This is a genomic window from Mesonia algae (assembly GCF_003253545.1).
GTDB lineage: Bacteria > Bacteroidota > Bacteroidia > Flavobacteriales > Flavobacteriaceae > Mesonia > Mesonia algae.
In genome coordinates, this window is record NZ_QKYV01000005.1 from 171245 (window position 1) to 227967 (window position 56723).

Consider the following 56723-nt stretch of genomic DNA (forward strand, 5'->3'; position numbering starts at 1 on the left):
ATTAAAATCGTTAGAAATGCTTATAATTTCTAACAATGATTTAGAGAAATTTCCAGAAAAACTTAGCGGTTTGAAAAATATTCAAACATTAATAGCTGTGGGTAACTCTTTTAGTGATAGTGAAAAAGCAAGAGTTAAAGGTGAGTTACCAAAATGTAAAATTTATTTTTAATATTTAAAGGGCTAGATTTTTATTTTATTCAAATAAAAATCTAGCCTTTTTTTAAGAATACAGATACTTTTAGATACAGTAAATAAGAAAGGTTTAAGCTTAAGAAGCTTATACTAAATAAGAATTATAGAGTTTAGCTTGCATAAAAAAAACCTTCTCAAATTGAGAAGGTTTTTTAGTACGGGCGGAGAGACTCGAACTCTCACACCTCGCGGCACTAGATCCTAAGTCTAGCGTGTCTACCAATTCCACCACGCCCGCATTATTTTCTTAACAGAACTTAGGACTCTCTGCTAAGCGGTTGCAAATATAAACAAAGATTACAATATTCAAAGAAAGATTATTATAAAAATTTCTTTTTTTATCTTGGAGTTCTTATCTTGAGCAATCTTTTAAAAAAAACAGCGAAAATGAATAGGAGTAAAGCATACGTAGAAGAAAATAAGCAAAGGTTTATAGAAGAATTAGTTCAAATTCTTAAAATACCATCGGTGAGTGCAGATCCTGCCTTTAAAGATGATGTGATAAAAACGGCAGAAGCAATTAAAGAAAGTCTAAAGAATGCGGGTTGTACACTTACTGAAATTTGTGAAACTCCAGGTTACCCTGTGGTTTATGGAGAACGTATCATAGACGAATCTTTGCCCACTATTTTAGTATATGGACATTATGATGTTCAACCTGCTGATCCTATTGAGCTTTGGGATAATCCTCCTTTTGAGCCGGTAATAAAGAAAACTGAAATTCACCCTGAAGGAGCAATTTTTGCTCGTGGAGCATGTGATGACAAGGGACAAATGTATATGCACGTAAAAGCTTTAGAGTATATGGTGCAAAATGATGACTTGCCTTGTAATGTAAAGTTTATGATTGAAGGAGAAGAAGAAGTAGGGAGTGAGAACTTAGGATGGTTTATAGAAAGAAATCAAGAAAAGCTTAAAAACGATGTGATTTTAATTTCTGACACAGGGATGATCGCTAAAGATGTCCCATCTATAACCACAGGTTTACGAGGCTTAAGTTATGTAGAAGTAGAAGTTACAGGTCCTAACAGAGATTTACATTCTGGGTTGTACGGTGGTGCTGTAGCTAACCCTATTAATGTGTTGAGTAAAATGATAGCCTCTCTTACCGATGAGAATAACCATATCACCATTCCAGGATTCTATGATAAGGTTGAAGAATTATCTAAGGAAGAGCGCGCTAAGATGGCGGAAGCTCCGTTTAATTTAGAGAAGTACAAAGAAGCATTAGACTTAAATGATGTTTATGGCGAAAAAGGATACGTAACGAATGAAAGAAATTCTATTCGTCCTACCCTAGATGTCAACGGAATTTGGGGTGGTTATATAGGTGAAGGAGCTAAAACAGTAATACCAAGTAAAGCTTTTGCGAAAATTTCTATGCGTTTAGTTCCCAACCAAGATTGGAGAGAAATTACACAATTGTTCAAAACTCACTTTGAAAATATTGCTCCAAGCGGAGTTACGGTAGAGGTAAGACCTCACCATGGAGGTCAAGGTTATGTAACTCCAATTACAGGAATCGAGTATCAAGCTGCTAATGATGCCTATAAGGAAGTTTTTGGTAAAGATCCAATTCCGCAAAGAAGTGGTGGGAGTATTCCTATTGTTTCTATGTTTGAAAAAGAATTAGGAAGTAAAACTATTTTAATGGGGTTTGGGTTAGATAGTGATGCCATTCACTCCCCTAATGAGAATTTTGGAGTTTGGAATTATCTTAAAGGAATTGAAACTATTCCTTTTTTCTACAAACATTTTACAAAATTAAAACAAGAAGAAACTAAATAAGATTTTAATCTTAAAATTTTTAATAACCGAATGTAGAAATACATTCGGTTTTTTATTTTTGCAATTCCTAAAAGGAAAAGAGTTTATGAAATACGCAAGGTTAACAAAAGAGCAATTGGATGAGTTGCATCCAGAATTTATAAATTTTCTAGCTTCTCAATCCATTACCGCAGAGGAGTGGGCAGAGATAAAAGAAAATAAACCACAATTAGCAGAAGATGAGTTAGATGTATTTAGTGATTTGGTTTGGGAAGGAGTTCTCAATCAGGCTAATTACTTAGAACACATCTCTAAGCAACAATTGTTTTTATTTCATATAGACGATATTCAAATGCGCCTTATCGGAATAAAAGTTAAAAATGATGCGATTAATATCACTACCAAAGAAGGTTATGCTTGGTTACAAGATAACTTGCTTAAAGAAGATGTAGAGATCTATAATTCAGTTAAAGCGATATCAGAAGATCGTAATAAAGACATCTTTGCACTCATTCAGCAAGGAGCCAATATTACTAAAGGAGAGCTTTTTCAATATTTTGAAAGAATAATAGAGGTAGATTAATTTAGCCTCTATTATTCATAACGTAAAGATTCTATCGGATTCTGTTTAGCAGCTTTAAGAGCAGGATAACCTCCAGAAATAATAGCAATCAATAACGATATCACGGTTGCCGATATGATTGCCCCCCAAGGAATACTAAAATCAAAATCGGCACTTACAGCCACAATATAACCGATTAGCATCCCTAATATAATTCCTAAAATTCCGCCAAGCTGACCTATAATAATAGTTTCGCTAAAAAACTGAAATGCAATGGTATTCTTTTTAGCTCCCAAGGCTTTTCTAACACCAATCTCACGTGTTCTTTCCGTAACTGAAACCAACATAATATTCATTAACGCTATAGAAGAACCTAGAATGGTGATAATAGAAATGATCCAAGCGGCAGCATCTAGGTAGCCAGTGATTTTAAAAATTTCATTTAAAAGGCTGTCACTACGTTCAAGTCCAAAATTGTTCTCTTCTTTAGGTTGTAGCTTTCTAATTTTTCTAAAAGTAATAATAGCTTCATCTTGAGCGCCTTCTATCATCTCCTTATCATCAACCTTTACGCTAATATTGTAGTTGGTGTTTGCCAAATTAAATAGGGTACGTGCTTTTTGAATAGGAATTAAAACACGCAAATCTTGATTGTTTCCAAAAGTCGAACCCTTGCTTTCTAAAACTCCAATTACTTTAAATTTCGCACCACGTACACTAATGGTCTTATTTATGGGGTCTATATTTTTAAAAATACCATCTTTTAAATCAGATCCTATTACGCATACGCTTACATTATTTTCAATATCAAAATAAGAAAAATCTCTTCCTGTTTCTACTTCTAACCCAGAGTTGGTTAAAAAATATTCATTTACCCCCAAAACGCTTACTTCGGGATCGGTTTTTTCTTTTCCGTACCTTATTTCGGCTGTAGAAGTTCCTGTAAAAGAGATAGAGGTGTTGGTATTTGGGTAAATAAAATTGTCTTTAAATTCTTTAGCATCTCGATAAGTAACTACGGGATTAATTTTTTGAACCTCGCCACTTCCTCTGGTTTGCACCGTAAAATCATAACGTTGTAAATTAAAAGTATTGGCTCCCATAGAAGCAAAATCACTCGTAATTGTATTTTCTAAAGCATTTACAGCGCTTAAAATACCTACTAAAGCAGTAATACCAATGGCGATAATTAAAACGGTTAAAATAGTTCTAAGCAGCTGTGTTCTAATGCTATCTAAGGCTATTTTTATATTTTCTTTGACTAATGAAAACATGAGTTAAGGTTAAGCGTTGTTAATAAGACGACTTTAAGCTTTAAAAGTTACTTAAAATATGTCTTTTGTTTAATTATCTTTGTGACTTTAAATTTTGATATGGCACAAAAACCAACAATACCCAAAGGAACAAGAGATTTTTCTCCTGTCGAAGTTAGTAAAAGAAATTATATTTTTTCTACCATCAAATCTCAATTTCAAAAATTCGGATTTCAGCCTATAGAAACTCCCAGTTTTGAAAACTCAGATACTTTAATGGGAAAATATGGAGAAGAAGGAGACCGACTTATTTTTAAGATTCTTAATAGTGGAGACTTCCTTAAGAAAGTAAATGATGACGCTTTCGCGGAAAAAAATAGCCAAGCCATTACTCCGAAAATTTCAGAAAAGGCATTACGTTATGACCTTACTGTTCCTTTCGCGAGGTATGTAGTACAACATCAAAACGAAATTGAATTTCCCTTTAAACGTTATCAAATACAGCCTGTGTGGCGTGCAGACCGTCCGCAAAAAGGAAGGTTTAGAGAATTTTATCAGTGTGATGCAGATGTAGTAGGGAGCGATAGCCTTTGGCAAGAAGTAGAATTCGTTCAGCTTTATGATGCTGTATTTACTTCTTTAGGTTTGGAGGGAGTAACTATAAAAATTAATAATAGAAAAATTCTTTCTGGTTTTGCCGAAGTGATTGGAGAAAGCGATAAACTCATCGATTTTACCGTAGCATTAGATAAATTAGATAAAATAGGAGAAGAGGGTGTCATTAAAGAAATGCAGGCTAAAGGAATTTCCGCGGAAGCGATAAAAACCATTACGCCTATATTTACTCTAACTGGAGATTTCTCTACTAAAATTGAAGGCTTAAAAGCTATTTTAAACTCTTCTGAAGAAGGAAAAAAAGGAATAGAAGAATTAGAGTTTATACAGCGAGCCATCGAAGCGATGCCTTTAAAAACAGCTAAATTAGATTTAGATGTGACTTTAGCACGCGGACTTAATTATTACACTGGAGCTATTTTTGAAGTTGCTGCTCCCAAAAATGTGAAAATGGGATCGATAGGCGGTGGAGGTCGTTATGATGATCTTACAGGCATATTCGGACTTAAAAATATAAGTGGAGTTGGTATTTCGTTTGGCTTAGATAGAATTTATTTGGTGTTAGAAGAACTTGGTTTATTTCCAGCTTCCGCGGAAGCAAATACACAAATCATTTTTATCAATTTTGGAGAAAAAGAAGCGCTATACGCAATGAAAGCGGTAAGAGAATTAAGAAACCAAAATGTCGCTGCCGAAATGTATCCTGATGCTGCTAAAATGAAAAAACAAATGAATCACGCTAATAAACGAAACATTCCTTTTGTAGTTTTAGCAGGAACCAAAGAAATGGAAGAAGAAACGTTTACTTTGAAAAATATGGTATCTGGAGAGCAATCTACCGTGACTCTAGAAGAAATGCTAAAGACAATCAAATAATCTTAAAAAAAATCCCGAACAAGTGTTCGGGATTTTTTTAATGTGGTTAAAGCTGCTGTGTTCTAACTGGGTTAAATAATAATTTGAACATCAATAAAAATATAGCGTGATTTATGGTAAAGAAAAGAATGTTTTAATTTCAGCTAGAACGATGTCATAATCTTGTATGCTGATATAGAGAACTATAATACTTCTACGTAAGGAAATACAGGAAGATTGGTAGTCACGAGTTTGAATTAAATATCAAATCAAATAATGAATCTGTAAAATTATTTGTATCAAATTCTATATTTAACTCTTTATATGCCGTTTTAAATAAAATAGATATGCATTGAACAGCATCAGTAACAGGTACTGGATCAATCCACATTGGCCAAAAGGAAAAAGAACTAGCATGTGCAATTTGTGAGTACATTCTCCATCTAGATAAGAAAACAGAGGAATCACTTAGATCTATATATTGCATTTTTTGGAACATTGTCAATCCCCAGGGATCATCAAAGCTAAAATGTTCATTTTCTAATTTTATATATTCTTGTAAATTTTTCTTATCATTTTTATCTCTGTTATGATAGGATCTATAAGTATCAGCTTTATTTTTTTTTATTCTCTTTAGTGTTTTCTCAGGCAGATTATTTAGACTTATTCCGTACGTATTGTTTTCATAAATTTGGAGATCTCTTAAGTATAACCATTTCCTCCATCTTTCGTTTGTCAAGTCTTGGTCGTTTGTATTTTTTAAAATTGAAAAATTAGCGACTGATTCAAATAAAAACCTTGTAATTAAACAAGATTGTAACCATTTAACCCCGTTTCTTTGATTTTTTTCGTGTAATTCAATAACATTACTAACCAATAGTGAACATTGATTTAGTATCAAATCAGAAAAAATTAATTTTTTTTCCTCAAAATTTTCATAATTTCCAGTCCGTTTTCCAATATTTAAATTGAAATTTTTTTTATAATGTAAAAATATTAATTCGTCGCTTTTCATTATTTACAATTTTTTATTCCGGCAAAAAAGGTATTTCTGTAGTTTTTACATTCCATCTATACTTATTTCTATGTCCAAATAGACTGAATGACTCTCTAGCTCTGTGCAAATGTTTATTGGGCCCAATAACAAACTCATCCAAACCTAAAGTTTCAGAACTAGATAAATCAAACTCATAGTAAGGTATTAGCATATTTTTTGTCGGACGATAATTACATTTTTGATCACTAATTTTAAAAGGACCACCTATTAATCTCCATTCTTTCTCTTCCTTAAAAGAGGGATGTTTAATGCATTTTGCGAGTATTGAGAACATTGAATTGAAAACCTGCCAAAAAAAATTATGATTGTGTATGTCAAATTTATTTTTTTTATATAGTTGAGTTATATCATCGATAATTCTCTTAATTGCTTTCTCTTGATCTTCCAAAGAATAAATACAGGGATAGATTTTAAACTGTTGTTCATTTGAGATGTTTAATAATTCGGTATAATTAAATCCCATTGAAACACCACTATCTTTACAGTAGCCTCTCCATTGACTTAAAAGATCTTTTTCCTCAGACAATGAAAATACAAAACAATTGTTGGAGTGGTCAAAAACGGTATTTTCTAAAAGCTTTTCGTAAACATATTTCTCATCATTTCCTAAACTGGATTTAAGAAGTTTAATTAAATACCTTCTTCCAATATCACCTGCATATTTAAATTCAGATTCATCGTTGAGAAAATTTATTTGTGTAATCCATAACTTTTTCGAGTTTATTATGTTAAAAACAGAATCGTAAGAGGTGTAGTGGTATAATTTTTCTGGTATTTCATTTATTTCAATCGGTGGAATGGTCGCATATCTTTGACCTTTAGGTCCCACATAAATATAAGACTCTTGTTTATTGTCATTCATAAATTTTTATTTCTCATAAATATAACGCTTCCATATAAAACTTTTTTAAAAAGTTATAGACATCTTATTCACAGAAAACTATTTTGATAGCTATATTAAGTCCATTTAACACTGTGCAAGGAGTATTAAATACAAAACGTTTTAATTAACGTTTAGGTATAACAAAAGATCTGATTATCAATAAGATAAGTTATTATTATTTGTGTTACTAAAAAAAGTAGAGGAGTTTTTGTGAAGTGGTTTTTTGAGAAGTTTCCATTTTTTTAGCCGTCTTAAAAAGTAGCTAAAAATAGATTGAACCAAATATGAACCAGTAATTAAGGTAAAAACTGAAAAACCCCCGTAAGTACAGGGGTTTTTGTAGTCTATGTAGCGAGACCGAGATTTGAACTCGGGACCTCCGGGTTATGAATCCGACGCTCTAACCAACTGAGCTACCTCGCCGTTTGCGGGTGCAAATATAGTATTATTTACTTATCGAACAAATAAGTTTTCAAAAAATAAAAAATTAATATTTAGCTTTCTATTTAGGAAAGAATATATATATTGCCTTTCAACAAATAATAGGTTTATGAGTACAAAAGTTAAATACGAGATGGAGTTTCCTATACAGGTCTCACCATCGTTATTATATCAATATATATCGACCCCTTCTGGGTTAAGTGAATGGTTTGCAGATAACGTTAACTCTAGAGGAGAAGTCTTTACTTTTATCTGGGAAGGAAGCGAAGAAAAAGCCAAATTATTAAGTAAAAAAAGTGGTGAGCGTATTAAATTAAGATGGCTTGCCGATGAGGAAGAAGGAGAAAGCTATTTCTTTGAAATGCGTATACAGGTAGATGAAATCACCAAAGATGTTTCTTTAATGATTACCGATTATGCTGAAGATGACGAAGATGAAATTAAAGAAGGAAAAATGTTGTGGGATAATATGGTTTCAGATTTAAAACATGTCGTAGGATCGGTTTAAAAAATCATTTTATTTAAAGTATATTTGCCTCAATTTTACACAAAATTGAGGCTTTTTTATGATTAATTATAACGGAAAAATAGTATCGCCAAAAGAGGCAAGCTTATCTATAGATAATAGAGGTTACCAGTATGGTGATGCGCTTTTTGAAACTTTACGAGTAATTAATGGTAAAATCATGTTCTGGGAAGACCATTACTTTCGTTTAATGGCTTCTATGCGAATTTTGCGTATGGAGATTCCCATGTCTTTTTCTCCAGAATTCTTAGAAGAAGAAATTCTTAATTGTGTAAAAGAAAATCATTTAGAAAACGACTCTGCACGGGTTAAGATAAACGTTCATCGTCTTCCAGGTGGTTTATATCTTCCGCAGCAGCGAGAGATTGGTTATCTTATTACAGTTAGCTCTTTGCAGTCTCCATTTTACATAGAAAATGAGTCGGCACACGAAGTAGAATTGTTTAAAGATCATTATGTAAATAGTGGATTGCTTTCTACTCTTAAAAGCAACAACAGGATTATAAATGTTTTAGGAAGCATTTTTGCCGAAGAAAACGGATATGATAATTGTTTACTGCTCAATGAGAAAAAATCTGTAGTAGAAGCGCTTAACGGAAATATCTTTTTAGTGAAAGGAGATGTGATAAAAACGCCGCCTTTGTCTGATGGTTGCCTTAACGGAATTATAAGAAAAAACCTGATATCAATTATTGGTAAACTTGAAGATTGGGATTTAAAAGAAGAAAGCATTTCTCCTTTCGAACTCCAAAAAGCCGATGAAATATTTATTACCAATAGTATTGTAGGTATTCAGTCGATTACAAAGTATAGAAAGAAAGAGTATGTTTCCGCGAAAGCGAATAATTTACGAGCAAAACTAAATACGCATGCACGTTTAGGTTAGTTATAACTAGGGTTTTCTGGAGCATTAGACCAAATAAGGTATTCGCCTCCCAATTCTTCCAGTTTCTCTTTCCAGAAGTTATTATAACTCTTTTCTAGAACGTCTTCTTGAGTATATTGATTGATTAAAATCCAAGCTTTGGCTGCTAATTCTTCTTCTAGTTGATTCGTATCCCAACCAGAATAGCCTAAGAAAAACTTAATTTCTTTTTCGGTAATTAGGTCTTTCTCAATTAACTTTTTTACAGCCTCAAAATTTCCTCCCCAATATATTCCTTCAGCAATCTCTATACTATCTGGAATTAAGCTAGGGACTTTATGTATAAAATATAAATTGTCTTGTTCTACAGGACCTCCATTATAAACTAGAAAATCTTTCTTTATATCTGGAATAAGTTCACTAAGGTTATGCTCTAAAGCTTTATTTAAAATAAAACCGATAGATCCTTCTTCACTATGATCTGCTAAAAGAATCACAGAACGGTTAAAAGAAATGTCTCCGATAATAGATGGCTCGGCAACCATTAAGATGCCTTTTTTTGGTTTTAGTTCTGTCAAAGTGTAAAGTTATTTACTTAAAAATAATTTAAAATTTTTAGAAGAGCAAAATTTTCAACAAAAAAAGACCCTATAAAAGGGTCTTTTAATTTATCTATAAAGATTTCTTAGTTTACAGACTTCTGTAAATCTGAACCTGCCTTAAATTTAACTACATTTTTTGCAGCAATTTTAATTGTCTTTCCAGTTTGAGGGTTTCTTCCTTCACGAGCAGCTCTTTTAGAAACTGACCAAGATCCAAATCCTACTAGAGATACTCTGTCTCCTTTTTTCAAAGATCCTTCTACGTTTTCTAAGAAAGATTCTAATGCTTTTTTAGCAGCTGCTTTAGAGATTCCAGCATCTTCTGCCATAGAATCAATTAAATTTGTTTTGTTCATAATTTTTGTTTTAAACTAATTGTTGGTTAAACATGTATTCGTCACTACAAATTTATACGCTTTTACCTTTCATGCAAGTAATAGCAGGGGAAATGCATTAGATTGTTAATAACTTTGGTTAATTGTTGATAAATCTAGCTTGTTTTTGTGGAAATTTATGCAATCCTAGTCTTTTCAGGGCTTCACAGCATTTTTGCATTTTCCATAAATTGGTAGCCATTCAACAGGTCTTTTGTTTTCATTTTTCTTTTTCCTGGAAGTTGCAATTCTTCTATTTTGATAAAACCGTCTATAGTGGCAATGAGAAGCTGTTTTTCTACAAGAGAAATTTTTCCTAACTCTAAATTGTGTTTTTCTAAAGTATAGCCTGCCTGTTGAATTTTACATCGCAATACTTCTTCTCCATTTTCTAATTGTGTCCAAGCCACAGGGTAAGGACTTAAACCTCTTATATGATTGTAAATCTCTTTGGTAGATTTAGTCCAATTTATTTTGGTGTTTTCATTGACCAACTTATAGGCTGTTTTTAAGTCTGCAGACTCATTTTGCTTTTTTAATTCTACATTTCCACTTTCAATGATTTGTAAGGTTTCTACGACTAAATTCGCTCCCTCGTGCATTAATTTATCATGAAGAGTTCCTGCGTTGTCTTTTTCGTCTATATCTAGCTCTTTACTCAAAATTACCGATCCCGTATCAATCTTTTCATCAATAAAAAAAGTGGTCACTCCAGTAGTAGTTTCACCATTAATGATAGCCCAATTAATGGGAGCAGCACCTCTATATTGAGGAAGCAGAGAAGCATGTAAATTAAATGTACCGTGGGTAGGGAAGTTCCAAACCTTTTTAGGAAGCATCCTAAAAGCAACTACAATATTTAGATTTGGCTGTAGCCGATTTAAATCTTCTTGAAAATCATCAGACTTTAAATTGGTAGGTTGTAATACTTCTATACCTTTTTCTTCGGCAAAAAGCTTAACAGCAGATTTTCTTAATTTTTGACCTCTACCAGCTGGTTTGTCTGGAGCGGTAACTACACCTACAACAGTATAATTTTCTTGAATAATTTTATCTAAAATGGTTACGGCGAACTCTGGAGTTCCCATAAAAAGAATACGTAAAGGTGTCATTTTTTTAATTTAATAATATTATTACTGCTAATTGAAATTATTTTTTTGTCGAGCATCGCTCTTAAGATGTAAATGGTATCTTCTTCTTTAGCTTTAATTTGCGGAACTATTTCTTTTAAATTACAGTCTTGCTGATTTAAGATAGCTAGAATTTGCTGGTAAATATCGTTATAAACTCTTTTTGTTTGCTTTTTCTTTCGCTGAAGACAAACAGAACATTTTCCGCACTCCTCTAATTCGCTTTCACCAAAGTAAGCTAATAATTGGATTACCTTACATTGATCATTTGAACTTACAAAAGAGGTTACCGCTTTTATTTTTTCTTCTTTTAATTGATATTGTTGCTTTATGTATTTAGAAATCGGGTTTATAGTGATGTCGTCCTCTCTAGGAACCAAAAATACTAAGCTGGTGTCTTGATTAGCGATACTTAAATCAATTATTTTTTCTTTAGCTAAGTGTTCTAGTCTACTTTTAATAATGTCGGGGGAAACCTCAGATTTTTCACTCAGTTTTTCAACTGAAAAACTAGTCTTATGTTCAAAAAAACCACCTTTTAATCTAAAAAGTGTTTTTAAAATTTGTTCATATTGCGGGTTTCTCTCCAAAAAATAAAAAACCTGTTTACTTGAGATTAAAAACTGAAGCGAGGTTTTTTGAGAAAATTCTTTGGTAAGTTTTAAAATACCTACTCGATCTAATAATTCTAAACTATTAAAAGTAATAGCTGTAGGGAGTTGATAGTTTTTACAAAAATCAATAAAATTAAAATTGTGTTCCGTTTGTTCTCCTTCTCCATAAGCAATTGAGAAGTAGGAGTTTAATTTTTTATAAACTAATTTAACGCTTTTTATAGTGGGAATATGTTTTAAAAATTGATTTTCGAGCAATAGAAAGTCATGGTCGTTATAGAGTAGGAGGGAAGTTGCGTTTTCTCCATTTCTACCTGCTCTTCCTGCTTCTTGAAAAAAACTTTCTAAACTTTCTGGGAGGTGAAAATGAATTACGTTTTGAACATTTTCTTTATCTATCCCCATTCCAAAAGCTGTCGTAGCGATCATCACTTTAAAATCTTCTTTTAGCCAGTTTTCTAATAATTGATCTTTCTTAGAGGTTTCTAATCCGCCATGATAAGCATCAGCAGAAATTTGATTTTGTTGTAAGGTTTCTTTTAACTGGAGGGTCGCTTTCCTGTTTCTTACGTAAATAATACTCGGTCCTGTATTCTTTTTTAAAAATGTAAGGAGTTGATGAGTTTTATCTTCTTCATTTTTTACAAGAAACTGAATATTATTCCGCTTAAAGCTATATTTAAAAACATTTTTAGAATCTATATTCAGTGTTTTTAAAATATCTTTTTGTACCTGTTGAGTAGCGGTTGCTGTTAAAGCAATTACGGGAATGTTGGGATGAATTTCTTGTAAAATACTTACTCTTCGGTAAGAAGGTCTAAAATCATGTCCCCACTCAGATATGCAATGGGCTTCATCTACAGCAATTAGATTTACGTTCATCTTTGCAATTCTTTCTTGCACTAAATCTTGCTGTAGGCGTTCGGGAGAAAGGTAAAGAAACTTATAGTTTCCGTAGATACAATTATCTAATAGCGTGTCAAGATCTTTGTAAGAAGTTCCACTTTTTAGCATTAAAGATTTAATGCCTTTAGAATTAAGGTTTTGTACTTGATCTTGCATTAAAGCGATAAGTGGAGAAATGACAATACAAATCCCTTCTTTTATAAGCGCAGGAACCTGAAAACAAATAGACTTACCACCTCCTGTAGGTAATAAGGCTAAGCAATTATTTCCCGTTAATACGTGATTTATAATTTGTTTTTGTGCAGGTTTAAAGCTAGAAAAACCCCAATAACTCTGTAATATGTCTTCAGGGGTTTGCATTAATTACTCAGTTTTAGAATGTTTTAAAATAAACTCTACACGCTTTTCAACGGAATCTTTAGGGACTTCAATTAAATTATAACCTAATTGAGTATAGGTACTAACAAGCTGTTGCTGAATTTTTTTTGCCTCCTCTAAGCTTTCATAGCGTTCGTTATCTGAAACATAGATATCATCCCAAATAGGAAGTAAAAAAACCTGATCGTAAGTATATTCTAAGTTAGCTTTTTCAAATTTTGAAGGGTATTTATCCTCCTTATAATCTAAATAAGCGGTAATATCTGGAATTCCTCGATCTATAAAAACATAATTAGCATTAGTAAAATTGGCTTCTTGGTGTTGTTTAATTCTGCCTTCTAAGAGTAATTCGCTAAAACGCAAAGGTTCAGTTAAAAAAAGTTGTTGCGTACCTTCCTCTTGAGCCTTTAGGGTGATTTCTCTTGATATTTCTTGAAGACAATGGTAACCCATTTGTTCTAAAAGAGTTATGATTGATGATTTTCCTGTTGCAGGACCACCAATAATTAATATTTTTTGAGCCTTAGCCATGAATTCTTTTTTTTGGCAATTTAAAAAAATGAATGAAGTATCTTTGTTTTTAAAAGATATAAAATTTATGAGTTCAAATAAAGAGCGTGATGACTTTTATAAAAAATTAAAAGTTAAATTAGAAGAAACAGCCCAATGGCCTAGTGAATATTTATATAAATTTATCGTGCCTTCTAGTCCAAAAAAAATAGCCGAAATAGAAAACATTTTTGATAATATGGGAGCTGTTATAACTACAAAAGAATCTTCTAAGGGTACTTATACAAGCGTTTCTATTAACGTTAAAATGAAAAGTCCAGATACGGTTATAGAAAAATATATAGAAGTAGGAGAAAAGGTAGAAGGAGTAATTTCTCTATAAATTTATTTTTTTTCTTAAAAGTATAAGGTAGTAGCTAATTATTTGTTATTTTGCAAGCGTTATAAGCTAGACACTACAGCTTCAACAATATTTATACCTATATAATTTTCAATTTTGATATACGATTTAGAATACAACTCAGAAAGGAGTAAACTTTTTATTCCAGAATATGGCAGACATATTCAAAAAATGGTAGAACATGCGATAAGCATAGAAGATGATAAAGAAAGAAACGAAGTAGCTAAATCTATCATTGCTGTGATGGGAAACTTAAACCCACATTTGCGCGATGTGCCAGATTTTCAGCATAAACTATGGGATCAGCTTTTTATTATTAGTGATTTTAAGCTAAATGTAGATTCTCCATATCCTAAGCCTTCTAGAGAAAAACTTCAAGAAGCACCTTCTCCATTGGCATACCCTCAAAATTATCCTAAATATCGTTTTTACGGAAATAATATCAAGACGATGATCGACGCTGCTTTAAAGTGGGAAGAAGGAGATTTAAAAGAGGCGCTTGTATTTAATATCGCTAATCATATGAAAAAATGTTACCTTAATTGGAACCGAGATACGGTGGACGATAAGGTAATTTTTGATCATTTATTTGAATTAAGTGATGGTAAAATTAATTTGAATAAAAAAGAAGAAGACCTTACTGAAGCCTCAGATCTTATTCGAGGTAGTAACAGCAAACGTTACAGTAAACCATCATCTACTTCTGCAAAATCTACACATAAAAAAAATCATCGTAACCGTAGCCGTAAGCGCTACTAATTTTTTTATTACCTATGGCTACTTTTCAAATTGAAGGAGGACATTCTCTAAAGGGAGAAATAACTCCGCAAGGAGCGAAGAACGAAACCTTACAAATTCTTTGTGCAGTTCTATTAACTGATGATGAGGTTATCATTGAGAATATCCCAGATATTAGAGATGTAAATAAACTCATTGGTATTTTAGGTAATCTAGGCGTAAAAATCCAAAAATTAGGAAAAGGGAAATATTCTTTTATCAGCGATAAGCTTCACTTAGATTATTTAGAAAGTGAGTTGTTTAAAGAAGAAGGAAGTAGCTTAAGAGGTTCGATAATGATTGTAGGACCTTTGTTAGCTAAATATGGTAAGGGTTATATTCCGCGACCTGGAGGAGATAAAATAGGGAGAAGAAGATTAGATACACATTTTGAAGGCTTTATAAAATTAGGAGCCAAATTTAGATATAATAAAGAAGAGCGTTTTTACGGAGTAGAAGCGCCTAAGGGCTTAAAAGGTACCTACATGCTCTTGGAAGAAGCATCGGTCACTGGTACAGCAAACATTTTAATGGCAGCTGTTTTAGCAAAAGGAATAACCACTATTTACAATGCAGCTTGCGAACCTTATTTACAACAGCTTTGTAGAATGTTGGTTTCTATGGGAGCTAAGATAAAAGGTATAGGTTCTAATCTTTTAGAAATTGAAGGAGTAGAAAAATTAAATGGTTGTACTCACAGAATTTTACCTGATATGATCGAAATAGGTTCATGGATAGGTTTAGCTGCTATGACCAAAAGTGAAATTACGATTAAAAATGTAAGCTGGGAGAATTTAGGTTTAATACCTAATACTTTTCGTAAATTAGGAATTACCATAGAGAAGAAAGGGGATGACTTATATGTTCCTGCCCATAAAGATGGGTATGAAGTACAAAGCTTTATTGATGGTTCGATTATGAATATTAGTGATGCTCCTTGGCCTGGTTTTACACCAGATTTATTGAGTATTATGTTAGTAGTGGCAACACAAGCTAGAGGAAGTGTGCTTATACATCAAAAAATGTTTGAAAGCCGACTTTTCTTTGTAGATAAATTAATAGATATGGGGGCTAAGATTATATTGTGTGATCCTCATAGAGCGACTATTATTGGTCATGACTTTAAATCTACTCTAAAGGCAACTACTATGACAAGCCCAGATATTAGAGCTGGAATTTCATTACTAATTGCTGCACTCTCGGCAAAAGGAACTTCAACTATTCATAATATTGAACAGATTGATAGAGGTTACGAAAATATAGATGGAAGATTAAAAGCAATAGGAGCTAAAATTACAAGAATGTAATTTTTAGTAAACTCAATAATAAAAAACTCCTTAGAATATCTAAGGAGTTTTTTATTTATATAGGTGTAATTTATTCTATTTTTTCAGTCTCTTTCTTCTGTTGATATCCAAACAGGTGTTGCTCTCTTACAAGGCTTGCCGTATTTTCAGGGAGCATTTCTTCCCAACCCTCTTCATCATTCGCTATCATTTGTAAAGCTTCTCTAGAATAAATATCCATAATAGAAGGATCGTAGTCTTTAATATCAACTACTTTTCCGTTGTATTTAAAGAACTTATAAAGCTCTTTCATTCTAGGGTGCACTTTTAGACTGTCACTATCAGTAATCTGATTTGTTTTTCCGTCTTTCCAAGGGTATAAATAAACCTTTAAGTCTTTAAAGAACAGTTTACCAAAAGCTTCTAAGATTCCTCCGCTAAGGTGACGATAGTATTTTTCATCAAAAATATCAATGAGGTTGTTAACTCCCATCGCTAATCCCATACGTTGTTTAGTATAACGAGAGAAATATTCTACAACTTTGTAATACTCTTGAAAGTTAGAAATCATTACCGTATGACCTAAAGAGCATAATAGTTTAGCTCTATCCATAAAGTCTTTCTCATCTATTTCTCCTTCAGATCTTAAATTGGACAAAGTAATTTCAAAAATACAAATGGTATTATCTTCCTTCACTCGTTTTTCATCTAAGAAAAGCTCCATAGAGTTTTTATAGATATCCATATTTACTTTGGTAACAGGCCTAAAACTACCTCGTAAAGCAAGTACATTTTTCTTGTAAAGCACACGTGCAGGTAAGACATTATTCCCATCTGGGGCAAACATGACCGCTTCGGTCATTCCGTTTTTAACAAGCTGTAAACTCATTAATCGGTTATCTACTTCTTTAAAGCGAGGTCCAGAAAAATTAATCGTGTCAATTTCTATTTGGTCTTTATCTATGTGATCATAAAGATATCTCAATAATTTTTTAGGAGAATCATATTTATAATAAGCTCCGTAAATTAAGTTTACTCCGAGAATACCTAAAGTATTTTGTTGTAAACGAGCATCATTTTCATGAAATCTAACGTGTAATATAATTTCATTATAATCTTCCCCTGGTGTAACTTGATATTTGATACCTACCCAACCATGACCTTTGTATTTCTTTGCAAAATCTATGGTAGCTACCGTATTTGCAAAACTAAAAAAGAGCTTGTTGGGATGTTTTTCACGATCAATGCGTTCTTCAATAAGTTTCATTTCATGAGATAACATCCGCTTTAAGCGAGCTTCAGTAACATATCTTTTGTCATCTTCAACTCCATAAATGGCGTCACTAAAATCTTTATCGTAGGCACTCATGGTTTTGGCGATGGTACCCGAAGCACCACCTGCTCTAAAGAAATTTCGAACCGTTTCTTGACCTGCACCAATTTCCGAAAATGTTCCGTAAATATTTTCGTTTAAATTAATACGAAGTGCTTTGCTGTTGATAGAAGGAATGTTTTCAAATTCCTTGTCGCCCATAATGGTAATTGGCATAGCTATATATAAAGTTTTAATATCATTATTACACTATCAAAGGTAGTGAATTGACATTTAAACAAAAAAATATAACTACTTTTGTGACAAATTTAATGCGTGAAAATTACATTTTTAGGTACTGGAACTTCACAAGGTATTCCTGTTATAGGAAGCGACCACCCTGTTTGTCTAAGTAATAACCCAAAAGACAAGCGTTTGCGGGTATCTGTGATGATAGAGTGGGGCGAGAATCGATATATTATTGATTGTGGTCCAGATTTTAGACAGCAAATGTTAGCTCACCAAGTTTCAAAAATCAACGGTATTCTATTTACGCACGAACATAACGACCATATTATAGGTTTAGATGATGTTCGTCCCTTTTATTTCCGACAAGGCAAAATTTCTGTGTATGCACATCCTAGGGTAGTTAGTGCTCTTAAGAAAAGGTTTGACTATGTTTTTGAAGAAAAAAATAAATATCCCGGTGCTCCCGAAGTGGATGTGATAGAGTTGAATGGAGAACCGTTTAAACTAGATCAATTAGAGGTAACACCGGTAAATGTCTTACACAATAAATTACAGGTTTTTGGATTTAGGCTAAAAGATTTTGCTTACATCACCGATGCAAAAACAATTAGTGCTGAAGAGAAAAATAAAATTAAAGGCCTCAAGGTTTTGGTGATTAACGCTTTACGGAAGGAGCCTCATCATTCACATCTTAATCTAGAGGAAGCTTTGGCTATTATTAAAGAACTTCAGCCTGAAAAAGCTTACTTAACGCATATAAGTCATTTATTAGGTTTCCACGAAGAAGTGGAAGCAGAGTTGCCAGAAAATGTATTTTTGGCTTACGATAATCTTAAAATTGAAATCTGATGAGAGGAAAATTATTTATGTTTTTGTTTTTATTTGCTTTACTATATATTGTTTTTCAGTTTGCAAATTCAAAAAAAGGTTTAGAAAGACAAGAAGCACAAATTGAAAAACTTACTCAAAAAAACGAACAGCTTGAGCAAGAAAAGGATTCACTAGTCAATTTAATAGGTGCTAATAGTAAATTTTCTTTATTGAATAGTGATAAAGCAAAAATGTATATTGAAGATAGAGATTTTCAAGTGCAAGAGTTTAATGGCTTAATTCAGTCTCAAATTTTAGATCAAAACAGTATAGATAGCGATAATCCATTAGTCCCTTATCAAGGAATGGAAGGAAATATGGCTGTTAATGCTATAAAACTTCTCAACCATAAATGGGGGATTGCAGAGTTTACCGATGGTAAATACTGGGGAGAGCTTATCTTCAAATATTTTATCAATGAAGATAGAACGATAGATATAGAGGTAGCCGATTCTTTTTTATATGCTAACTAGCTAACCATTCTTTAAACTCTCTAAAGTTGTCAGGATTTACACCGTGACCAACTGGAAATTCAGAGTATTGATTATCAATTCCTAATTCGTCTAAAAAGGCTTTGTTTTTTCTAGCCCATTCTACAGGAATTACTTGATCTACATTTCCGTGAGAAGCATAAATTTTTAGGTTAGAAAAATCATTATCTTCATAACCAGATTTGTAAATTGAAGAGTGAATATATCCGCTTAAAGCGACTACTTTATTCACTTTTGCTGGATAAGAAAGAGCTACAGCGTAACTTAAAATAGCACCTTGACTAAAACCAAGTAAAGTAACATTATCCGCATCAGCGTGATATTCTGTTACAATTTCATCTATAAATGTAGAAATCAATTCACGAGATGCAATAGCTTGTTCATCATTGGTAAATTTACCTCCTTGAGCATCAAAATTAATATCATACCAAGCATTTCCGTAAGGAAGCATTTGTTGTGGCGCTTTCGCGGAAACAATCAAATAATCTTTAGAAAGCTCTGATGCAAATGAAAACAAATCATTTTCATCGCTACCATAACCGTGTAACATTAGAATTAATGGTGCTTTTCCTTCTAATTGAGAAGGTCTTAAAACATGTTGTAGAGATAGATTTTTTGTGATCATTAGGCGATTTTGTTAAACCATTTTTGAAAATAAACACCAATAAATGGGAGTAAGTTTTTTTTGCCTTGTAAGGCTCCAATAAAACTATATCCCCATAAAATAAAATTAAAAAGTAAAAAAGAAGAGAAAATGCTAAGGAATACAAACTCACTTTCTACATCATTAAAACCATTTGCAATAGCCATGGTTAAGAAATATATAATATGTATACCCAAAGCTTGTTTAATATGAAAACTAGCAAATTTATTTTTTGCTTCATTATTCATAAACATGGCAATAATGCAACCTATTATCGTTAAATAAGCTACAATAGCTTTCGATTTTCCTGTTTCTATTTTAGAAGTGGTGTTACTCATTAATGATAAGATTTTTTTCTGCGTAAACTCCCAAAACTTTCCCAGACAAAGTATAGTCTAAAAACATAGAATTTTTGGAGGAAGAATATATATGTTGATTTGTAAAGGTATAATCACCTTCTGGATTGAAAAACGTAAAATTAGCAACTTCTCCTTCTTTAATTTGAAATGAAGGTATGTGAAAACGATTTTTATTTTTGGTGAATACCTCAATCGTTTTTTCTAAGCCAAGTAAATTATTAAGTGCGCCAAAAGCCGACTCTAAACCAATAGTTCCAAACAAGGCGTTTTCAAATTCCACCTTTTTGTTTTCAATGTCAATAGGAGTGTGATCTGTAGTGACCATATCTATAACTCCATCTTTAACACCTTTAATTAATGCTTTTTGATCTTCTTTAGACCTTAACGGAGGCATCACTTTAAAATGACTATTAAAAGTATCTAACTTGTCATTATTAAAAATGAGTTGATGAACCGCCACACTACAAGTGACATCTAAACCTCTTTTCTTAGCTTCTTTTATAAGCTGTACAGATTTTTTACTAGAAATAGTTGGAATATGTAACTTACCTCCAGTATATTCTAAAATATGTAAATCTCTACTTATTTGTAATTCTTCGGCAAAAGAAGGAATTCCTTTAAGTCCTAGAATAGTACTTTGTTTGTTTTCGTGAACGTAACCTTTATGTGCAATAGATTTGTCTAATGGAAATGATTGAACCAAACCATCAAAATTCTGTACATATTGTAAAGCAATTTTAAGCAAATTAGGGTTGTTCACAGGCTTCTTGTAATCATAAAAGGAAACCGCTCCTGCATTTTGCATATCATACACTTCTGCAAGATCTTTGCCTTCACTATTTTTGGTTAGCGCAGCAATAGGATAAACATTTACAGCTTGCTTCTTGTTTTCTTTTTGTAAAAAATTTATAGCAGAAGCGTGATCGGCAATAGGATTGATGTTAGAGTTTAAACCAATTTGAGTAAAACCACTTTTTGCGGCAGTTTGTAATCCGTTTTCTAAAGTTTCTCTTTCTTCGTATCCTGGTTCTCCAAAAGATACACTACTATCAAACCAACCCTCAGAAAGATGTAGGTTTTCAAACTCTACGGTTTGATCCACCTTTTCCTCAATTTTAGATTTAATAGAAGATATAGTTCCGTTTTCAATAAGTAAATCTACTGTTTGTTGATGAAATTCACTGGAGGGCTGTATTATTTTAGCCGACTTAATAAGTAGTTTCATAAGTTATCCTTATTGTATGATTAACTAGCAAAAATGAAATGAGAACTACTCTAACTTTAAAATTAAATCTATTTTAAAAATTTAAGTAGCAACATTTCTATCGCTAAAAATACTAGCGCAAAAATAACAAACCATTTCCAAAGTTCATCAACTTCGCTTTGGTTTCTTAGGGTAGAAAAATAATTCTTTAAACTATCTTTTATCTCTACATTTTCAAATTGGTCTAGGGATAAACCAGTCAAATTACTTTCTTCACGGTTGTAGTTAAAACCTAATGTTGTAATAAGTTCATTTTGCTTTTTCACCTCAAAATTACCTGCTACAATAGGTAAATCTTGGGCAGTAGTAATTTTCACTTGTTCACTTAATTTCCGCTGCAGCGGAATCAAATCTATTTCATTTTTAACAAGATGTAATACTTCATCTTCATTTAATGGTGTAGAAATATCGATCTCGTTAATGTCTCCCACGTTGTAATATAATTGTGGTAAAGAAACACTTTGTAGAGCCATATTGTAAAATACGGGAACAATAAGCGGAGAGTTTTTAAAGTTGGTAGACTTTTCGCTTAAAGCGGATTTAAATAAATAAAAGTGATCTTTTTCGGTTAAAAATGCCGTTTGGTCATTGGTTAGAAGAGCCGGAGATCCATAATCATCTATTTGATAACTTTGATAAACACTAGGATAATTAAAATTTGAAATTTGTTTGCGAAATACATTTTTAAAAAGCGGATGAGAAAACCTAATTTGAGTTACTTTTAATTCCTCCGTTTTTTTACCTACAATTTTACCCCGATTCAAACTGACTAAAAATGAATTATAATTTTCATAATCAATTTCCTCGTGAGGAATAACCACAATGTTCTTTTCCTTTTTTGTTTTTTCGCGCAGCAAGGTCTGGAGACTTACAGGAATTTGTTTTAGTTCATTTACCACAATCAAATCTGCACTTTCTAAAACCGAATAATCTGCTTCATTTTCTTTGAATGCGTGAAATTCAAAAGCTTCTTTGTTGGCGAATATGTTTCGTAGAAAAGTATCATCATTTGCAGATATTGAAGCCACTTTAATTTTTGGAGAGGTATTGACTCCAAAAAATAACTCATTGTCATAGGCGAGTGAGTTGTCTTCTATAGCGAGTTTTCCGTAAAGTATTTTTTCTTCATTGAGATTAAAAATGACATGCTTAGATAAACTATCTTTAAAGCTTATACTGCTTTTGGCTAATAATTGCTCTTGATTGTATAAAGCGATAGGAAAAACATCTTCGGTATTTTGATTGGATGTAACTCGAATATGCAATTGGTAATCTTTGTCAATTTTATTATCGATGTAAGCAGAATCTACACTTAGGTTTTGTTGTTTTTTCGCTTGAAGCGGAATTAAATAATTTTTATAATTCTTATTGAAAAAATTATCAGAATCTATTGAATTCCCTTGAAAATCTGAAATAGCCAAAAACGCCTTAGAGTTGTTTATTTGAGTGTCAAAAAAGTTTTGAGCTTTTAAATAAGATGATTTTAAGCTTGGATTTTTGGCGGTAAAATTGATCTCTAATAACTGATTTTTAATTTTATCGATGGTTGTATTTCGATAAACTTGATCGTTGGTAAAAAGAGTAAATTCTTTATTAGACGGGATCGTAGTGATTAAATTTTGAACCGCCTCATTTAAAAGATTAGCATTATCGCCTTCTTGTTGCATGCTAAAAGAGTTATCTAGATAAATAACTAAACTTTCATCTTGTAAACTACTATCTGCAGCAGGGAAATAGGGCTGGGCAAAAGCAAGAATAATAGCTGCTAAAGCAAATAACCTAGATAGGAGAACTAGCCATTTTTTTACTTTAGAACTTTTTCTAGACTGCTGTTGTATTTTTTTGAGAAAGGCAACATTGGTAAAATATTCTTTTTTAAACCTCCTTAACTGAAAGAGATGAACTATTATAGGAATAATCAATAAACATAAAGCATATAAAACTGAGGGGTTTTTAAATAGCATATAGGAGTTTGATTATTTTTTTATAGTAAACGAAACCTTAGTAAATTCTCCCAACTCTGATTTTACTTTAATTTTTCCGCCAAGCTTTTTCACTAATTTTTTAACGGTAGAAAGCCCTATACCATTTCCTTTATTTCCATTACGATCTGTAATAGCGGCAGTAGAAAATAAGTTAAAAATATCTTTTTGTTTTTCTTTTGGAATTCCTACACCGTTATCATTAACAGAAAAATGGTAGAAACCTTCTTTTTCTTTGCATTTTATCTTAATGACAATCTTTTCTTTATCGTTGTATTTTAAACTATTTCCGATAAGGTTAAGCAAAATCTGCTCTAAAGCCGCACGGTTACAGTGTAGTTCAAGATTTTTGTGTGGTAATTTTATCTCGCATTCGTGCTTAATATTAAAGAGATCTATAATTTCTTCTAGCAATTGCTTTAAATCAAAGCTTTCTTTAGATTTTTCGTGAGCTTTTACTTCACTCTCATAAAGGTTTAAGATGCTAGTAATATATTCACTTAAGCTAAAGCTAGATTTCTTTAAGTAATTTAAATAGTTAACCCCTTCTTTGTCTAATGTAGTTTCATATTTTTTCTTTAAAATATCTACGGTGAGAACCATATTTGCTAAAGGCATTTTAATATCGTGAGATACTGTACCTGCAAAATCTTGAAGTAGAGAGTTTTTTTCTTTTAAAGATTTTTCTGCTCTTTTTAAAAGATCAAAATTACGTCTCAGTTCTAATAACTTTACAATCTGTTTAGATAAAGCTCTCAGTGATTTTTTTTGATTATCACTAATAGTTCTCGGTTTGTGATCGATAATACAAAGCGTTCCTAAGGTCATTCCTCTGCTATCGGTTAACTTAAAACCGCAATAATAAATGACAGGTTGATCTGGAGACTGAGTAAGTGGATTGTTTTTAAAACGGTCATCTTCCAATGCGTTTTTTATCTCTAAAACATCTTCTTCGGCTTCAATAGCGTGAGTGCAAAAAGAAATATTTCTTTCGGTTTCGCACATTTCTACACCTACTTTAGATTTAAACCACTGTCTATTAATATCTATAAAAGAAATTAGAGCCACTGGCGCATCAGAGATATAAGCCGCTAACTGCGCGATATCATCATACTCCGCTTCATTTGGTGTGTCCAAAATGCGATATTCATCTAAAGCTTTTAAACGCTTTAATTCGCGTGAAGAAATTTCTTGAGTGATCATATAAGTAGACCTTTTGCAGGCAGTTAATTTTAAGTAAAGATAAAAAAGTAAGTATGATTTGTTAAATAAAATCTAAAATTTCTCAAATACACCAAGCCCGAAGAGTGCGAAGTCATATTTTACGGGGTCTTTAGCGTCTAACTTGCGTAAATTTTGATCTAATTCTGCTAAGGCTTTAGCATCATTTTGCTTTCTTTTTAAAAGTTTCAATTTTCTGGCAACATTGCCACTATGAACATCTAATGGGCATGATAAAGCCGAAGTGGGAATTTTCTTCCAAAGACCAAAATCTACTTGGTTTTTTGAAGATCTTACCATCCATCTTAGAAACATATTAATTCGCTTAGCAGCGGAATTTTTTAATGGATCACTTACGTGTTTTTGAGTTCTAGGTAAATGTTCTAGTTCAAAAAAGATCTTTTTTAATTCATGAATTCCTAATTGGGTAGACGTCACTGTGCTATATTTCGTAAAGATTCCTTCAAGTCCTTGATAATTTGTATAGATGTTTTGAAGTGCTTTTACAAAATAAATTAAATCATCACCGTTAAATGTACGATGTACGAAACTACTAAGTGAATCGAGGTTTTTATCTTGATGATTTTTAATAAAATCTAAAGGAGAGTTATCTAACATTTGCATAAGTCTATGCGAATTTTTAAGAATACTTTTTCTGTTTCCCCACGCAATGGTTGCGGTAAGAAACCCCGCAATTTCAATATCCTCTTTTTGAGTAAACAAATGTGGAATTTGAATAGGATCTGTTGCTATAAAATCAGGGTTTTCATATTCTTTAACCTTATGATCTAAAAATTCCTTTAATTCTTTTTTGGTCATTCTGGCTTTATTTTTTTGCTGTAGAAACCATCTTTAATAGTTTTTCCCCGTCGCTGCGGAATATAATGAAAACCTTTTTTAAAATATTTGATTTGATCTTTATTTACAGTAGGTAAAGGTCCGTTTCCAGTACTCCAAAAGAAATCGTTTTCTTGCGGAGAAAAATACTCTAAATTTTCAACCGACTTAATTTCATATTCAAATGAATAACGAGAATTTTGATGAGGATATAGAACTTGTGTAAGTTGAAATCCTGAACTTTGAGATGCATAAGGATTATTGGTGAATTTATTCAGCGAAAAGCTAAAAAAGGTTTGAATAATAAGGCTAATACTTACAATAACCAATAAACCAGAAATTAGCTTTTTATTCTGTAAAAAATATGTGCTTAGGAGCGCAATGATTAAAAAAAGAATATTTAGAAAAAAGCGATATTGTGGGGAAGTAACACCTAAAATCAGTAATTGAATTATACCAATAATATATAAGAAAACACTACTTTTTTTATGAGCTATTTTTTGAATGAAAAAAAGAAATAAAAGACATATAATAATGATAAGCTTATTGAAAAAACCGTGCAATTTAGGCAAGGTTAACCAATGAGAAAATAACTGCCAAATATTTAATTTATCATATTCGGTTGGAGAAAGTTTAAAAGCAAAAGCTTTTGTATAGTGATAATAAAATTCTTGCAATTCTATTGGGAGTTGGTAGTCTAATTTTATAAATGAACTAAATAATGGAGTAGGGTAAAGAGGAACTCCTGTTACGATACTATTTTTTAAGACTATAATCGTTAATGTGAAAAACCCAAAACCAAAAAATGGAAGAATTATTTTTTTATGTTGATTAAATTTTATGATAAAGAAGTAAAGTGGAAGGATTAATAAAAACGCATTTGTAAACTTTATAAATATGAGAAAAAAGATAAATAAAGAGATTGTAAGGAGATGCGAGGTATTAATATTTTTGAAGTGATTAAAGACAATGTAGAAAATATACCAACTTATAATATATACAGGAATATCTGGAGAAGGAGCTGCTATAAAACTAAAAAAAAGAACATTGGTAAGAGGAAGTGCAGCAAAAAACAAAACAACTCTTTGAGATGATCTTTTAAAATAGTCATTTAAAAGTTTTACAGCATATAGATTTCCCCACAAAAGGCAATATCCGCTAAGGTCATTAAAACTATCATATAGAAAATTAAAATTAAAAGCTGCTTGTAAAATATGCCATCCACTAGTTTGACCTAAATACAAATGTAAATTTCCTAAGCCATTTACAAGTCCGTATTCATTAAGCCATTTTATGGTTTGGATGTAGTAGGATTCGTTATCTAAAATATATGGAGCTGAAGCACACTTGGCTAAAATCAAAACAGTTATAAGAATTATAAAAGCTTTAAAACCAATTTTAAGATTTTTGAAAACTTTCCATAGGTGTTTATGAAGCAGTATAAATTCTTTTTGGTAAGTGAAACCAAGAATGAGAAGTATAGAAAATAAAATGCCATGAAAAATTCCGTTTAACGGAAATAGAAAAGCAAAGCATGTAGCGAATAGTCCTATTCCAAACCATCCCAAAAATTGAATGATTAAAGCTTGAAAAGGTAATTTTAATTGTTGCTGAATAAAAAGCCCTACGAGTGTTGATGCTAAAAAAATATAGAGCCAAGAAGCAGCAATAAGAAGCATTACTGAGGAGATTTGATGCTGCCATCAACCATTACCAATTTTCTATCGGCCATATTGGCTAATTCTTGATTATGGGTAACAATGACAAAAGTTTGTCCAAATTCCTCTCTCAATTTAAAGAAAAGTTGGTGAAGGTTTTCTGCAGATTCTGAGTCTAAATTCCCAGAAGGTTCATCGGCAAGGATGATTTCGGGATTATTAATAAGAGCTCTAGCTACGGCTACACGTTGCTGTTCTCCACCACTCAATTGTCCAGGTTTATGGTCTTTGCGATGAGATAAGCCTAAAAAATCTAATAACTCTAGCGCTCTTTTTTCAGCTTGCTCTTTTGAGGTTTGGTGAATAAATGCTGGAATACAAATGTTCTCTAAAGCAGTGAATTCGGGTAACAATTGATGAAACTGAAAAATAAAACCAATATGTTGGTTTCTAAATTTTGCTAATTCTTTTTTAGAGAGTTTGTTAACCTCGGTATCGTTAAGTTTGACTACACAATTATGTTTTTTACTTGGAGTATCTAGGGTTCCTAATATTTGCAAAAGTGTTGTTTTTCCTGCTCCCGAAGCTCCTACAACCGATACAATTTCTCCTTTTTCTATGGTAAGATTTACGTCATTGAGCACGTGAAGATCTTCGTAATATTTATGCAGATTTTTAACTTCAATCATTTATATAAATTTTGAGGAAAATTTTATATGCTAAAATAGGCTTTTCTTTTGAAAATAGATCTTCGTAATTTACAAATCATAAATACACGTTAATTTAGCTCACAGGGTTTAAAAGCTTGAAAACTTGCTTTAATTTTAAATAAAAATTTAAAATGGAAAAAGTCACTTTGGCGAATGGATGTTTTTGGTGTACCGAAGCAGTTTTTCAGCGGGTAAAAGGAATCTCTAATGTGAAATCTGGGTTTTCTGGAGGAAAAATTAAAAATCCGCCGTATCGAGAAGTTGTTGAAGGAAGAACAGGACATGCCGAAGCTATACAATTCAATTATGACGAAGATAAGGTAACCTATAAAGAAATACTTTATATTTTTTTTACCACTCACGATCCTACAACCTTAAACAGACAAGGGAATGATATTGGACCTCAATATAGAAGTGCAGTTTTTTGTCATAACGAAAAACAAGAAAAGATTGCTAAAGAAGTAATCGATGAATTAAATGATGACGTTTTTGAAAATAAAATAGTTACTGAGGTTACCGCTTATACTAATTTTTATGAAGCAGAATTTCAACATCAAAACTTTTATAACAATTATACACAGCAACCTTATTGTCAAATAATTATAAATCCAAAACTTAAGAAATTAAGAAGTTCATTTTCTCATTTATTAGAAGAATAGAGTTCGGCACTTTTTTTGCTATTCATATAGAAAATAAGATATGATATCAAGTAATAAATATAAGAGATTAGTAAAGGGTGTACTTTTTGACGGAATAGGAATGCTAACTATGGGTATTCCTGTTATAGGACCTTTTCTAGATATTGTGTGGGCTCCTTATGCAGCCAAAACGATGACTGAAATGTATCCTGGTAAAAAAGGAAAGGTAGCATCAATTTTATTATTTATAGAGGAAATTCTTCCTTATACAGATATTATCCCATCGTTTACCATCATGTGGGTTTATGCCTATATCTTTAATGGAGTAGATTTAAAGGATGAAATAATAGAAGTAGAAGTGGTTTGATTTTTTTGTATTAACATAATATTGAGAACTTAGTTTTTCTGTTTCTCGTAGATTTATAAATACTTAATTTCTATACCATGAAAAAATTTCTATTTATAGGCTTAATCATGATCACAACATTAGCGTGTCAAGAGAATAAAAAAACTTCAACATTAGAAAGTGATGCGGAGAAAGAAATTTCAACTTCGGAGTCTAAAGATGTAATACAAAGCGAAGAAGAACAACGGAAAAAAAGAGCTAATCGAGAGGAAAGTGAAGCCAATACAAAAAAGACTATAGCAAATTGGAACGGTCAGTTTATTAAAGTCGATGCAGAGAATAATGTGTGTGAATGTAACTGTATTCAGTTAAACTTTGAAAGCCCTGCTACTTTGTGTATAGATCAAAATGCAGGCATTGATATACAGGTGAAATTCAGTAAAGATAATGATGTTGTTAATATTCATTACTTAAACGGTAGCGGAAACATTAGTGATAAAAATCCTATTCCGTGGGCAGATTTCGATAAGAATAACATCATAGCTACAATTACAAGAAACGGAAGTCAACTTAACTTAGACTGGAAAGGATTTACGATAGATCAAAAATTAGCTACCGATTATGCTATTTTAGGTAAAAAAAACCTAGAAGGTACTTATAAAAGAAAATAACCTATGAAAAATTTAATGATTGCTTTTGCCAGTTTATTTTTTATGAACTGTGGAAATAATAACGCTCAAGAAAAAAAGAACCAAGAACTTTCTAATGCCACTCCCGTACAAGTAAAGGCAACTACCCAAGGGTATGAAAAAGCTTACTTCGCAAGCGGATGCTTTTGGTGTGTAGAAGCAATTTACGAAAGTGTAAATGGGGTACAAGAGTCTATATCTGGATATGCAGGCGGACATACCGAAAATCCTACTTACGAAGCCAGTAATACAGGAAAAACGGGGCATGCCGAAGCAGTAGAAATTATATACGATCCCAAAGTGGTAAGTTTTAAAACTTTAGTAGATGTATATTTTGGTTCGCAAAATGTGACTCAAAAAAACGGACAAGGACCCGATATAGGTTCTCAATACCGTTCTATTATTTTTTATCAGAATAAAGAGCAAAAAAACATTATAGAAGCTAAAGTAAAGGATTTACAACAGAATTATAATAAACCTATTGCTGCCGAAATTATGCCTTTTCAAAAATTTTGGGAAGCAGAAGCTTATCACCAAGATTATAAGAAACATCACCCTAATAATTCTTATATTAGAAATGTCTCTAACCCTAGATTTCAAAAATTTAAAGCCAAATTTCCAGAGCTTTTAAAATAGATTTATTTTAGAAATTCTATAGTGAAAGGATAATAGGTCGGTTCGCCTTGACTTGCTTTAATTGCATTAATAATAGGGAATATAAAAGCAACAATACCTATAGCAATCAATACGAGCACTCCAAGTCCGAATAAAAATATAAGTGGTATACTTAAAATAGCGTAGATAAAAATACTTATTTGAAAGTTGATAATTTGTTTCCCTTGTTCATCGATTCCATGAACACGGTCTTTTTGAGTAAGCCATATAACTAAAGGCACTACAAACCCGCCAACACCCGTTATTAAATCAAGTAATTGGCTAAGATGTGTTAGCATTAATAATTGTCGGTCGTCTCTTTTTTCAGTAATAATTTCCATAATAGTTATCTTAGTGGTCTATGTATATGACGTTTAAAAATAATTTTTGTTACATAGTTGATCTCTCTGACGTATTTATCTGATAAAAAGTAATCGTATTCAATGATCTCTTAGACATTTTAATTTGTCTGATTTTACATTTCTTATTTTAACTGCATAAGGTTTATTACCTTTGCAGCATGATTTTAGAAGATACTATTGTAGCCTTAGCAAGTGCCCCAGGGAGTGGTGCCATTGCTCTTATTCGAGTTTCAGGACCAGATGCTATTAATTTTACAGCTCCTGTTTTTGAAGCGAAAAATAAAGTAAGTTTAAGAGAGCAGCCTTCACATACGTTGCAATTAGGGTTTATTAAAAAAGACCAACGTATCATAGATGAAAGTTTGGTTTCTGTTTTTAAAGGAACTCGCTCTTATACAGGTGAAAATACAGTAGAGATCTCTTGCCATGGGAGTCCGTTTATACAACAAGAAATTATTAATCTCTTACTTCAGCAAGGCTGTAGAGCGGCACAAGCAGGAGAGTTTACACTACGCGCTTTCCTTAACGGAAAAATGGAATTGAGCCAGGCAGAAGCGGTGGCCGATTTGATTGCGAGTGATAATGCAGCAAGCCATCAATTAGCGATGCAACAAATGCGTGGCGGTTTTGCTTCAGAAATAAAAAGCTTAAGACAGGAGTTGCTAAATTTTGCTTCTTTAATAGAGTTAGAATTAGATTTCTCTGAAGAAGATGTAGAGTTTGCCAACAGAGATCAATTTCAAGCTCTTATTTTAAAAATTCAAAAAACACTTTCTAGATTAATAGATTCTTTTGCGGTAGGGAACGTACTTAAAAATGGTATTCCTGTCGCTATTGTGGGCGAACCCAATGTGGGAAAATCGACACTTTTAAACTCTCTGCTAAATGAAGATCGGGCTATCGTAAGTGATATTGCAGGAACGACAAGAGATACTATTGAAGATGAAATTGCTATTGGCGGAGTAGGTTTTCGATTTATTGATACTGCCGGCATACGAGAAACACAAGATAAAATTGAAGGTTTAGGAATAAAAAAGACTTTTCAAAAAATGGAACAAGCACAGATTGTAGTGTATTTGTTCGATGCTCAAAAAGTAAAAAATGATAATTTAAGTCTGCAACAAGTAAAAGTTGAGGTAGAAAAGATCAAAAATCAATTTCCGGGAAAACCGTTATTAATAATTGCCAATAAAACCGATGTATTAGATCCTCAACTAAAAGCAGAATTTTCTAGCGCCTTACCCGATGTGTTATTGCTTTCTGCCAAAGAAAAAGAGGGAGTAGAGCAATTAGAAGAAAAGTTGCTACAGTTTGTAAATACGGGAGCATTAAAAAGTAACGATGCAATTGTTACCAATTCTAGACATTACGACGCTTTGCTAAAAGCTCAAAAAGAAATTAATAATGTACAAGAAGGCATGAATATAGGCTTAACAGGAGACCTATTGGCTATAGATATTAGAGAAGCATTATATCATTTTGGTAGTATCTCTGGAGAAGTAAGTCCAGACGATTTACTCGGGAATATTTTTGCTAACTTCTGTATTGGGAAGTAAAGATTTTTTTCTTTAAGAAGTCTAAAAAGCTATTAATGATTGAATAATAAACTGTTTTTTATATTCTTACTTTTAAAAATTTTCTCTGTATCATCTCAGGAAACGATAGATAGTGACACTCTCTATGTAAATTATTTAGGACAAGATAAAGGTTTACTTCAAGTCAATTCTAAGGCCATCGTAAAAGATAGTTTAGGGTTTTTATAGGCAGGAACCGAAGATGGTCTGCAAAAATTTGAAGAATATTCTTTTGCTTCCAATTCTGAAAGGATTTTAAGTTATCAGTTATCTGAGAATAAACATTTTTCTATTCCTATTTCAAAAAATATTTTAAATGAAAAAATCGTCTATGATGTTTTTCTGTTAAATAAAGAATCTGTTCTTTTTTGCTTAAATATTAATTTTGTGATTTATGATGTCGTTTCAAAAACGTTTCAAATATTTCAATTACCAAAAGAAAACAAAGAAAATTTTATTAATGTTGCTTTAAGTTTAGATAAGGAAAATTTTTTATTGAGTACATCAGAAGGTGGATTACTTCAAATTAATCTCAAGGTTTTTTATGAATTGGAAGTGATGATGATCTTTTTTATATGAAAGGAAAAGAAATTAACTTCTATTTTTTCAAATGATGAGGATGATACCAATTGGTCAATAAATGATTTGAATTTTTGTTATAACCGAAGATACCAATCATAATATTTGGATAGGTGCAGCCGCAGGAATTTCAAAAATTGAAAACCTTACCATTAGAGAAAAAGAAGTACTCGTGACTTTAGCTTCAGAAAAACCAGTAAAGAAATAGCAGAAACCTTATGTGCATCCTATCATACAGTAGAAAAACACAAGAAAAATATTAAAGAAAAATTAGGTTTTCATACCATTGCAGAACTGGTAAAATTCACTTTTTCATCAAAATTATATAAGGTTTATTAGTACTTGGCAGTTTTATTTTGCTGATTGGTTTGTTGAAGGAACTCTCTAATATCATCATTAGCAGTTTTTAAATCCGCTTGACGTACATACATCATATGTCCGCTATGATAGGTTTTAAACTGAATTCTATCTGTTAACTGACCGCTAGGATCTATTTGACTCATCGTATATTTAGAATGAAAATAAGTGGTGGCGCCATCATAATAACCTGTTTGGAAAAGCACATTTAGATACGGGTTTTCTGCCATTGCTTTTCGCAATTGTTCTCTAGTGTTATTTCCGCGATTATCCCAAGGATGAACAGAACCAAACATATTGTACTTTAAATCGGTTTTAAAGTTAAGATGCTCTCGCATATAATAATTAATAGCAGGTGTAAAAGAATGAAGCCAAGACGTTAACTCGGGACTGTAATCTGGACTATTTCCTGCTAACTTTCTATCAATACCTAAATAACGGGAATCTAATCTACCAATCGTATGGCCAGATTTCTCTCTTAAAAGTTCTTTCCAAAAAACTCTAGAAGGAAGATCTAAATTATGTTGAAGAATCACTTTTTTAGGAATACCAGTGTAGCTGGCCATTTGTGTAGCAATTTTTTCCTTGTCGGAAGTAGAAAGCATAGAGCCTTTAGCTAAGGCCGGAAGTAAAACATCTAAAGCATATTTTTCTACTTCTGGTAAAATTAGCTCAAGCTCTTTTGATTGAAAATTTGAAGATAAAGCTTTATGATACCAAGCTGCTGCTGAAAAATAAGGTAAAAATAACGATGATGACAAGGGCGTATCAGAATCAAAAGTAAGATAATCGGCAGGAGAAACTAATATTACTCCGTTAAGGTACATCCATTGTTGCTCTTGCAAAGCTAGGGCAAGTCCAGAAACACGAGTTCCGCCATAGCTCTCTCCAATTAGATATTTCGGCGAAAGCCAGAGATTGTTTCTGCTAACAAAGTTATCTAACCAGCTCGCCAAGTATTTAATATCTGCATTTATCCCAAAAAATAAATCTCTATTTGGTTCTTTGTCATCCACTTTTAAAGTTCTAGAGTAACCTGTATTGACAGGATTGATGTATAGAATATCGGCAACATCTAAAATAGAGTAGGGGTTATCTTTCAAGCCATAAGGTTGTACAGGATAACCTTCTTCACTTAAGTTTAGAACTTTTGGCCCAGTGTAAGCAATATGCATCCAGGCAGAAGCCGACCCAGGTCCGCCATTAAACGAAATCAAAAGAGGTCTTTGGGTATTAGCATCATCTTTTTTTACTTGTTTTTTATAGTAAGTATAATGTAGAGTAGCGATGGCTTTGTTTTCATTATTCCAAACAGGTTGCATTCCTGTAGTGGCGGTGTAATCTATTTTAAAACCATTAATGGTAGCTAAGTGTTTTGTGGTAATAGTAGTATCTATAGGTATTTTAATTTCTTGTGCATAAGTATAACAAGAAAAAAGAATGAAAAGAAAAAGTAGCTTTTTTGCAACCATGTTAATTTTTATTTGAGAAATGAAAGATTTAAAAGTACTCAATTTTCAATAGTTAAAAGAACGTAAATTGGTATATTATTAACGAAAGAGAAATTAATAATTATTAATTTGGCATAAACTAAAAACCAATTAATTATGTCATTACTAACAATTATTTTAAATATTTTATTACCACCGTTAGCTGTATTTTTAAAACACGGCTTAGGTACAACTTTTTTGATAAGTGTTCTATTAACGGTTGTAGGTTGGTTACCTGGTGTTATTCACGCATTTTATGTAAATAGCTAGGTAGAATAATTTATAGACTTTAAAGAGAGACTTCAGAGAAAACTTTACTAAAGAAGATGAAAGTTTCTTTGGCTTTATTAATGGCTAAGTTCTCTTCTTCAAGGCTGTAGTCTTTCTTTAGGGTTTTACTAAAAGAGTTCCATTGCTTAACTTGATCTCTATCACCACTAAAAAAAATAGGTTTAGGTAACTCTTGCAAGTTTTTGCATAAAGGTATGTTTTTAGCAATAAATACACCGCCAAGAGCAGAACCATCGACCACATATTTAGCTCCTAATGATTCAATTGTATTATTTAAAGTAAATAGATTTTCAAACTTTAAAATATTTTTTTGAATTACATCTTCATTAATCTCTAATGCGGAAAGATCTTCTAATAATAATTCACTTTTAAGCGTGTTTTTTATGTCAATATAATTGCTTATTTGCAGTTCGGTAATTGCATAAGCAACGTAATTTTGAAGCAAGAGCAACTTGTATTCGTCAATTTTTATTTTATGATTTATAATAAGATAAGCTAAATTCTTTTTTTCAATATTTTCGTGAAGTTCTTTAGTGGCTTCTCTTAATTTATCAATCATTATTCAAATCTATTTTATTAATTTTTTTCCTAATTTCAAAGATACTTTTTCTTTGTTCTTCATTGTCATATTTTATATCATCTAAGTAACTGTAGATTTGATTGACAGCAATTTTATTTTTCCTTACTTTTTCTCTTAAATCCTCTTTTTCGATCATTTCAAAAATTACTCTTTTTAAAAGAGGTTCTAATTTTTCTGAAAGAATATTCATGTGCTTTTTAAGTATATAACCCGAAGCACCAGCAAGAATAGTATTAGCTGCTAATTCTTCATCATTAATGGTTCCTGTTATAAAAATAAGCGGAATATTAGCGTCGATATCTTGAGTAGTTGTTAATACATCTAATCCCGTACAAGTTGGTAAATTATAGTCAGAAAGAACAACATCTGGGATGTAATTATGAAGAGCATGTGTAGCGTCTTCTATGTTATCTACAACTTTTATTTCAAAATTTTCAACAATTTTTTTTAGTTGAAAGGTGATGAGTTCGGCATCTGTTTTTTCATCCTCTACTAAGAGAATTCTAAGCTTTGTATTGATCATAATTTAAATACTAATATTCAACATTCAACTAGCGAGTAAAAATACAATATTAAGCGTTACCGAAATTAAAAAAGAACGTAGTTCCCTCATTTAACTTAGTTTCTACCCATATCTTTCCTTCGTGTAGATCTATAGATTTTTTAACGATAGCTAACCCAATTCCTGAGCCTTCATAATCTGCTGAAGCTAATCTAGTAAAGACATTAAAAATTTTATCTATGTATTTTTCATCTATACCTATTCCATTATCTTTTACAAAGTAAGCTTTAGATTCTTCTTTATAGCCTATTTCTACAAAAGGTTCTTTTTGGTTTTGGCTGTACTTAATTGCATTAGTAATTAAGTTTGCACAAACTTGAGTTACCATTCTCGAATCGGCAAATACTTTGGGTAAGTTTTTCTCAGCTTTAATTTGAGTTTGAGGATAATTGATTTTTAAATTTGAAGAATTTATAATTTCAAAAACAACAGCGTTTAAGTCTACCGGGATTCTTCTTATATCTTGCCTTCCTATTTTAGAGTAAGATAAAATATCGTCAATTAAAATGTCCATTTTTTTGGAAGAAGAAATGATAGTTTCTAATGCGTGAGAAGAATAATCATCTTTTTCTAAATTTAAATGTTCTTTTAAAATCCTAGCATAGCCGTCAATCCCTCGAAGTGGAGCTCGTAAATCGTGAGAAACGCTATAACTAAAAGTTTCTAATTCTTTATTGACTCTTTTTAGCTTGTTGTTAAGAAGCTTTATTTTTTCTTTTTGTTTTTTAACTAAAACCGTATTTATATTCTCTTGCAATTTAGTAGCAGCTTCAATTTCAGAATTTTCCCACACTTTAGAGCTACCTGCAACTTTTTCTGACCATTTTTCAAATGACTTTCTAGGATGTAAATAGGTGACCCCATCTTTTACATATCCATTTTTTTCAGGATTGCCGCCCCACTCAATGGTGGTAATAATTTCGGGTCTAAACCAGATAATAAAGTCTTTAAAATTAGCATCTAAACTTATAGCTAAAATACCTGATGCCGTTTTTGTGTACGCTTCCGCGGAAGCAAAATGAGAACTTAAACTTTCAGTAAAATAAATAGATTTTTTTTGTTTAGCCAAGTGCTCACGAATGAGGGTTTCTATTTCTTTTTTAAGCGGAGTGCCGCCTAAAACATTAATTTTATTCTTTCTAATCAACGCAACTCCGCCGCAATCTATAAAATCTTTCAGGTTGGGCTGATAGTTGAGCAGAGCTTCTTTAAACTTAGAAACACTTTGCATTTGTAGCATAAGTTTTTTTCTTAAGGTTTCTAGTTGTTTACTGCTGCTTACATATTTTTTGGTATCTAATAAATTAATTTGATTAGCAAAAACTTGGGTCAGAAATTTACAGCTTTGTCGCTGAAAATAATCTACCGTTTTAGCTTTGTAATGATGACAGGTAATAAGCCCCCACAGTTTACCATTTACTATAATCGAGGTAGTTAAAGAAGCATTTACTTTCATGTTCTTTAAGTATTCGATATGAATAGGAGATACACCTCTAAGTTCAGAATTGGTAAGGTTAATTGATGTCTGCAGATTAGAATTATCGAGAGAAAGAATAGGTGAGGGTTTATAATAAACATCACTAATAATTCTAACACCTTGTTTTAAAAAGATTTCTCGTGCAGGTTTAGGTATATCGCTGGCAGGATACCGTAATCCCAACCACGTTTCTAGATTTTCATCTTTGGTTTCGGCAATAACTTCTCCGTTCCAATCTTTGTCAAAACGATATAACATCACACGGTTGTACCCATAAATATTCTTTATAAGTTGAGTTGATATTTGACTGGTTTCCTTTAAAGAAGTGGTTTTCTCTATCTGACTTAAAATGTTATTAAGCTGTTGCTGAAAAGTAAAAGAAGGGAGTTTATCCTTTTGTTTTTCAACATCTATAATTACTTTGTCATCGCTTACATGCGGGATTAATAGAAAATTTTCCTTGCCTTTCTCAAATGTGTAAGTAGACAAGGTTTTATTGGCTTCTAATTCTTTTTTTAATTGAATAATAAAATCATCAGGAAATAAATCATTTAAATAACGAAAGCTAGATAGATTTTTTGTTTGTAAAAAGCTACTTAAATTTTCGCTATAATTTACTATTGCATAAGATTTCATATCAATTACAACCAAAGCTCCGTGTGGTTGTATGTGCCCAATGATATGAATAGGCTCCTTATCACAATTTGTTAAATTGGTAGCAGTTATGATTTTTTCTTGATCCTGCATTTTTTATGTTGCCTTTAATTTAAAATAAAAGGTACTTCCCACTCCTACTTGAGATTCTACCCATATATTTCCTTTATGTAGAGCTACAATTTTTTCTACGTGGGCTAAACCGACTCCTGTACCTTCATATTTTTCTTGAGTAGGTACACGGTTAAAAATGGTAAAGATATTTTTTTGATCTTCTTTAGATATTCCTATCCCATTGTCCATAATAGAGAACACATAAAAATCTCCTTCTTTAAAAGAAGAAATTCTAATTTCTGGTTCTTTATTTTTTGCCTTGTATTTAAGAGAGTTACTTATTAAATTTTGAAATAATAATCTTAACTCTACTTCATAACCAGTTATTTTAGGTAAACTACCTGAGTAAATTTTAGCATTGGTTTCTTTTATTCTCTTACCTAAATCATATTTAACTACTTCTACGATTTCTTTGGTATTTACAATTTGCTTTTCAGTATTTCTCCCAATTCTAGAGTGTTCTAATAAAGCTTTTATCTGTTGAGAAAGCCTATCTGAAGCTTGATCTATATAAGAAATATATTCTCGACCTTTGTCATCTAATCGATTACCATATATTTTACCCAAAATATCACTACCAAATTTAATGGTAGAAAGTGGTTCTTGTAAATCGTGAGAACAAATAGAAACAAATTGTTCTAGATCTTTATTAGCGCGCTGTAATGCTAGCTTTTGCTTATTAAGTTTTCTTTGAATATCTTTTAGTTCAGAAACATCAACACACGTAAATCTATTAGTAATACCATTACCATTCTCATCTAACTCTACATTTGAGCTCATCATAATTGGTATAATATCTCCTTTTTTGGTAAGCATTTTCAACTCAATATTTTTTAGTTCCCCTTTTTCCTGAAAAATTTTATCGAGTTTAAGAGCTTCTAATTGTGCTTCATCTTCATAAAGATTGTACATGTTATGCCCAATTATTTCATCTTTAGATTCGTAGCCCAGTCTTTCTACAGCTTCTAAATTACATTGGACTATTTTTGAAGTTTGAGGATCTACACTAAAGTGCATAACAGGATCTTCTTCATAAAAAGATTTAAATCGTTTTTCACTAGCAACTAATTTATCTTTAGCAATTTGTAAAGATTCAACATCAATAAAAGTGATCACGACTCCTTCAGCTTGATCTTTTGAATTGATAAATGCAGATATGCGTTGTAAATAATTTTTACCTTCTCGTGATACAATATTTTTTTCTAGGGTTTTGCCCGTTTTAAGAACTTTCTTACATCTATTCACTAATATGTTTCTTCTTTGTAAACCAAAACTATTTGTAAAGTTGTCAATTGGTCGGCCTACATCAGAATTTAAAAGACTAAAGTGTTTTTGAATAGCTGGAGTAAACTTTCTAATTTTTAAATCCTTATCTAAAAATATAGTTCCAATATCTGTGCTTTCTAAAAGATTGTTCATATCCGCGTTAAGCTGAGCGAGATCTTCCATTTTTTGAACATTCTCAGCATTAACGGTATTAATTTCTTCATTAACACTTTGCAGCTCTTCGTTAGTACTTTGGAGTTCTTCATTAGATGCTAATAGCTCCTCATTAGCAGCTTGAAGTTCTGCATTACTAGTTTCGAGTTCTTCTAAAGATGTTTGTAATTCTTCTTGTGTTTTTTTTAATTCTTCTTCAATTTCGTTGATATATTCTCGATTTCTACCAGAATTTGTTAGCGTATGAGCTTCTTCAAATTTTGAGTAATCTACTTTTTTCTCTACAAAAGTGATGGAAAAAGTATCTCCTATATCGGTATTATTTTGTGAAAAAGGTTTAATGAAAATATCTGTAGCTTTTTTCTCGTCATTATCGTTGTAAAAAGCATTCCTATAAATAATTTCTTGATTTGTTTTTGAAGCTTTTCTAATACTAGATTGTACAATAGGTTTAAGTTCATCACCTATCATTTCTAATAAATTAATTGAAAAACCTTGTGTGGGAAGGTTAGCATATTTTCTAAATTCACCTATAGCTTGCAGAATATTATAATTCTTATCAATAAAAACACTCGCTCCACCAAAATGATTTAAAATAGTTTGATTAAAATTTTCTAAAAAGCGCTGTTTTCTCGGATTTATCCTTGTAATGTTTTCTTGAATATTTTCTCGTTTCACACTATGAATTTGATTGGTGGAAGTTTTTAATATTTCTGTTTTCAATCTGTGTCTTGGTTGTGTATTTTTAAATATTTTCCATTTTCTATCTACAGCCTCAAAATCATCTTGATGAGTATGAATGCTTTCGCTAGTACCTAAAACCAAAAAACCATTTTCTTTTAAGCTATAATGAAGGACATTTAATGCTTTTTGTTGAATACTAGGTTGAAAGTAGATGAGCAAGTTTCTACAAAGCACCATATCCATTTTACTAAATGGAGGGTTTTGGATAATATTATGTTTAGAGAATACGACCATTCGTCTAAGCTCCTCTACAACTTGATAATTTTCATTTACGGGAATTAGATATTTTTGAAACAAGTAAGGGTCTATATCACTAATAATATTATGGTTATAGATCGCAGCACTACCAATATCAAGATGATCTTCTGCAATATCTGTAGCAAAAATTTTAACCTCTATATTTTTTTCTTGTTTTTCAATCTCTTCGTTGATAATTATTGCTAGAGAATAGGCCTCTTCACCAGTACTACAAGCGACATCCCATATTTTTAATGTATTACCATCTTTAGTTTTTTCTACCAGCTCTGGTATAACTTTATTGGCAAGGATTTCCCAAACTTCAGTATCTCTAAAAAATTTAGTTACACCAATTAAAAACTCTTTAGCTAAACAAACTATCTCTTTTTCATTAGATTTTAATAGCGTAAAATACTCATCAAACGAGGAGCATTTACACACATGTATTCTACGTAATAATCTTCGGGCGAGCGTAGTATGTTTGTATTCCGTAAAGTCTAAATCAAGAACTTGATTTACTAAATGTAAAATTTTAGACATTACAGTTTTACTATAAATTATATCATTTTCTTGGTTTTCCTGGAAAGACTCTAAAGATTTAATGAAGCTAGTAATTTCACTTCCCATATCTTCAACAGGTAATATATAGTCAACTAACCCTGTTCTTATAGCGCTTTTAGGCATGCCATCAAACTTAGATTGATTAGGGTCTTGAACAATTACTACACCATCATTTTCTTTTATAGCTTTAACTCCGCTTGTACCATCACTACCTGTACCACTTAAAATTACCGCTATAGCTTTTTCCTTTCTTGAATGAGCAAGAGATTCTAAAAAAAGATCTATAGGCAAATTAAGTTTTTGATCTTTAGGTTTTTCTAGTAGATGTAATTTATTGTTTTCTAAAACTAAATTATTTACTGGAGGGATTAAATAAATATGACCAGGAAGAAGGTCACTATTATCTTCAATTTGTTTAATAACAAGAGAAGTAGACTTAGCTAATAACTCACCCATCATACTTTTGTAATCTGGAGATAAATGCTGAATAACTACATAACTATTATTATCGTTATCTGATAAATTACTAAAAAATAATTTTAAAGCCTCCAAACCACCAGCACTTGCACCAATGGCGATAATATGTTGATTTGCAGTTATGGTGCGTTTCTTAATGTTGTCTTTAATCATTACTAAGTTTAATTGACCTAAAATCAATAAAAATAATAAAATTTAAAATATAGTCTTGCCATAAGTGCTTAATAAAATGACACAAAGACTATAAATTTTGAGTAAAATAAAGTGAAAGGGGGAGAGAGGTTACTTTGGAATATGTTTATTTACAAGCTTTATGTACTCTTTTTTAGCTTCATTTGAGCTTAAGTTTTTTACTTGAAAAATAGCATTCATTTTAAATGCTGTAATTAGTTGCTCGTTATCAGGGTTAGCTAAATTATAAATTTCAGAGTCATTGGTAGCTCTTTTATAATAGGCATAAAAATGAAGCATTAAATCGGGTGGAAAACGCAGCTTAGTATGAGTAGCTCTTTCATAAGCTTCTTGAAACTCTACGTCTAGCTTTTTACTGTTATCCATTATTTACTGTTTTGCAATCACACTAACTCCACCTTTCACTTTTTCATTAAGCTTAACGTTGAGTTTTGTATTTAACGGAAGATATAAATCTACGCGAGAACCAAATTTTATAAATCCACTATCGTCACCTTGTACAGCTTTGTCATTAACTTTTGCATAATTAACAATTCGTTTAGCTAGTGCTCCAGCAACTTGTCTATATAATATCTCACCAAATGCTTTATTCTTCACAACAACCGTCGTTCTTTCGTTTTCTTCGCTAGATTTAGGGTGCCAAGCTACTAAATATTTTCCTGGATGATATTTACTATAAGTAACAATCCCGTTTACAGGATATCTTGTAACGTGTACATTAATTGGTGACATAAAAACTGAAACCTGTAATCTTTTCTCCTTAAAAAATTCTTTTTCAAATACTTCTTCTATGACTACTACTTTACCATCAACTGGAGAAACAATAGTAGAGTCATTTATCACAGTTTTTCTTTGCGGATTTCTAAAAAACTGTACTACAAGTAAAAAAAGTACTGCAGTAACAATTAATACGGCACTTTGCAGCCATAAGATATCAATGAATGAATAGCTTAATATATTGATAACTAAAAAAGCCAATAATGAAAATCCTAATATTTTATAACCTTCTTTATGAAACATAATTATATAAAAAGTAAATAAGTATAAACAAAAGTTCCTGCAAATAATACACTATCTAACCGATCTAACATACCACCGTGTCCTGGCATGATTGTTCCGCTGTCTTTAACGTTAGCTTGTCTTTTTAGTTTAGATTGAATTAAGTCACCGTAGGTTCCAAAAACACTAACAATTATACTAAGTACAATCCATTGATCGTAGGTAAAAATAGTAATATAAAGTGAGATTACATAACCTGTTACGATGCTAAAAAATAACCCTCCTAAAAAGCCTTCAATGGTTTTTTTAGGGGAAACTCTCTCAAACAACTTCCTTTTACCAAAATTTTTCCCTACTAAATAAGCAAAGGTGTCATTGACCCAAACTAATATAAATATAGCAATAAGTAACTCTGGTTGATACTCATTATTAGAGTCAAAAGGAATTAAGGTTAGGAAAATAAATGAAGCTATGAGGTAAAAAATAACTACGATATATTTTTTTTCGTGAAAAAGAGGAATTTTCCTCACAATAATCAAGTCTCTTAAAAGCAAAATTTTAACCAATAAAGTGAGAACTAGAAGCGTATTTAAAGCATAGGTGTTAAGTGCGAAGACACTAAAGACAGCAAAAAAACCTAGTAGTAAAGCATAAGAAAGGTAGCTGTTTAGCTTTAAAAGTTTTTGAAGCTCGTGTACACAAATAAATCCGAAAAGCAAAAATAGCCCCCAAAAGGAATATTTAGATACAAGCACACAGGTAATTAATATTATAATGTACAAGGCACCCGATAAAGCCCTCGTTAAGGTTTCTTTCATACTATAAATCTTCTAATAGCAGCAAATATAGATTTTTAGAAGGACTACCATAGCTCATAAAATCACTTTCTTTTTTATCTTCAAAAGTTTTTATGGTAGTAATGTTTGAAGGGATTCTGTTTTTGCTCTTGTGTTTTATTCCTCTTAAGCCTTCACCTATAGTATCTATAAGTTGACTCGTTGCTGCAAGAATAATAAAATCATGAGGTAATTCATTTAATTTTTTTTCTCCAATTTGATTAGAAGAAATCAATAAAGCACCAGTATTAGCAATTAAATACTCACTTGTAGAAAGAAAGAAATTAGAATCTGAACTTTTATTAAAATTTAAATTAAAATCTTTAAAGGTAGCCTTTAGATTTTCATCAAAACAACAGGCTTTAGAGTTTTCCCAATTATTCTCTTTGAGTATAGAGTGAAAAGCATCTAACATCTCATCTTTATTGCTACAATAAAGAAATTTACCGCCATTCTTTTTAAAGTTGATCATGAAATTTTCATCCGTAGGTATTTTCTCCTCGGGCATAAATTTGCTTTGATCTTTTTGATTAGAATTCTCTTCGTTTTCAGACTTAGATTTGAATCCTAGAATTTTACTAAATATACTCATATTCAGTTAATGGGGTAAATAAATTAATGTTGCTTTAAATCAAAGATAAAAAATATAGACTTAGTCAAGAGACTAAATCTATATTTTTTGAAGATTCTTAATTTTTGTTCTCTTCGATACTATCTTCCTTAGCGGAAAAAATTTCGGCAGATGGAGTTTCTTTTCCTTTCTTGTTATCAAAAGGTCGATCCCCAAAAATTCTTTGTAAATCGTCTTTGAAAATAACTTCTTTGTCTAATAAAATATCTGCTAATTGGGTAAGCTTGTCTTTATGTTCAGTCAATAAATCAATAGCTCTATTGTATTGCGTTTCAATAATATTAGAGATCTCTTTATCGATTAATTCTGAAGTTTTCTCACTGTAAGGTTTAGTGAAGTTGTATTCGCTCTGTCCTGAAGAATCATAATAAGTAAGGTTTCCAACCTTTTCATTAAGTCCGTAAATCGTTACCATGGCTTTAGCTTGCTTGGTTACTTTTTCAAGATCACTTAAAGCACCAGTTGAAATTTTATTAAAAATAACTTTTTCAGCAGCTCTACCTCCCATAGTAGCACACATTTCATCTAGCATTTGCTCGGTACGAACAATTAAACGTTCTTCTGGTAAGTACCAAGCTGCACCTAGAGACTGACCCCTTGGTACGATAGTAACTTTAACTAAAGGAGCAGCATGTTCTAACATCCAACTTACAGTAGCGTGACCAGCTTCGTGAAAAGCAATAGCTTTTTTCTCATCTGGAGTTATGATCTTATTCTTTTTCTCTAATCCTCCTACAATTCTATCTACAGCGTCTAAGAAATCTTGTTTTCCTACAGCTTTGTTTCCTTTACGAGCAGCCACTAAAGCAGCTTCATTACAAACATTTGCAATATCTGCCCCCGAAAATCCTGGAGTTTGTTTTGCTAAGAATTCTGTATCCAATTCATCAGCAACCTTTTTAAGAGGTCTTAAATGAACCTCAAAAATCTCTTTACGTTCTCTAATGTCTGGTAGGTCTACATAAATTTGTCTGTCAAATCGTCCGGCTCTCATTAAAGCCTTATCAAGAACATCTGCACGGTTAGTAGCTCCAATCACAATAACATTTGTATTAGTGCCAAAACCATCCATTTCAGTTAACAATTGATTGAGAGTATTTTCTCTTTCATCGTTAGAACCAGAGAAGTTAGATTTTCCTCTTGCTCTACCAATAGCATCAATCTCATCAATAAAGATAATTGAAGGTGATTTTTCTTTAGCTTGTTTAAATAAATCTCTTACACGAGAAGCTCCAACTCCTACGAACATTTCAACAAAATCTGATCCAGATAGTGAGTAGAAAGGCACTTTAGCTTCTCCTGCTACTGCTTTAGCTAATAAAGTTTTTCCTGTTCCTGGAGGTCCTACAAGTAAAGCTCCTTTAGGAATTTTTCCACCTAAAGCGGTATATTTTTCAGGTTGCTTCAAGAAGTCCACAATCTCTTGTACTTCTTCTTTTGCTCCTTCTAAACCAGCCACATCTTTAAATGAAGCTTTAACATCTGTGTTTTTATCAAAAAGTTTGGCTTTAGATTTTCCTATATTGAAGATTTGTCCGCCAGGACCACCGCCGCCACCGCCGCTCATTCTTCTCATAATAAAAATCCAAACTCCAATAATTAAAATAATAGGAAGAAGTGACCAAATAAGTTCTCCCCAAACATCAGAGTGTGTTTCATTCACTCTAATCGTATCTAAACTATATTCGTTTTTAAGTTCGTCAAAATCATTTTCAAAATTTTGAAGATCCCCAAGTTCAAACGTATAATCTGGAGTTTCACCTGCAGGCAAAAATTCTTTTTGCTTAGATTTTTCGTGTTTAGGTTTTTGAGCAGCTTTTTCAGTTAAATAAACATTAGCGGTTCGTTTATTAATAACTACTACTTTTTTAACATCACCGTCTTTTAAAAATGATTCAAATTCGGCAATGTTAGTTTTGGCAGGTTCGTTAAAACCGCTTCCACTAAAAAAATTTATTCCTAAAAAGATGAGTATGATTCCTGCGTAAATCCAGTAAGAGTTGAATTTAGGCTTTTTGCCTTCCGGCTGTTTTTTGTTTTCTTGTTTAGCCATTATGTGTGGGTGCTAGTATTTTTAGTAATTTGTTGGAATGGTGGTCGTCTTGGCATCTCCCCAAAGCCCTTCGATGTCGTAAAACTCTCTAATATGCTTTTGAAAAACGTGAACTACTACATTAACGTAGTCAATAAGAACCCATTCTGCATTTTCTGTACCTTCAACGTGCCACGGCTTATCTTTTAAAGATTTGCTAACGCCTTTTTGAACAGAGTTAACTATGGCGTTTACTTGGGTGTTAGAATTACCATTACAAATTACAAAATAGTCACAAACCGTATTTTCAATCTTGCGAAGATCTAATATTTGGATGTCGTTACCCTTAACGTCTTCAATACCTTTTATGATTTGAGTTAAGAGTTGGTCTGTGTTATTTTCAGTTTTTACCATTAAATTTATTTGTTTTGTGCAAAGTTATGTTTTTTTGCTCTTTTTTTGCATTGTTAACAAAAACTTATCGTTCTATTTTCAACACTTTTTTTATGAAGAGTATCAAAGTTCATACCACCCCCTCAACAAATCTTTATTTGAGAGAACTATATAGAGCAAACCCCAATATTAAAAACTGCTATGTCGTTGCTGAAAATCAAACTAATGGGAGAGGGCAAATGGGTGCAAATTGGATTTCCCAAGAAGGTAAGAACCTCACTTTTAGCGTACTTCTAGAAGGTTTGAATTTAAAAATAGAAAATCAATTTAAATTAAGTGCTATTACCTCTTTAGCTATATTAAAAGTTTTGAAGCAATTAGGGATAACTAATTTAAAGGTAAAATGGCCAAACGACATATTGGCAGAGAGTTTTAAAATTTGTGGCGTTCTTATCGAAAATATGTATAGTAATCAAAAAATTAATGCGAGTATTATAGGTATTGGGCTAAATGTAAACCAGGAAGATTTTGATAAAATGTATAGAGCGTCATCATTAAAACAACTAACAGGCATACATTATGATTTGGATTATGTACTAAAAAAATTGGTAAAACAAATAGAAGATGATATTTATGAGTTCTTACCGTATTCTATTGAAGCTATATTAGAAAAATATCATGAAAATTTATTTAGAATAGGGAAGGCTTCTACTTTTGAGTTTCCTAATGGAGAAAGAACGACAGGGATTATAAAAAAAGTCTCCAAACAAGGTTTGTTAGAAATCTTGTTTGAAGACCATATTTTAAAGTCTTTTGAGATAAAGGAAATAAAGTTACTTTACTAGAGTTTCCCCATATTCTGACTTAAAGTATTGATAAAGTTCTTTAAAGGAGATTTAATCATCATGGCCATCATAGCATTAAATTCTCCGTCAAAAATGAGTTGTACTTCGCTTTCCGCGGAAGCGATTTCAGTAATATTTGCGGTAAGAGTAAAAGGAAGTTTTTCACTCTTTGCGCCTAAAATAACTTGATTGAAAGGTGTTTTCTCTTTAATAAGAAGTTTTATTTCTGGCATTCCTTTTAACTGAAATAAAAAGCTATCTTCTCCTTTTACCTCAAACTTTTGAATAGAGTCTGGCATAATGGTTTCGTAGTTTTTTACTTCCGTAAGGAAGTTAAATAACTCTTCCTGACTCTTATTTACGGTGTTTTTTTCGCTTTCTAAATGCATAATTATAGTTTTGGACTCCAATTAGAAGGATCTACTCTCCACTCTTGAAGCGTTTCTAACTCTTTTTTGTTTAAATAATTGGTTTCGTAAGCTTGCTCAATAAGTGAGGTGTAGTTACTTAGAGTGTGTACTTCAAGATGTTCTTGCTTAAAATTCTCTTCAGCAACATCAAAACCATAAGAAAAAATGGCAATCATCCCTTTTACGTTAGCGTTAGCTTCTTTTAAAGCTTTAACAGCATTAAGGCTACTTTTTCCTGTGCTTATTAGGTCTTCAATTACCACAACACTTTGTCCGCTTTCTAAATGACCTTCAATTTGGTTTTGTCTCCCGTGCTTCTTAGCTTCTGGTCTAACGTATATAAAAGGAACGCCTAAATATTCGGCAACTAACATACCAATTCCAATAGCGCCAGTAGCTACACCAGCAATGACATCGGCTTTACCGTAAATTTTTTCTACCTGTTTAGCCATATGGTCTCTTACAAAATTACGAATAGGAGGATAAGAGAGAATAATACGGTTATCACAGTAGATGGGTGATTTCCATCCGCTAGCCCACGTAAAAGGTTCTTGTGGGTTTAATTTAATTGCTTTAATTTGCAACAGTAACTCAGCTGTTTTTTTGGCAGTTTCTTTATCTAAAATCATACTATAAAATGTATAAAGTTTTTGTAAATGATATTCCGTTAATTCTTTCAACCGAAAAAGAAATAGGAAGTCAATATACCTCTATCCCAATTAAAAAGGCGAAGATAAAACGTATTATTAAAAAAGTAAGTAAAGGAGAACTTTTTTATGTAAATCTTTATCACGAAAAAGAGGAAAAGCTTCTCAAAATCTTAAAGAAAAAGCTGAAAACCATTGTAGCTGGTGGCGGAATGGTATATAATCAAAAAGGAGAAATTTTATTTATAAAACGTAATGGGAGATGGGATTTGCCTAAGGGGAAAGCTGAAAAGAAAGAAACTATCGAAGAAACTTCTATACGTGAAGTAGAAGAAGAAACGATGGTTGAAGGCTTAGAGATTACCAAGTTCCTGCAAACTACCTATCACATACTCAAACGAAACGGTAAATATAAACTAAAAGAAACTCATTGGTTCGAGATGAAAACTAGCTATGAAGGTGAATTAGTTCCCCAAGAAAAGGAAGGAATCACCAAAGTAAAATGGAAAGATTTTGAGCAAAGTCAAAAGGCTCTTAAGAAATCTTATGAAAATATTAAGCTGTTGTTCCCAAAGGAATATTTAATTCAGCACCCTAAAAATAGGATAGTTTAAATGAGCTTCTTCATAATTAGGACTCTTTTTATGAATCCAGTCTAATTGTGCATACCAATTGTTTCTAAAACTCCTGTCTTTAGATTTTTTTTCTTCAAATTCCTTTTTCACGGAAGAGTTGTTATTTAAAAACTCTAAAGCTATATCTTCAAATACATACGGAGAGAAGCCTTCTTTTTGCTGTAGTATAGTATCGAAGAAATTCCAATTAAAAAAAGAATCTACAGCCGTAGGTTCTAAAGTTTCTAATAAATATCTCATTCCGTCTTGACGGGTATTAACTATTAAATCTCCTTTTCTAAACAGCACTTTCTTTACGGAAGCAGAAACAGATGTGTTTTTATGTAAGTAATGACCCTCGTAAGGAGTAGGAGAGGTTTCAAAATCTGTAATTCTATAACTTTCTACTTCAATTAAACTGTCTTTTTCTAAAGTCTTAACATCAATGTTATTTGCTAAAAGTCTTTCCTTGATCATCCACCATCCTTGCGGAATTATATATGCTTGAGGAATTATAACACTATCTTGAGGTTTGAAGAAATCGTAATAATCAATTTCTTTTACAAAAGGTTTTTCTTTATTGTATTTTAATCGATTCTGTCCTGTAACTTCACTTTTAACAATTTCTGCTTCATAACCTCTAAAATCTATAGTAGTAAGTGTATCCTTATTTACCGTGTAATTATAAAAATATTGATTAGCGTTTTTAAATTCTTGTAGATTCTCTTTTCTTAAAGTTTTTATTTTGCCGTTACTGTTTTCAATTATATCTACCGTAGTAAGCATAAGCTGGTAAGTATTCTCGACTCTTTCTTTATAGGGTTTTAGCATATGAGTTTCAATCATAAGACCTAAAGTATTCCATAAAGTAGTATACCCTGTAGAGTATCTTGGGTGATCATTAAATTGTGAAAAGCCTTTTTCGGGAACTTCATTAAATACATTTACATAAGGAGTAATGGGTAAACTTTTGACTGCTAAGCTATCTTCTAACTGAGTCATAAAGTCTTTTTTTAGATACTCTCCTAATGCCCCCGAAAGCTTATTATGCTGTGTTAAAAGATGAGTTAAGGTATATTGATAATCTGCTCCATTACTCACGTGGTTGTCAATAAAGACATCTGGGTTTATCTTATGAAAAATTTCCGCGAAAGCGAAAGCGTTTTTAGAATCCATTTTAATGAAATCTCGATTAAGATCGTAATTTCTTGCGTTACCACGGAAACCATACTCCTTAGGTCCGTTTTGGTTTGTTCTTGAAGTGCTATTTCGGTTTAAAGCACCGCCAATATTATATATTGGGATAGTAGCTATAATTGTGTTTTTTGGCGCTTCTACTGAATCTTTGGCAAAATCTCTTAACATGAGCATGGTAGCATCTATACCATCGCTTTCTCCAGGATGAATCCCATTATTGATAAGTAAAACCGTTTTATTCTCGTGAATTTTTTCCCAGTTAAAATTACTTTCAGGATTGTAAATAACTAAATGTAAGGGTTTACCACTATCGGTAGTGCCTATTTCTTGCATTTCAATACTGGTAAAGGTCTCATCTAAATCTTTATAAAATTTAATGACTTCTTGATAAGTAGCTGTTTCTACTCCTTTTGATTTTTCAAAAACAGTAGAGAAATTATACTCTTTGGTTAATTTGTATTTGGATAAATCGCAGCTAGTTAGCGCTATTACTGCTAAGGCTAGGATTATTATTTTTTTCATAAGTAATGAAATTTTCGTAAAAAAGAATTGTTTTTTGAAACTAAATTAGTAATTTAGTCTCTTATAAACTTATAAACCCGAATTAAAATGAAAAAAATTACATTATTGGCTGCAGCTTTTGCAGTTTCTACGTTTATGAATGCTCAAGATGTATTATCTCACTCTGCAGATAACACCTTTACAGATGGTGGTGGAGTAGCTTGCGCGTCAGATCCAGATGAAACACCTGGTACTGGAGATGAAAGTACTAGTGATAACATATGGTACAGAAACTATACACCATCTGATTTTGGTTATACTGGAGATTTCAATATTGAAGGAGCTAATTTCTTTATTCAGTTTAGTGATTTTTCTGGAAATAACCCTACACACGATTACACTGTAAGATTTTATATTAGTTCTGCAGCTTTTCCTGGTGGCGAGTTAACAGAAATAGGTTCAATAGCTCTTCAAACTTCTGTAGCTGAAGATGAAGTACTTGTTGAAGCGAGATTAGAAAACGCTATAACTTTACCTGCTACGACAGAAATCATCGTTGCTGTAGATATGCCAGACGCTCCAGAGACACCAGACAACTACGATGTAAGAGTTGGTATTAACGGTGCAGGTCAAAACGAGCCAACTTATTTAACTTCAGTTGATGGATGTGGTATTACTACTCCAACTCCTGTTGCAAGCTTAGGGAACTTTCCAAATAATAATGCAGTTTTAGATTTAGTAGGTAGTGGTTCTTTAGCTTTAGATAGCGCAATTGCTTCTCAGGTTTCTTTATACCCTAACCCGGTAAATGATGTATTAAATGTAACTGTTCCTTCTTCTATTCAAATCGAAGGTGCTACTATGTACAATATTTTAGGTAAAGGAACTCAAGTAGAAGTTTCTGCTAATAATACTATTAATACTTCTTCTTTAGCTTCTGGTGTTTACTTATTAACTATCAACACTAACGAAGGAAATATTACTAAGAAAGTAGTTAAGCAATAAGTTTAACTTATCTTACTAAATAAAAAAGCTCCCAATTTGGGAGCTTTTTTTATGTTTTATTTTAAAATTTTTTAAAGTTTAACACGAACGGAATCTGGTACTAACATAGTGTAATCTCCTTTATTTCTAATCACATCTCTTACAATAGAAGATGAAATATAACTTTTACCACTAGAGGTTAGTAAAAAAACGGTTTCTATTTTCTCTAATTTTCTATTGGTGTGAGCTATAGCTTTTTCAAACTCAAAGTCCGCAGGGTTTCTAAGTCCTCTCAGTATAAATTGTGCATTCTCTTTAATACAGAAATCGACAGTTAAGCCTTGGTAAGTTTTTACCTTAATTTTAGGCTCTTCTTTAAAAGCTTCTTTTATAAACTGCTTTCTTTCTTCTAATGAAAACATATACTTTTTATCGGCATTGACGCCAATAGCTAAAATAACTTCATCAAACAGCTGAAGACTTCTCTCTATAATATCATAATGTCCCAAAGTAATAGGATCAAAAGATCCTGGAAAAACTGCTCTTCTCATAAACTTTTATTTTCTTGAATATACTAAATAATGTGGAAGTTATTTTTAGCTACTCCAATGCATTTTCAATAACATTAGTAAATAATTCTTTTAAAGTAATTCCGGCTGCTTTGGCTTGTTGTGGTAAAATACTAGCTTCACTTAACCCTGGACAGGTATTCACTTCTAAAAAGTGAGGTTCGTTATTATGAAAAATAAACTCTGCTCTTGTTAAACCTTTTAGTTTTAAAGTTTTAAAAATTTTCACGCCTAACTCCTGAACTTCTAAGGTTAGCTTTTTAGAAATATTTGCAGGGGTTATTTCTTGAGATTGCCCTAAATATTTTGCTTCATAATCAAAAAACTCATTCTCAGATATGATCTCGGTAACTGGTAATGCAATAACCTCTCCTTTATAATCGATAACTCCCACTGAAACTTCGATTCCGTCTAAAAAAGATTCTATGATCACTTCTTCGTCTTCTTTAAATGAAAACTCAATAGCTTTTAATAAATCTTCTTGTTTTTTAACCTTTGAGATTCCAAAACTACTGCCTGCTTTATTAGCTTTTACAAAACAAGGTAAACCAACTTTATTAATAATTTCTTTTTCATTAATATTATCACCTTTATTAATGAAGTAATTTGTTGCAGTTTTTATATGATAAGCATTTAAAACACTTATACAATCTCTCTTGTTAAAAGTCAGCGCTGATTGATAATAATCACAAGAGGTTTGCTTTTTATTTACAGTTTCTAAGTATGCTGCGAATAAACCATCCTCACCAGGTGTTCCGTGAATGATATTAAACACACAGTCAAAATTTATTTTTATTCCATCTATAGTGGTAGAAAAATCAGATTTATCAATAGGGTGTTTTTTATTTTCATCTGTAATTACAAACCACTCTTTTTCTAAAATGTGAACTTTATAAGCATTAAATCTATCTTTGTCGATATAATCATAGACAAGCTGTCCACTTTTAATAGAGATTTCAGCTTCGCTAGAATAACCACCCATAGCGATAGCTATTGTTTTCTTTTTCATAAAATCATTATTGGATAATATAATAATATCACTTGTTAAATCACTGCAAAAATACGGGTGTTTTTATATCTTTGCTCAATAATTTGTTATAATAATGAGCTTTGTAAAATTTTTATTCAGTAAAGCATTTTTAATACAGTTAGGTATAGCGTTAATCGTTATTGTTATTCTTGTGTTTGGTGCCATGCAGTGGTTAGATTATACGACTAACCATGATCAAAGAATTGAGGTGCCAAACCTTTCTAAACTCTCCTTAGATGTTGTAGATAAAAAATTAGTGGAGGTAGATTTGAGAAGAGATATTTTAGACTCCGCTAATTATAATCCCGATTACCCTAAATATTCTGTTATAGAGCAAGTGCCTAAACCTGGTAGTTTGGTGAAAGAAAATAGAATGATTTACCTTACCTTAAATCCTTCTGGCTATAATAAAATTGAGATCCCTAATTTACTAGGAAGAACACAACGGCAAGTAGAACCTACTTTAAGGTCTTTAGGTTTTAAAATAGGAGATATTACCTATAAACCAAATATAGCTGAAAATGCTGTTTTAGAAATGAGACATAAAGGAAACCTTCTTAAAGAAGGGGATAAGCTAATGAAAACTTCTACCATAGATTTGGTATTAGGTGACGGAACTCGCAATTACAATAGCGAAAATTAATACTTATTTTAATGAGCAACCAAGAAGAGATTATAAATGACGAAAATGATGAACTTTATGAGCATTATCATTTTGTTGCTTCCAAAGGTCAAGAGCCTTTAAGAGTAGATAAGTTTTTAATGAATTTCGTTGAAAATGCTACTCGAAATAAAATTCAACAAGCAGCTAAAGATGGAAATGTTTTTGTAAACGGAAAAACTGTTAAGCAAAATTATAAAGTAAAAGCCGAAGATGAAGTAAAAGTCATGTTTGAGCATCCACCTTATGAGTTTTTGTTAACTCCAGAAAATATTCCATTAGATATTATTTATGAAGATGATACTGTTTTAATAGTAAATAAACAGCCGGGAATGGTAGTACATCCTGGGCATGGAAATTATTCGGGAACTCTTATTAACGCATTGATTTATCATTTTGATAATCTACCTAATAATAGTAGTGATAGGCCAGGACTTGTGCATAGAATAGATAAAGATACAAGTGGTTTACTTGTGGTAGCTAAAACTGAAGAGGCTATGACACATCTTTCTAAACAGTTTTTTAATAAAACTAGTGAAAGGGAATATGTTGCTTTAGTATGGGGGAATGTAGAAGATGATGAAGGAACCGTAGAAGGAAATATTGGAAGGCACCCTAAAAATAGATTACAAAATACGGTTTATTTTGGAGAAGATGCAGAAAAAGGAAAACCTGCAGTCACTCACTATAAAGTCTTAGAACGCTTTGGTTATGTTACTTTAGTTTCTTGTCGATTAGAAACAGGTCGTACTCATCAAATTAGGGTGCATATGAAACATATAGGACATACATTATTTAATGATGAACGTTATGGGGGAGAAAGAATCTTAAAAGGAACTTCATTTACTAAGTATAAACAATTTGTAGATAATTGTTTCAAGGTATTGCCGAGGCAAGCCCTACACGCCAAAACATTAGGATTTGAACATCCTAAAACTAAGAAGTGGATGAGTTTTAATTCTCCAGTTCCGCAAGATATTGAAGCTTGTGTAGAACGATGGAGAAATTATGCAAAAAACCAAAAGGAAGTTTTAGATTAGGGCAATCTTTTTTTTACAAAAAAGCCAGGCTATCCGCTATATCTTTTGTTTCGCTTTGCTTCACAAAAGGATGCCGCTACTATCCCTATTGCAAATAGATTTTATAAATAGTCTTATGTGTATTTCAAAGGAAAAGGTTTCTTTCGAATTTACCGAAATGCTTATCTTTATTCAAAAATAGACATGAAAATACTTGTTTCACCTGCCAAATCACTAGATCTCGAAAGTGATCTGCCTACAAAAAAAAATACTACTCCTCATTTTCTAGATGAGGCTATACAAGTTAATAAAAAACTTGCTAGACTTACTAAAAAGGAAATTTCTGACTTAATGAGTATAAGTGAGAAGTTAACCGATTTGAATTATCAGCGTTATCAAGATTTTGAAGAAACTAAAGAGCCTCAAAATTCTAGACCTGCAATTTATATGTTCGATGGCGATGTTTATACGGGAATAGACGCTTATACCATCCCTAATAATAAAATTGATAAGCTTCAAAGTGATTTACGAATACTTTCAGGTCTTTACGGAATTTTAAAACCTTTAGATCTTATTCAGCCGTACCGTTTAGAAATGGGTACTAAATTGCCTATCCAACGTCATAAAAACTTATACGAATTTTGGGGAGACAAAGTAACTAAAACTTTAAATGAAGAAATGTCTTCTGATGAATTACTAATTAATCTTGCAAGCAATGAGTACTTTAAAGTGATTCAGAAAAAGGAAATTAAAGCTAAACTTGTAAGCCCAGTTTTTAAAGATTTTAAAAACGGTAAGTTGAAGATCATCAGTTTTTTTGCTAAAAAAGCACGAGGAAGTATGGTTAGATTTATTCTGGATCATAACGCTCAATCTTTAAATGACTTAAAGAAATTTGATTATGATGGTTATCAATACAGTGAAGCTGAAACAAAAAATGAATCAGAACCAGTTTTTATAAGGTAGAAAAAAAGGCTAAAACTTACGTCTTAGCCTTTTTTTAGATCTGTTAGATTCTATATTTGCTCAAACTCTTGTGTCGTATTTTTTTCACTTTTTCTAACATTAATTGCATTTCCGTCTTTATCAATAACGAATGCAACAAACTCTATGTTATCAATATTTTCAATATTTGAAGGAATGTTTAACGAATAAGAAATCGAATACTCATCATTTTCAAACTCATCAAGAGGAATAGTGTCTCCCATTAAATTAGTTACAGTTTCTCTTAGCACATGATTATGCTCAAAATCTGGTACGGGGTTCACTGCATCATAATACGTAGTGTAATTTTTTTGAGAGTAAATTAATCCGTTTTCTAATATATAGACGACTAATTTAAGCTCATTAAAATTTTTAGCTTTCTTAATTTTTACATTCAGATTGATGTTGTTGTTAACTACCTCATTATCAATCGCTATTCCTAACTTAGGATTTTCTCCTTGAGTTAGTTCCAATACTTGTGTAACATGGTCCGGTTCAGGACTTTTCCATAGAGTTTTTCGGTTAAGAAAACCCTTTGGATAACCAACAGCTTCCAATGTATTTTCTAAATCAGAAGCATCATAATTAAATGGGTCATAAGTTCCACTGCTGGGATTTGAACTATCTCTATGAATTGCTACGGCTACAGCATCATCTGTATTTGAAAAAACTTCCTCAATAGCATGGGCTACTCTAGTGCAATAGCCGCACCAAGTCCCTGTGTAATCTTCAATAAGAACCCTTTTCTTAAAATTAATTTC

The 56723-nt window shown here is 31.8% G+C and carries 59 protein-coding genes, 2 tRNA genes and 1 pseudogene (2 of these 62 running past the window's edge); 25 read left to right on the top strand and 37 right to left on the bottom strand.

From position 1 onward, the window contains the following. Positions 1–172: the end of a leucine-rich repeat domain-containing protein gene (locus tag LX95_RS10060; RefSeq protein WP_111541319.1), read on the top strand. It extends 758 nt beyond the left edge of the window; the window shows 172 of its 930 coding nt (coding positions 759–930); the start codon falls outside the window, past its left edge; the stop codon is at positions 170–172. 179 nt (positions 173–351) lie between these two features. Here the strand turns inward: LX95_RS10060 and LX95_RS10065 are convergent. Continuing rightward, positions 352–433, bottom strand: a tRNA-Leu gene (locus tag LX95_RS10065). 149 nt (positions 434–582) lie between these two features. Here LX95_RS10065 and LX95_RS10070 point away from each other — a divergent pair. Continuing rightward, entirely contained in the window at positions 583–1983 is a 1401-nt protein-coding gene (locus LX95_RS10070; RefSeq protein ID WP_111541320.1) for a dipeptidase, read from the top strand. Between the two features lie 85 nt (positions 1984–2068). Continuing rightward, positions 2069–2545, top strand: coding sequence for a DUF6495 family protein (locus tag LX95_RS10075; protein ID WP_111541321.1), 477 nt, complete (start codon positions 2069–2071; stop codon positions 2543–2545). Positions 2546–2556: 11 nt separating this feature from the next. On the opposite strand, the gene LX95_RS10080 is transcribed toward LX95_RS10075, so the two are convergent. Further along, complete coding sequence (locus LX95_RS10080) at positions 2557–3798, bottom strand: ABC transporter permease (RefSeq protein WP_111541322.1); 1242 nt, start codon at positions 3796–3798, stop codon at positions 2557–2559. Positions 3799–3897: 99 nt separating this feature from the next. On the opposite strand from LX95_RS10080, the gene hisS reads away from it, so the two are divergent. Next, entirely contained in the window at positions 3898–5268 is a 1371-nt protein-coding gene (hisS, locus tag LX95_RS10085; protein WP_111541450.1) for a histidine--tRNA ligase, read from the top strand. Between the two features lie 223 nt (positions 5269–5491). Here the strand turns inward: hisS and LX95_RS10090 are convergent, their stop codons facing one another. The 3 genes from LX95_RS10090 to LX95_RS10100 all read right to left on the bottom strand — a co-directional run bounded on the left by LX95_RS10090 (position 5492) and on the right by LX95_RS10100 (position 7610). Beyond that, entirely contained in the window at positions 5492–6262 is a 771-nt protein-coding gene (locus LX95_RS10090) for a hypothetical protein (protein WP_111541323.1), read from the bottom strand. Between the two features lie 13 nt (positions 6263–6275). Then, on the bottom strand, positions 6276–7166 hold the full coding sequence (locus LX95_RS10095; RefSeq protein WP_111541324.1) for a DUF2971 domain-containing protein: 891 nt from the start codon (positions 7164–7166) through the stop codon (positions 6276–6278). 370 nt (positions 7167–7536) lie between these two features. Next, positions 7537–7610: transfer RNA gene (locus LX95_RS10100), tRNA-Met, on the bottom strand. A 127-nt stretch (positions 7611–7737) separates the two neighbouring features. Here LX95_RS10100 and LX95_RS10105 point away from each other — a divergent pair. Both LX95_RS10105 and LX95_RS10110 read left to right on the top strand, forming a co-directional pair. Beyond that, positions 7738–8136, top strand: a complete 399-nt coding sequence (locus LX95_RS10105; protein WP_111541325.1) for an START-like domain-containing protein — start codon at positions 7738–7740, stop codon at positions 8134–8136. Between the two features lie 58 nt (positions 8137–8194). Further along, positions 8195–9040, top strand: a complete 846-nt coding sequence (locus tag LX95_RS10110; RefSeq protein ID WP_111541326.1) for an aminotransferase class IV — start codon at positions 8195–8197, stop codon at positions 9038–9040. On the opposite strand, the gene LX95_RS10115 is transcribed toward LX95_RS10110, so the two are convergent. From LX95_RS10115 to LX95_RS10135, 5 genes are all read right to left on the bottom strand, one after another. Beyond that, the gene (locus LX95_RS10115; RefSeq protein ID WP_111541327.1) at positions 9037–9597 is read right to left on the bottom strand and encodes a YqgE/AlgH family protein; all 561 of its coding nucleotides are present in this window, start codon (positions 9595–9597) and stop codon (positions 9037–9039) included. The genes LX95_RS10110 and LX95_RS10115 overlap by 4 nt on opposite strands. 107 nt (positions 9598–9704) lie before the next feature. Continuing rightward, on the bottom strand, positions 9705–9977 hold the full coding sequence (locus LX95_RS10120) for an HU family DNA-binding protein (protein ID WP_111541328.1): 273 nt from the start codon (positions 9975–9977) through the stop codon (positions 9705–9707). A gap of 182 nt (positions 9978–10159) precedes the next feature. Next, complete coding sequence (gene fmt, locus LX95_RS10125; RefSeq protein ID WP_111541329.1) at positions 10160–11107, bottom strand: methionyl-tRNA formyltransferase; 948 nt, start codon at positions 11105–11107, stop codon at positions 10160–10162. Then, on the bottom strand, positions 11104–13005 hold the full coding sequence (locus LX95_RS10130; protein ID WP_111541330.1) for a RecQ family ATP-dependent DNA helicase: 1902 nt from the start codon (positions 13003–13005) through the stop codon (positions 11104–11106). Before LX95_RS10130 ends, fmt begins: the two co-directional genes overlap by 4 nt. A 3-nt stretch (positions 13006–13008) precedes the next feature. Continuing rightward, positions 13009–13554, bottom strand: coding sequence for an AAA family ATPase (locus LX95_RS10135; protein ID WP_111541331.1), 546 nt, complete (start codon positions 13552–13554; stop codon positions 13009–13011). Between the two features lie 67 nt (positions 13555–13621). Between LX95_RS10135 and LX95_RS10140 the strand changes: the two genes are divergently transcribed. The 3 genes from LX95_RS10140 (at position 13622) to murA (ending at position 16017) form a co-directional block, all read left to right on the top strand. Beyond that, positions 13622–13915: a DUF493 family protein gene (locus LX95_RS10140; protein WP_111541451.1), complete on the top strand. Its 294-nt coding sequence runs from the start codon at positions 13622–13624 to the stop codon at positions 13913–13915. A gap of 114 nt (positions 13916–14029) precedes the next feature. Continuing rightward, positions 14030–14692: a DUF4290 domain-containing protein gene (locus LX95_RS10145; protein WP_111541332.1), complete on the top strand. Its 663-nt coding sequence runs from the start codon at positions 14030–14032 to the stop codon at positions 14690–14692. Positions 14693–14706: 14 nt separating this feature from the next. Next, entirely contained in the window at positions 14707–16017 is a 1311-nt protein-coding gene (gene murA, locus LX95_RS10150) for a UDP-N-acetylglucosamine 1-carboxyvinyltransferase (RefSeq protein ID WP_111541333.1), read from the top strand. 70 nt (positions 16018–16087) lie between these two features. On the opposite strand, the gene LX95_RS10155 is transcribed toward murA, so the two are convergent. Continuing rightward, complete coding sequence (locus LX95_RS10155; protein WP_111541334.1) at positions 16088–17545, bottom strand: TonB-dependent receptor; 1458 nt, start codon at positions 17543–17545, stop codon at positions 16088–16090. Between the two features lie 99 nt (positions 17546–17644). Between LX95_RS10155 and LX95_RS10160 the strand changes: the two genes are divergently transcribed. Both LX95_RS10160 and LX95_RS10165 read left to right on the top strand, forming a co-directional pair. Continuing rightward, positions 17645–18406, top strand: coding sequence for an MBL fold metallo-hydrolase (locus LX95_RS10160; RefSeq protein ID WP_111541335.1), 762 nt, complete (start codon positions 17645–17647; stop codon positions 18404–18406). After that, complete coding sequence (locus LX95_RS10165; protein ID WP_111541336.1) at positions 18406–18900, top strand: hydrolase; 495 nt, start codon at positions 18406–18408, stop codon at positions 18898–18900. The genes LX95_RS10160 and LX95_RS10165 overlap by 1 nt, the downstream gene beginning before the upstream one ends. Here LX95_RS10165 and LX95_RS10170 read toward each other — a convergent pair. The 8 genes from LX95_RS10170 to LX95_RS10205 form a co-directional block, all read right to left on the bottom strand. Next, positions 18893–19543, bottom strand: a complete 651-nt coding sequence (locus LX95_RS10170; protein WP_111541337.1) for an alpha/beta hydrolase — start codon at positions 19541–19543, stop codon at positions 18893–18895. The two genes, LX95_RS10165 and LX95_RS10170, sit on opposite strands and share 8 nt — an antisense overlap. Next, complete coding sequence (locus LX95_RS10175; RefSeq protein WP_111541338.1) at positions 19543–19899, bottom strand: hypothetical protein; 357 nt, start codon at positions 19897–19899, stop codon at positions 19543–19545. Before LX95_RS10175 ends, LX95_RS10170 begins: the two co-directional genes overlap by 1 nt. Further along, positions 19892–21145: a dihydroorotase gene (locus LX95_RS10180; protein ID WP_111541339.1), complete on the bottom strand. Its 1254-nt coding sequence runs from the start codon at positions 21143–21145 to the stop codon at positions 19892–19894. The genes LX95_RS10175 and LX95_RS10180 overlap by 8 nt, the downstream gene beginning before the upstream one ends. 68 nt (positions 21146–21213) lie before the next feature. Next, positions 21214–23148: a BatA domain-containing protein gene (locus LX95_RS10185; protein WP_111541340.1), complete on the bottom strand. Its 1935-nt coding sequence runs from the start codon at positions 23146–23148 to the stop codon at positions 21214–21216. Between the two features lie 12 nt (positions 23149–23160). Then, complete coding sequence (locus LX95_RS10190; RefSeq protein WP_111541341.1) at positions 23161–24369, bottom strand: sensor histidine kinase; 1209 nt, start codon at positions 24367–24369, stop codon at positions 23161–23163. 72 nt (positions 24370–24441) lie between these two features. Beyond that, positions 24442–25206 (bottom strand): TIGR02757 family protein, encoded by a 765-nt coding sequence (locus tag LX95_RS10195; protein ID WP_111541342.1) that lies wholly within the window; start codon positions 25204–25206, stop codon positions 24442–24444. Continuing rightward, the gene (locus tag LX95_RS10200) at positions 25203–26903 is read right to left on the bottom strand and encodes an LIC_10190 family membrane protein (protein WP_111541343.1); all 1701 of its coding nucleotides are present in this window, start codon (positions 26901–26903) and stop codon (positions 25203–25205) included. The genes LX95_RS10195 and LX95_RS10200 overlap by 4 nt, the downstream gene beginning before the upstream one ends. After that, positions 26903–27571, bottom strand: coding sequence for an ABC transporter ATP-binding protein (locus tag LX95_RS10205; RefSeq protein ID WP_111541344.1), 669 nt, complete (start codon positions 27569–27571; stop codon positions 26903–26905). The genes LX95_RS10200 and LX95_RS10205 overlap by 1 nt, the downstream gene beginning before the upstream one ends. 152 nt (positions 27572–27723) lie before the next feature. Between LX95_RS10205 and msrA (LX95_RS10210) the strand changes: the two genes are divergently transcribed. The 4 genes from msrA (LX95_RS10210) (at position 27724) to msrA (LX95_RS10225) (ending at position 29901) form a co-directional block, all read left to right on the top strand. After that, positions 27724–28251, top strand: coding sequence for a peptide-methionine (S)-S-oxide reductase MsrA (gene msrA / locus LX95_RS10210; RefSeq protein ID WP_111541345.1), 528 nt, complete (start codon positions 27724–27726; stop codon positions 28249–28251). 40 nt (positions 28252–28291) lie between these two features. Beyond that, a complete protein-coding gene (locus LX95_RS10215; protein WP_111541346.1) occupies positions 28292–28597 on the top strand; it encodes a hypothetical protein in 306 nt (101 codons plus the stop codon). 77 nt (positions 28598–28674) lie between these two features. Beyond that, positions 28675–29247 carry a hypothetical protein gene (locus LX95_RS10220; RefSeq protein WP_146240775.1) on the top strand — a complete coding sequence of 191 codons (573 nt, stop codon included), beginning with the start codon at positions 28675–28677 and terminating at the stop codon, positions 29245–29247. Between the two features lie 3 nt (positions 29248–29250). Further along, positions 29251–29901: a peptide-methionine (S)-S-oxide reductase MsrA gene (gene msrA, locus LX95_RS10225; protein WP_111541348.1), complete on the top strand. Its 651-nt coding sequence runs from the start codon at positions 29251–29253 to the stop codon at positions 29899–29901. Positions 29902–29903: 2 nt separating this feature from the next. On the opposite strand, the gene LX95_RS10230 is transcribed toward msrA (LX95_RS10225), so the two are convergent. Continuing rightward, the gene (locus tag LX95_RS10230) at positions 29904–30260 is read right to left on the bottom strand and encodes a DUF4870 domain-containing protein (protein WP_111541349.1); all 357 of its coding nucleotides are present in this window, start codon (positions 30258–30260) and stop codon (positions 29904–29906) included. A gap of 179 nt (positions 30261–30439) precedes the next feature. Here LX95_RS10230 and mnmE point away from each other — a divergent pair, with 179 nt between their 5' ends. The 3 genes and pseudogenes from mnmE to LX95_RS14875 form a co-directional block, all read left to right on the top strand. Next, complete coding sequence (mnmE, locus tag LX95_RS10235) at positions 30440–31837, top strand: tRNA uridine-5-carboxymethylaminomethyl(34) synthesis GTPase MnmE (protein ID WP_111541350.1); 1398 nt, start codon at positions 30440–30442, stop codon at positions 31835–31837. Between the two features lie 39 nt (positions 31838–31876). Further along, positions 31877–32044: a hypothetical protein gene (locus LX95_RS14635; RefSeq protein WP_170116603.1), complete on the top strand. Its 168-nt coding sequence runs from the start codon at positions 31877–31879 to the stop codon at positions 32042–32044. A 591-nt stretch (positions 32045–32635) separates the two neighbouring features. Next, positions 32636–32773, top strand: a pseudogene (locus tag LX95_RS14875) (LuxR C-terminal-related transcriptional regulator); the annotation flags it as partial. Here LX95_RS14875 and LX95_RS10250 read toward each other — a convergent pair. Further along, positions 32770–34263: a S10 family peptidase gene (locus LX95_RS10250; protein ID WP_111541352.1), complete on the bottom strand. Its 1494-nt coding sequence runs from the start codon at positions 34261–34263 to the stop codon at positions 32770–32772. The pseudogene LX95_RS14875 and the gene LX95_RS10250 sit on opposite strands and share 4 nt — an antisense overlap. A 135-nt stretch (positions 34264–34398) precedes the next feature. Between LX95_RS10250 and LX95_RS10255 the strand changes: the two genes are divergently transcribed. Continuing rightward, positions 34399–34551: a YqaE/Pmp3 family membrane protein gene (locus tag LX95_RS10255; protein ID WP_111541353.1), complete on the top strand. Its 153-nt coding sequence runs from the start codon at positions 34399–34401 to the stop codon at positions 34549–34551. A 19-nt stretch (positions 34552–34570) separates the two neighbouring features. Here the strand turns inward: LX95_RS10255 and LX95_RS10260 are convergent, their stop codons facing one another. From LX95_RS10260 to rsfS, 10 genes are all read right to left on the bottom strand, one after another. Further along, positions 34571–35131 (bottom strand): biliverdin-producing heme oxygenase, encoded by a 561-nt coding sequence (locus LX95_RS10260; protein ID WP_111541354.1) that lies wholly within the window; start codon positions 35129–35131, stop codon positions 34571–34573. Further along, a complete protein-coding gene (locus LX95_RS10265; protein ID WP_111541355.1) occupies positions 35124–35675 on the bottom strand; it encodes a response regulator in 552 nt (183 codons plus the stop codon). Before LX95_RS10265 ends, LX95_RS10260 begins: the two co-directional genes overlap by 8 nt. A 49-nt stretch (positions 35676–35724) precedes the next feature. After that, positions 35725–37938, bottom strand: a complete 2214-nt coding sequence (locus LX95_RS10270) for an ATP-binding protein (RefSeq protein ID WP_111541356.1) — start codon at positions 37936–37938, stop codon at positions 35725–35727. 3 nt (positions 37939–37941) lie between these two features. Continuing rightward, entirely contained in the window at positions 37942–41571 is a 3630-nt protein-coding gene (locus LX95_RS10275) for a CheR family methyltransferase (protein ID WP_111541453.1), read from the bottom strand. 129 nt (positions 41572–41700) lie between these two features. Continuing rightward, a complete protein-coding gene (locus LX95_RS10280; RefSeq protein ID WP_111541357.1) occupies positions 41701–41976 on the bottom strand; it encodes an acyl-CoA-binding protein in 276 nt (91 codons plus the stop codon). A gap of 3 nt (positions 41977–41979) precedes the next feature. Beyond that, complete coding sequence (locus tag LX95_RS10285; RefSeq protein WP_111541358.1) at positions 41980–42630, bottom strand: phosphatidylserine decarboxylase family protein; 651 nt, start codon at positions 42628–42630, stop codon at positions 41980–41982. Between the two features lie 2 nt (positions 42631–42632). Continuing rightward, positions 42633–43427, bottom strand: a complete 795-nt coding sequence (locus tag LX95_RS10290) for a phosphatidate cytidylyltransferase (protein WP_111541359.1) — start codon at positions 43425–43427, stop codon at positions 42633–42635. A 1-nt stretch (position 43428) separates the two neighbouring features. Further along, on the bottom strand, positions 43429–44037 hold the full coding sequence (locus LX95_RS10295; RefSeq protein WP_111541360.1) for an LUD domain-containing protein: 609 nt from the start codon (positions 44035–44037) through the stop codon (positions 43429–43431). A gap of 97 nt (positions 44038–44134) precedes the next feature. Beyond that, positions 44135–46129 (bottom strand): ATP-dependent zinc metalloprotease FtsH, encoded by a 1995-nt coding sequence (ftsH, locus tag LX95_RS10300; protein ID WP_111541361.1) that lies wholly within the window; start codon positions 46127–46129, stop codon positions 44135–44137. A 21-nt stretch (positions 46130–46150) separates the two neighbouring features. Continuing rightward, positions 46151–46522, bottom strand: a complete 372-nt coding sequence (gene rsfS, locus LX95_RS10305) for a ribosome silencing factor (RefSeq protein ID WP_111541362.1) — start codon at positions 46520–46522, stop codon at positions 46151–46153. Between the two features lie 92 nt (positions 46523–46614). Here rsfS and LX95_RS10310 point away from each other — a divergent pair, with 92 nt between their 5' ends. Continuing rightward, positions 46615–47346, top strand: a complete 732-nt coding sequence (locus LX95_RS10310) for a biotin--[acetyl-CoA-carboxylase] ligase (RefSeq protein ID WP_170116604.1) — start codon at positions 46615–46617, stop codon at positions 47344–47346. Here LX95_RS10310 and LX95_RS10315 read toward each other — a convergent pair. Together LX95_RS10315 and pyrE are read right to left on the bottom strand one after the other, a co-directional pair. Then, positions 47343–47735 (bottom strand): SRPBCC family protein, encoded by a 393-nt coding sequence (locus LX95_RS10315; RefSeq protein ID WP_111541364.1) that lies wholly within the window; start codon positions 47733–47735, stop codon positions 47343–47345. The two genes, LX95_RS10310 and LX95_RS10315, sit on opposite strands and share 4 nt — an antisense overlap. A 2-nt stretch (positions 47736–47737) precedes the next feature. Next, positions 47738–48385: an orotate phosphoribosyltransferase gene (pyrE, locus tag LX95_RS10320; RefSeq protein WP_111541454.1), complete on the bottom strand. Its 648-nt coding sequence runs from the start codon at positions 48383–48385 to the stop codon at positions 47738–47740. Between the two features lie 8 nt (positions 48386–48393). Between pyrE and LX95_RS10325 the strand changes: the two genes are divergently transcribed. Beyond that, entirely contained in the window at positions 48394–49017 is a 624-nt protein-coding gene (locus tag LX95_RS10325; protein WP_111541365.1) for an NUDIX hydrolase, read from the top strand. Here the strand turns inward: LX95_RS10325 and LX95_RS10330 are convergent. Continuing rightward, positions 48985–50736 (bottom strand): M14 family metallopeptidase, encoded by a 1752-nt coding sequence (locus tag LX95_RS10330; RefSeq protein WP_111541366.1) that lies wholly within the window; start codon positions 50734–50736, stop codon positions 48985–48987. The two genes, LX95_RS10325 and LX95_RS10330, sit on opposite strands and share 33 nt — an antisense overlap. Before the next feature lie 87 nt (positions 50737–50823). On the opposite strand from LX95_RS10330, the gene LX95_RS10335 reads away from it, so the two are divergent. Then, positions 50824–51720, top strand: a complete 897-nt coding sequence (locus LX95_RS10335) for a T9SS type A sorting domain-containing protein (RefSeq protein ID WP_111541367.1) — start codon at positions 50824–50826, stop codon at positions 51718–51720. Between the two features lie 71 nt (positions 51721–51791). Here LX95_RS10335 and coaD read toward each other — a convergent pair whose 3' ends face one another. Then, positions 51792–52250, bottom strand: coding sequence for a pantetheine-phosphate adenylyltransferase (gene coaD / locus LX95_RS10340; protein WP_111541368.1), 459 nt, complete (start codon positions 52248–52250; stop codon positions 51792–51794). A 49-nt stretch (positions 52251–52299) separates the two neighbouring features. Next, positions 52300–53277 carry a D-alanine--D-alanine ligase gene (locus LX95_RS10345; protein WP_111541369.1) on the bottom strand — a complete coding sequence of 326 codons (978 nt, stop codon included), beginning with the start codon at positions 53275–53277 and terminating at the stop codon, positions 52300–52302. Between the two features lie 94 nt (positions 53278–53371). Between LX95_RS10345 and LX95_RS10350 the strand changes: the two genes are divergently transcribed. The 3 genes from LX95_RS10350 (at position 53372) to yaaA (ending at position 55944) form a co-directional block, all read left to right on the top strand. Next, positions 53372–53941 (top strand): PASTA domain-containing protein, encoded by a 570-nt coding sequence (locus LX95_RS10350; protein WP_111541370.1) that lies wholly within the window; start codon positions 53372–53374, stop codon positions 53939–53941. Positions 53942–53952: 11 nt separating this feature from the next. Continuing rightward, on the top strand, positions 53953–54999 hold the full coding sequence (locus LX95_RS10355) for an RluA family pseudouridine synthase (protein ID WP_111541371.1): 1047 nt from the start codon (positions 53953–53955) through the stop codon (positions 54997–54999). A 183-nt stretch (positions 55000–55182) separates the two neighbouring features. Further along, positions 55183–55944 (top strand): peroxide stress protein YaaA, encoded by a 762-nt coding sequence (gene yaaA / locus LX95_RS10360; protein WP_111541372.1) that lies wholly within the window; start codon positions 55183–55185, stop codon positions 55942–55944. Between the two features lie 50 nt (positions 55945–55994). Here the strand turns inward: yaaA and LX95_RS10365 are convergent, their stop codons facing one another. Then, on the bottom strand, positions 55995–56723 hold the 3' portion of the coding sequence (locus LX95_RS10365) for an Omp28-related outer membrane protein (protein WP_111541373.1). 321 nt of this gene lie beyond the right edge of the window; 729 of the gene's 1050 nt are visible here — the last part of the coding sequence; the start codon falls outside the window, past its right edge; its stop codon occupies positions 55995–55997.

What these genes read in the sequence shown, in the direction of transcription:
- LX95_RS10140 (WP_111541451.1), top strand. Translation starts at nt 13,622, where the DNA reads ATGAGTTCAAATAAAGAGCGTGATGACTTTTATAAAAAATTAAAAGTT.
- LX95_RS10350 (WP_111541370.1), top strand. Translation starts at nt 53,372, where the DNA reads ATGAGCTTTGTAAAATTTTTATTCAGTAAAGCATTTTTAATACAGTTA.
- coaD (WP_111541368.1), bottom strand. Translation starts at nt 52,250, where the DNA reads ATGAGAAGAGCAGTTTTTCCAGGATCTTTTGATCCTATTACTTTGGGA.
- LX95_RS10295 (WP_111541360.1), bottom strand. Translation starts at nt 44,037, where the DNA reads ATGAGTATATTTAGTAAAATTCTAGGATTCAAATCTAAGTCTGAAAAC.
- LX95_RS10335 (WP_111541367.1), top strand. Translation starts at nt 50,824, where the DNA reads ATGAAAAAAATTACATTATTGGCTGCAGCTTTTGCAGTTTCTACGTTT.
- LX95_RS10250 (WP_111541352.1), bottom strand. Translation starts at nt 34,263, where the DNA reads ATGGTTGCAAAAAAGCTACTTTTTCTTTTCATTCTTTTTTCTTGTTAT.
- LX95_RS10070 (WP_111541320.1), top strand. Translation starts at nt 583, where the DNA reads ATGAATAGGAGTAAAGCATACGTAGAAGAAAATAAGCAAAGGTTTATA.
- LX95_RS10260 (WP_111541354.1), bottom strand. Translation starts at nt 35,131, where the DNA reads ATGATTGATAAATTAAGAGAAGCCACTAAAGAACTTCACGAAAATATT.
- LX95_RS10080 (WP_111541322.1), bottom strand. Translation starts at nt 3,798, where the DNA reads ATGTTTTCATTAGTCAAAGAAAATATAAAAATAGCCTTAGATAGCATT.
- LX95_RS10205 (WP_111541344.1), bottom strand. Translation starts at nt 27,571, where the DNA reads ATGATTGAAGTTAAAAATCTGCATAAATATTACGAAGATCTTCACGTG.
- mnmE (WP_111541350.1), top strand. Translation starts at nt 30,440, where the DNA reads ATGATTTTAGAAGATACTATTGTAGCCTTAGCAAGTGCCCCAGGGAGT.
- LX95_RS10135 (WP_111541331.1), bottom strand. Translation starts at nt 13,554, where the DNA reads ATGGCTAAGGCTCAAAAAATATTAATTATTGGTGGTCCTGCAACAGGA.
- LX95_RS10230 (WP_111541349.1), bottom strand. Translation starts at nt 30,260, where the DNA reads ATGGAAATTATTACTGAAAAAAGAGACGACCGACAATTATTAATGCTA.
- pyrE (WP_111541454.1), bottom strand. Translation starts at nt 48,385, where the DNA reads ATGATTTTAGATAAAGAAACTGCCAAAAAAACAGCTGAGTTACTGTTG.
- LX95_RS10110 (WP_111541326.1), top strand. Translation starts at nt 8,195, where the DNA reads ATGATTAATTATAACGGAAAAATAGTATCGCCAAAAGAGGCAAGCTTA.
- fmt (WP_111541329.1), bottom strand. Translation starts at nt 11,107, where the DNA reads ATGACACCTTTACGTATTCTTTTTATGGGAACTCCAGAGTTCGCCGTA.
- LX95_RS10290 (WP_111541359.1), bottom strand. Translation starts at nt 43,427, where the DNA reads ATGAAAGAAACCTTAACGAGGGCTTTATCGGGTGCCTTGTACATTATA.
- LX95_RS10330 (WP_111541366.1), bottom strand. Translation starts at nt 50,736, where the DNA reads ATGAAAAAAATAATAATCCTAGCCTTAGCAGTAATAGCGCTAACTAGC.
- LX95_RS10165 (WP_111541336.1), top strand. Translation starts at nt 18,406, where the DNA reads ATGAGAGGAAAATTATTTATGTTTTTGTTTTTATTTGCTTTACTATAT.
- msrA (WP_111541348.1), top strand. Translation starts at nt 29,251, where the DNA reads ATGAAAAATTTAATGATTGCTTTTGCCAGTTTATTTTTTATGAACTGT.
- LX95_RS10195 (WP_111541342.1), bottom strand. Translation starts at nt 25,206, where the DNA reads ATGACCAAAAAAGAATTAAAGGAATTTTTAGATCATAAGGTTAAAGAA.
- LX95_RS10315 (WP_111541364.1), bottom strand. Translation starts at nt 47,735, where the DNA reads ATGCATTTAGAAAGCGAAAAAAACACCGTAAATAAGAGTCAGGAAGAG.
- LX95_RS10325 (WP_111541365.1), top strand. Translation starts at nt 48,394, where the DNA reads ATGTATAAAGTTTTTGTAAATGATATTCCGTTAATTCTTTCAACCGAA.
- LX95_RS10090 (WP_111541323.1), bottom strand. Translation starts at nt 6,262, where the DNA reads ATGAAAAGCGACGAATTAATATTTTTACATTATAAAAAAAATTTCAAT.
- LX95_RS10175 (WP_111541338.1), bottom strand. Translation starts at nt 19,899, where the DNA reads ATGAGTAACACCACTTCTAAAATAGAAACAGGAAAATCGAAAGCTATT.
- hisS (WP_111541450.1), top strand. Translation starts at nt 3,898, where the DNA reads ATGGCACAAAAACCAACAATACCCAAAGGAACAAGAGATTTTTCTCCT.
- LX95_RS10220 (WP_146240775.1), top strand. Translation starts at nt 28,675, where the DNA reads ATGAAAAAATTTCTATTTATAGGCTTAATCATGATCACAACATTAGCG.
- rsfS (WP_111541362.1), bottom strand. Translation starts at nt 46,522, where the DNA reads ATGGTAAAAACTGAAAATAACACAGACCAACTCTTAACTCAAATCATA.
- LX95_RS10265 (WP_111541355.1), bottom strand. Translation starts at nt 35,675, where the DNA reads ATGATCAATACAAAGCTTAGAATTCTCTTAGTAGAGGATGAAAAAACA.
- LX95_RS10355 (WP_111541371.1), top strand. Translation starts at nt 53,953, where the DNA reads ATGAGCAACCAAGAAGAGATTATAAATGACGAAAATGATGAACTTTAT.
- LX95_RS10155 (WP_111541334.1), bottom strand. Translation starts at nt 17,545, where the DNA reads ATGCCAATTACCATTATGGGCGACAAGGAATTTGAAAACATTCCTTCT.
- LX95_RS10170 (WP_111541337.1), bottom strand. Translation starts at nt 19,543, where the DNA reads ATGATCACAAAAAATCTATCTCTACAACATGTTTTAAGACCTTCTCAA.
- msrA (WP_111541345.1), top strand. Translation starts at nt 27,724, where the DNA reads ATGGAAAAAGTCACTTTGGCGAATGGATGTTTTTGGTGTACCGAAGCA.
- LX95_RS10180 (WP_111541339.1), bottom strand. Translation starts at nt 21,145, where the DNA reads ATGAAACTACTTATTAAGTCGGCTAAAATAATACAGCCCTCCAGTGAA.
- LX95_RS10270 (WP_111541356.1), bottom strand. Translation starts at nt 37,938, where the DNA reads ATGCAGGATCAAGAAAAAATCATAACTGCTACCAATTTAACAAATTGT.
- LX95_RS10215 (WP_111541346.1), top strand. Translation starts at nt 28,292, where the DNA reads ATGATATCAAGTAATAAATATAAGAGATTAGTAAAGGGTGTACTTTTT.
- LX95_RS10095 (WP_111541324.1), bottom strand. Translation starts at nt 7,166, where the DNA reads ATGAATGACAATAAACAAGAGTCTTATATTTATGTGGGACCTAAAGGT.
- LX95_RS10280 (WP_111541357.1), bottom strand. Translation starts at nt 41,976, where the DNA reads ATGGATAACAGTAAAAAGCTAGACGTAGAGTTTCAAGAAGCTTATGAA.
- ftsH (WP_111541361.1), bottom strand. Translation starts at nt 46,129, where the DNA reads ATGGCTAAACAAGAAAACAAAAAACAGCCGGAAGGCAAAAAGCCTAAA.
- LX95_RS10105 (WP_111541325.1), top strand. Translation starts at nt 7,738, where the DNA reads ATGAGTACAAAAGTTAAATACGAGATGGAGTTTCCTATACAGGTCTCA.
- LX95_RS10255 (WP_111541353.1), top strand. Translation starts at nt 34,399, where the DNA reads ATGTCATTACTAACAATTATTTTAAATATTTTATTACCACCGTTAGCT.
- LX95_RS10285 (WP_111541358.1), bottom strand. Translation starts at nt 42,630, where the DNA reads ATGTTTCATAAAGAAGGTTATAAAATATTAGGATTTTCATTATTGGCT.
- LX95_RS10185 (WP_111541340.1), bottom strand. Translation starts at nt 23,148, where the DNA reads ATGCTATTTAAAAACCCCTCAGTTTTATATGCTTTATGTTTATTGATT.
- LX95_RS10345 (WP_111541369.1), bottom strand. Translation starts at nt 53,277, where the DNA reads ATGAAAAAGAAAACAATAGCTATCGCTATGGGTGGTTATTCTAGCGAA.
- LX95_RS10130 (WP_111541330.1), bottom strand. Translation starts at nt 13,005, where the DNA reads ATGCAAACCCCTGAAGACATATTACAGAGTTATTGGGGTTTTTCTAGC.
- murA (WP_111541333.1), top strand. Translation starts at nt 14,707, where the DNA reads ATGGCTACTTTTCAAATTGAAGGAGGACATTCTCTAAAGGGAGAAATA.
- LX95_RS10310 (WP_170116604.1), top strand. Translation starts at nt 46,615, where the DNA reads ATGAAGAGTATCAAAGTTCATACCACCCCCTCAACAAATCTTTATTTG.
- LX95_RS10075 (WP_111541321.1), top strand. Translation starts at nt 2,069, where the DNA reads ATGAAATACGCAAGGTTAACAAAAGAGCAATTGGATGAGTTGCATCCA.
- LX95_RS10200 (WP_111541343.1), bottom strand. Translation starts at nt 26,903, where the DNA reads ATGCTTCTTATTGCTGCTTCTTGGCTCTATATTTTTTTAGCATCAACA.
- LX95_RS10190 (WP_111541341.1), bottom strand. Translation starts at nt 24,369, where the DNA reads ATGATCACTCAAGAAATTTCTTCACGCGAATTAAAGCGTTTAAAAGCT.
- yaaA (WP_111541372.1), top strand. Translation starts at nt 55,183, where the DNA reads ATGAAAATACTTGTTTCACCTGCCAAATCACTAGATCTCGAAAGTGAT.
- LX95_RS10120 (WP_111541328.1), bottom strand. Translation starts at nt 9,977, where the DNA reads ATGAACAAAACAAATTTAATTGATTCTATGGCAGAAGATGCTGGAATC.
- LX95_RS10275 (WP_111541453.1), bottom strand. Translation starts at nt 41,571, where the DNA reads ATGATTAAAGACAACATTAAGAAACGCACCATAACTGCAAATCAACAT.